Annotated in this window: 56 protein-coding genes and 2 pseudogenes; 44 read left to right on the top strand and 14 right to left on the bottom strand. The window is 36.4% G+C overall.

Annotated features, from left to right (window positions below; all coding sequences use genetic code 11):
* Positions 1–219: IS200/IS605 family transposase (locus H624_RS0108260; protein ID WP_026867166.1), on the top strand; the 219-nt coding region annotated here is incomplete at its 5' end.
* Positions 220–345: 126 nt separating this feature from the next.
* On the opposite strand, the gene H624_RS0108255 is transcribed toward H624_RS0108260, so the two are convergent.
* The 3 genes and pseudogenes from H624_RS0108255 to H624_RS11915 all read right to left on the bottom strand — a co-directional run bounded on the left by H624_RS0108255 (position 346) and on the right by H624_RS11915 (position 2,967).
* Positions 346–714 carry a DUF6176 family protein gene (locus H624_RS0108255; protein WP_026867165.1) on the bottom strand — a complete coding sequence of 123 codons (369 nt, stop codon included), beginning with the start codon at positions 712–714 and terminating at the stop codon, positions 346–348.
* Positions 715–878: 164 nt separating this feature from the next.
* Positions 879–2,075 (bottom strand): ABC transporter permease, encoded by a 1,197-nt coding sequence (locus tag H624_RS0108250; protein ID WP_026867164.1) that lies wholly within the window; start codon positions 2,073–2,075, stop codon positions 879–881.
* Positions 2,068–2,967, bottom strand: a pseudogene (locus H624_RS11915) (ABC transporter ATP-binding protein). The gene H624_RS0108250 and the pseudogene H624_RS11915 overlap by 8 nt, the downstream one beginning before the upstream one ends.
* A gap of 142 nt (positions 2,968–3,109) precedes the next feature.
* On the opposite strand from H624_RS11915, the gene H624_RS0108240 reads away from it, so the two are divergent.
* From H624_RS0108240 to H624_RS0108215, 6 genes are all read left to right on the top strand, one after another.
* Entirely contained in the window at positions 3,110–4,807 is a 1,698-nt protein-coding gene (locus H624_RS0108240) for an ABC transporter ATP-binding protein (protein WP_035856786.1), read from the top strand.
* A 14-nt stretch (positions 4,808–4,821) separates the two neighbouring features.
* Positions 4,822–5,370 carry a VanZ family protein gene (locus tag H624_RS0108235; protein ID WP_026867162.1) on the top strand — a complete coding sequence of 183 codons (549 nt, stop codon included), beginning with the start codon at positions 4,822–4,824 and terminating at the stop codon, positions 5,368–5,370.
* Between the two features lie 32 nt (positions 5,371–5,402).
* Positions 5,403–5,780 (top strand): PH domain-containing protein, encoded by a 378-nt coding sequence (locus tag H624_RS11910; protein ID WP_051220546.1) that lies wholly within the window; start codon positions 5,403–5,405, stop codon positions 5,778–5,780.
* A 135-nt stretch (positions 5,781–5,915) separates the two neighbouring features.
* Positions 5,916–6,848, top strand: coding sequence for an ABC transporter substrate-binding protein (locus H624_RS0108225; protein WP_026867161.1), 933 nt, complete (start codon positions 5,916–5,918; stop codon positions 6,846–6,848).
* A gap of 3 nt (positions 6,849–6,851) precedes the next feature.
* Positions 6,852–7,706 carry a M23 family metallopeptidase gene (locus tag H624_RS0108220; RefSeq protein WP_026867160.1) on the top strand — a complete coding sequence of 285 codons (855 nt, stop codon included), beginning with the start codon at positions 6,852–6,854 and terminating at the stop codon, positions 7,704–7,706.
* Position 7,707: 1 nt separating this feature from the next.
* A complete protein-coding gene (locus H624_RS0108215; RefSeq protein WP_026867159.1) occupies positions 7,708–8,826 on the top strand; it encodes a CapA family protein in 1,119 nt (372 codons plus the stop codon).
* Here the strand turns inward: H624_RS0108215 and H624_RS0108210 are convergent.
* The gene (locus H624_RS0108210) at positions 8,823–9,002 is read right to left on the bottom strand and encodes a hypothetical protein (RefSeq protein ID WP_026867158.1); all 180 of its coding nucleotides are present in this window, start codon (positions 9,000–9,002) and stop codon (positions 8,823–8,825) included. The two genes, H624_RS0108215 and H624_RS0108210, sit on opposite strands and share 4 nt — an antisense overlap.
* An 80-nt stretch (positions 9,003–9,082) precedes the next feature.
* Here H624_RS0108210 and H624_RS0108205 point away from each other — a divergent pair, with 80 nt between their 5' ends.
* From H624_RS0108205 to H624_RS12710, 5 genes are all read left to right on the top strand, one after another.
* Positions 9,083–9,388 carry a thiamine-binding protein gene (locus tag H624_RS0108205; RefSeq protein WP_026867157.1) on the top strand — a complete coding sequence of 102 codons (306 nt, stop codon included), beginning with the start codon at positions 9,083–9,085 and terminating at the stop codon, positions 9,386–9,388.
* 64 nt (positions 9,389–9,452) lie between these two features.
* The gene (locus H624_RS12405) at positions 9,453–9,767 is read left to right on the top strand and encodes a TIGR04104 family putative zinc finger protein (RefSeq protein WP_084145796.1); all 315 of its coding nucleotides are present in this window, start codon (positions 9,453–9,455) and stop codon (positions 9,765–9,767) included.
* Between the two features lie 17 nt (positions 9,768–9,784).
* The gene (locus tag H624_RS0108200) at positions 9,785–10,891 is read left to right on the top strand and encodes an iron-containing alcohol dehydrogenase (protein WP_026867156.1); all 1,107 of its coding nucleotides are present in this window, start codon (positions 9,785–9,787) and stop codon (positions 10,889–10,891) included.
* 10 nt (positions 10,892–10,901) lie between these two features.
* Positions 10,902–11,318 carry a (deoxy)nucleoside triphosphate pyrophosphohydrolase gene (locus tag H624_RS0108195; protein ID WP_026867155.1) on the top strand — a complete coding sequence of 139 codons (417 nt, stop codon included), beginning with the start codon at positions 10,902–10,904 and terminating at the stop codon, positions 11,316–11,318.
* 20 nt (positions 11,319–11,338) lie between these two features.
* Complete coding sequence (locus tag H624_RS12710) at positions 11,339–11,509, top strand: hypothetical protein (RefSeq protein ID WP_166627065.1); 171 nt, start codon at positions 11,339–11,341, stop codon at positions 11,507–11,509.
* Between the two features lie 30 nt (positions 11,510–11,539).
* Here H624_RS12710 and H624_RS0108185 read toward each other — a convergent pair whose 3' ends face one another.
* Positions 11,540–12,475: a metal ABC transporter solute-binding protein, Zn/Mn family gene (locus tag H624_RS0108185; protein ID WP_051220545.1), complete on the bottom strand. Its 936-nt coding sequence runs from the start codon at positions 12,473–12,475 to the stop codon at positions 11,540–11,542.
* 239 nt (positions 12,476–12,714) lie between these two features.
* Between H624_RS0108185 and rpmG the strand changes: the two genes are divergently transcribed.
* Both rpmG and H624_RS0108180 read left to right on the top strand, forming a co-directional pair.
* Complete coding sequence (gene rpmG / locus H624_RS12400) at positions 12,715–12,864, top strand: 50S ribosomal protein L33 (protein ID WP_035811226.1); 150 nt, start codon at positions 12,715–12,717, stop codon at positions 12,862–12,864.
* A 112-nt stretch (positions 12,865–12,976) separates the two neighbouring features.
* On the top strand, positions 12,977–13,858 hold the full coding sequence (locus H624_RS0108180) for a bifunctional 5,10-methylenetetrahydrofolate dehydrogenase/5,10-methenyltetrahydrofolate cyclohydrolase (RefSeq protein WP_026867153.1): 882 nt from the start codon (positions 12,977–12,979) through the stop codon (positions 13,856–13,858).
* On the opposite strand, the gene H624_RS0108175 is transcribed toward H624_RS0108180, so the two are convergent.
* A complete protein-coding gene (locus H624_RS0108175; protein ID WP_026867152.1) occupies positions 13,855–14,241 on the bottom strand; it encodes a YolD-like family protein in 387 nt (128 codons plus the stop codon). The genes H624_RS0108180 and H624_RS0108175 overlap by 4 nt on opposite strands.
* Positions 14,242–14,356: 115 nt before the next feature.
* Between H624_RS0108175 and H624_RS0108170 the strand changes: the two genes are divergently transcribed.
* Positions 14,357–14,641 carry a hypothetical protein gene (locus H624_RS0108170; RefSeq protein ID WP_026867151.1) on the top strand — a complete coding sequence of 95 codons (285 nt, stop codon included), beginning with the start codon at positions 14,357–14,359 and terminating at the stop codon, positions 14,639–14,641.
* A gap of 221 nt (positions 14,642–14,862) precedes the next feature.
* On the opposite strand, the gene H624_RS0108165 is transcribed toward H624_RS0108170, so the two are convergent.
* Positions 14,863–15,786: a manganese-dependent inorganic pyrophosphatase gene (locus H624_RS0108165; RefSeq protein WP_026867150.1), complete on the bottom strand. Its 924-nt coding sequence runs from the start codon at positions 15,784–15,786 to the stop codon at positions 14,863–14,865.
* A 174-nt stretch (positions 15,787–15,960) separates the two neighbouring features.
* Here H624_RS0108165 and H624_RS0108160 point away from each other — a divergent pair, with 174 nt between their 5' ends.
* The 13 genes from H624_RS0108160 to gatB all read left to right on the top strand — a co-directional run bounded on the left by H624_RS0108160 (position 15,961) and on the right by gatB (position 30,501).
* Positions 15,961–17,412, top strand: a complete 1,452-nt coding sequence (locus H624_RS0108160) for a nicotinate phosphoribosyltransferase (protein ID WP_026867149.1) — start codon at positions 15,961–15,963, stop codon at positions 17,410–17,412.
* Between the two features lie 5 nt (positions 17,413–17,417).
* Positions 17,418–18,236 carry an ammonia-dependent NAD(+) synthetase gene (gene nadE, locus H624_RS0108155; protein WP_026867148.1) on the top strand — a complete coding sequence of 273 codons (819 nt, stop codon included), beginning with the start codon at positions 17,418–17,420 and terminating at the stop codon, positions 18,234–18,236.
* 27 nt (positions 18,237–18,263) lie between these two features.
* Positions 18,264–18,917: a DUF2179 domain-containing protein gene (locus H624_RS0108150; RefSeq protein WP_026867147.1), complete on the top strand. Its 654-nt coding sequence runs from the start codon at positions 18,264–18,266 to the stop codon at positions 18,915–18,917.
* A complete protein-coding gene (locus H624_RS0108145; RefSeq protein ID WP_026867146.1) occupies positions 18,883–19,077 on the top strand; it encodes an NETI motif-containing protein in 195 nt (64 codons plus the stop codon). The genes H624_RS0108150 and H624_RS0108145 overlap by 35 nt, the downstream gene beginning before the upstream one ends.
* A 16-nt stretch (positions 19,078–19,093) precedes the next feature.
* Positions 19,094–20,389, top strand: coding sequence for an adenylosuccinate lyase (gene purB / locus H624_RS0108140; protein ID WP_026867145.1), 1,296 nt, complete (start codon positions 19,094–19,096; stop codon positions 20,387–20,389).
* Positions 20,390–21,067, top strand: a complete 678-nt coding sequence (locus H624_RS0108135; protein ID WP_026867144.1) for a M15 family metallopeptidase — start codon at positions 20,390–20,392, stop codon at positions 21,065–21,067.
* Positions 21,068–21,165: 98 nt separating this feature from the next.
* A complete protein-coding gene (locus H624_RS0108130) occupies positions 21,166–21,837 on the top strand; it encodes a geranylgeranylglyceryl/heptaprenylglyceryl phosphate synthase (RefSeq protein ID WP_026867143.1) in 672 nt (223 codons plus the stop codon).
* A gap of 18 nt (positions 21,838–21,855) precedes the next feature.
* A complete protein-coding gene (gene pcrA / locus H624_RS12615; protein WP_035856705.1) occupies positions 21,856–24,027 on the top strand; it encodes a DNA helicase PcrA in 2,172 nt (723 codons plus the stop codon).
* A gap of 6 nt (positions 24,028–24,033) precedes the next feature.
* Positions 24,034–26,004, top strand: coding sequence for an NAD-dependent DNA ligase LigA (gene ligA / locus H624_RS12610; protein ID WP_026867141.1), 1,971 nt, complete (start codon positions 24,034–24,036; stop codon positions 26,002–26,004).
* Positions 26,005–26,006: 2 nt separating this feature from the next.
* The gene (locus H624_RS0108115) at positions 26,007–27,212 is read left to right on the top strand and encodes a CamS family sex pheromone protein (RefSeq protein WP_026867140.1); all 1,206 of its coding nucleotides are present in this window, start codon (positions 26,007–26,009) and stop codon (positions 27,210–27,212) included.
* Between the two features lie 71 nt (positions 27,213–27,283).
* A complete protein-coding gene (gene gatC / locus H624_RS0108110) occupies positions 27,284–27,574 on the top strand; it encodes an Asp-tRNA(Asn)/Glu-tRNA(Gln) amidotransferase subunit GatC (protein ID WP_026867139.1) in 291 nt (96 codons plus the stop codon).
* Positions 27,575–27,590: 16 nt separating this feature from the next.
* On the top strand, positions 27,591–29,069 hold the full coding sequence (gene gatA, locus H624_RS0108105) for an Asp-tRNA(Asn)/Glu-tRNA(Gln) amidotransferase subunit GatA (protein ID WP_026867138.1): 1,479 nt from the start codon (positions 27,591–27,593) through the stop codon (positions 29,067–29,069).
* A 1-nt stretch (position 29,070) separates the two neighbouring features.
* Positions 29,071–30,501 carry an Asp-tRNA(Asn)/Glu-tRNA(Gln) amidotransferase subunit GatB gene (gene gatB, locus H624_RS0108100; protein WP_026867137.1) on the top strand — a complete coding sequence of 477 codons (1,431 nt, stop codon included), beginning with the start codon at positions 29,071–29,073 and terminating at the stop codon, positions 30,499–30,501.
* Between the two features lie 48 nt (positions 30,502–30,549).
* On the opposite strand, the gene H624_RS0108095 is transcribed toward gatB, so the two are convergent.
* The gene (locus H624_RS0108095) at positions 30,550–31,308 is read right to left on the bottom strand and encodes a hypothetical protein (protein WP_026867136.1); all 759 of its coding nucleotides are present in this window, start codon (positions 31,306–31,308) and stop codon (positions 30,550–30,552) included.
* Between the two features lie 119 nt (positions 31,309–31,427).
* On the opposite strand from H624_RS0108095, the gene H624_RS0108090 reads away from it, so the two are divergent.
* From H624_RS0108090 to H624_RS0108050, 9 genes are all read left to right on the top strand, one after another.
* Positions 31,428–31,931 (top strand): GrpB family protein, encoded by a 504-nt coding sequence (locus tag H624_RS0108090; protein ID WP_026867135.1) that lies wholly within the window; start codon positions 31,428–31,430, stop codon positions 31,929–31,931.
* A gap of 24 nt (positions 31,932–31,955) precedes the next feature.
* Complete coding sequence (locus H624_RS0108085; protein ID WP_026867134.1) at positions 31,956–32,897, top strand: diacylglycerol kinase; 942 nt, start codon at positions 31,956–31,958, stop codon at positions 32,895–32,897.
* Between the two features lie 34 nt (positions 32,898–32,931).
* The gene (locus H624_RS0108080; protein ID WP_026867133.1) at positions 32,932–34,695 is read left to right on the top strand and encodes a 5'-nucleotidase C-terminal domain-containing protein; all 1,764 of its coding nucleotides are present in this window, start codon (positions 32,932–32,934) and stop codon (positions 34,693–34,695) included.
* Between the two features lie 24 nt (positions 34,696–34,719).
* Entirely contained in the window at positions 34,720–36,072 is a 1,353-nt protein-coding gene (gene rlmD / locus H624_RS0108075; protein ID WP_026867132.1) for a 23S rRNA (uracil(1939)-C(5))-methyltransferase RlmD, read from the top strand.
* A 151-nt stretch (positions 36,073–36,223) separates the two neighbouring features.
* Positions 36,224–36,676, top strand: coding sequence for a hypothetical protein (locus tag H624_RS0108070; RefSeq protein WP_156889172.1), 453 nt, complete (start codon positions 36,224–36,226; stop codon positions 36,674–36,676).
* A gap of 315 nt (positions 36,677–36,991) precedes the next feature.
* A complete protein-coding gene (locus tag H624_RS0108065) occupies positions 36,992–39,712 on the top strand; it encodes an ATP-dependent DNA helicase (protein WP_026867130.1) in 2,721 nt (906 codons plus the stop codon).
* Positions 39,713–39,959: 247 nt separating this feature from the next.
* The gene (locus tag H624_RS0108060; protein WP_026867129.1) at positions 39,960–41,039 is read left to right on the top strand and encodes an NAD(P)H-dependent flavin oxidoreductase; all 1,080 of its coding nucleotides are present in this window, start codon (positions 39,960–39,962) and stop codon (positions 41,037–41,039) included.
* An 83-nt stretch (positions 41,040–41,122) separates the two neighbouring features.
* The gene (locus tag H624_RS0108055) at positions 41,123–41,950 is read left to right on the top strand and encodes an exodeoxyribonuclease III (protein ID WP_026867128.1); all 828 of its coding nucleotides are present in this window, start codon (positions 41,123–41,125) and stop codon (positions 41,948–41,950) included.
* Between the two features lie 54 nt (positions 41,951–42,004).
* Entirely contained in the window at positions 42,005–43,222 is a 1,218-nt protein-coding gene (locus H624_RS0108050) for a DUF819 family protein (RefSeq protein ID WP_026867127.1), read from the top strand.
* A gap of 52 nt (positions 43,223–43,274) precedes the next feature.
* Here the strand turns inward: H624_RS0108050 and H624_RS0108045 are convergent, their stop codons facing one another.
* On the bottom strand, positions 43,275–44,237 hold the full coding sequence (locus tag H624_RS0108045; RefSeq protein ID WP_051220544.1) for a threonine ammonia-lyase: 963 nt from the start codon (positions 44,235–44,237) through the stop codon (positions 43,275–43,277).
* Between the two features lie 129 nt (positions 44,238–44,366).
* Here H624_RS0108045 and H624_RS11905 point away from each other — a divergent pair.
* Both H624_RS11905 and H624_RS0108035 read left to right on the top strand, forming a co-directional pair.
* Positions 44,367–45,068, top strand: a pseudogene (locus H624_RS11905) (GTP pyrophosphokinase).
* 24 nt (positions 45,069–45,092) lie between these two features.
* The gene (locus H624_RS0108035) at positions 45,093–46,118 is read left to right on the top strand and encodes a DUF4097 family beta strand repeat-containing protein (protein ID WP_026867125.1); all 1,026 of its coding nucleotides are present in this window, start codon (positions 45,093–45,095) and stop codon (positions 46,116–46,118) included.
* Between the two features lie 210 nt (positions 46,119–46,328).
* Here the strand turns inward: H624_RS0108035 and H624_RS0108030 are convergent, their stop codons facing one another.
* From H624_RS0108030 to H624_RS0108015, 4 genes are read right to left on the bottom strand one after another with little or no spacing between them, the layout of a single operon-like run.
* Complete coding sequence (locus H624_RS0108030; protein WP_026867124.1) at positions 46,329–47,051, bottom strand: ABC transporter permease; 723 nt, start codon at positions 47,049–47,051, stop codon at positions 46,329–46,331.
* Positions 47,051–47,914 (bottom strand): ABC transporter ATP-binding protein, encoded by an 864-nt coding sequence (locus H624_RS0108025; RefSeq protein WP_026867123.1) that lies wholly within the window; start codon positions 47,912–47,914, stop codon positions 47,051–47,053. Before H624_RS0108025 ends, H624_RS0108030 begins: the two co-directional genes overlap by 1 nt.
* An 18-nt stretch (positions 47,915–47,932) precedes the next feature.
* On the bottom strand, positions 47,933–48,526 hold the full coding sequence (locus H624_RS0108020; RefSeq protein WP_026867122.1) for a DUF2812 domain-containing protein: 594 nt from the start codon (positions 48,524–48,526) through the stop codon (positions 47,933–47,935).
* Positions 48,513–48,836 carry a PadR family transcriptional regulator gene (locus H624_RS0108015; RefSeq protein ID WP_026867121.1) on the bottom strand — a complete coding sequence of 108 codons (324 nt, stop codon included), beginning with the start codon at positions 48,834–48,836 and terminating at the stop codon, positions 48,513–48,515. The genes H624_RS0108020 and H624_RS0108015 overlap by 14 nt, the downstream gene beginning before the upstream one ends.
* Positions 48,837–49,023: 187 nt before the next feature.
* On the opposite strand from H624_RS0108015, the gene H624_RS0108010 reads away from it, so the two are divergent.
* The 5 genes from H624_RS0108010 to H624_RS0107990 all read left to right on the top strand — a co-directional run bounded on the left by H624_RS0108010 (position 49,024) and on the right by H624_RS0107990 (position 55,266).
* A complete protein-coding gene (locus H624_RS0108010) occupies positions 49,024–50,244 on the top strand; it encodes an iron-containing alcohol dehydrogenase (RefSeq protein ID WP_035856687.1) in 1,221 nt (406 codons plus the stop codon).
* A gap of 127 nt (positions 50,245–50,371) precedes the next feature.
* Complete coding sequence (locus H624_RS0108005; RefSeq protein ID WP_035856681.1) at positions 50,372–51,331, top strand: ABC transporter substrate-binding protein; 960 nt, start codon at positions 50,372–50,374, stop codon at positions 51,329–51,331.
* 12 nt (positions 51,332–51,343) lie between these two features.
* Entirely contained in the window at positions 51,344–52,378 is a 1,035-nt protein-coding gene (locus H624_RS0108000; RefSeq protein ID WP_026867118.1) for an NAD(P)/FAD-dependent oxidoreductase, read from the top strand.
* 99 nt (positions 52,379–52,477) lie between these two features.
* On the top strand, positions 52,478–53,887 hold the full coding sequence (rlmD, locus tag H624_RS0107995; protein ID WP_245570582.1) for a 23S rRNA (uracil(1939)-C(5))-methyltransferase RlmD: 1,410 nt from the start codon (positions 52,478–52,480) through the stop codon (positions 53,885–53,887).
* A 98-nt stretch (positions 53,888–53,985) separates the two neighbouring features.
* Positions 53,986–55,266, top strand: a complete 1,281-nt coding sequence (locus H624_RS0107990; RefSeq protein WP_026867116.1) for an aminotransferase class V-fold PLP-dependent enzyme — start codon at positions 53,986–53,988, stop codon at positions 55,264–55,266.
* A gap of 69 nt (positions 55,267–55,335) precedes the next feature.
* On the opposite strand, the gene H624_RS11900 is transcribed toward H624_RS0107990, so the two are convergent.
* On the bottom strand, positions 55,336–55,624 hold a 289-nt coding region (locus H624_RS11900; protein ID WP_035856656.1), incomplete at its 5' end, for a transposase.

Genomic DNA, 55,624 nt, shown 5'->3' with positions numbered 1-55,624 from the left:
GGATATTTGAAAGGGAAAAGTGCCGTACTTATCCATGAACAACATGCGAATTTGAAGTACAAATATGGAAACAGAACGTTTTGGGCGAAGGGATACTATGTGAGCACCGTCGGACTGAACCAAAAAACGATTGAAAAGTATATCAGAGAGCAGGAAGCAGATGACAGGGTGCTCGATTCAATTTCAAAACGAGAATACGTGGATCCATTCAAAAAGTAAAACCAAATAAAAGGTAAAGTGAATAGCGGTTGGCAGTCTTTTGAGAGCTCCCTTTAGGGAGTATGTGCGGAATGAGCCCTTATAGGGCTGAAAAAAAGCCACCCGTTATACGGGTGGATACTTACTTTACGAGAACTGCTCTTCTGCAGCAGCTTCTATTTGGTTCTTAATTCTTTTCGGTATCATAACAACTTCAGTTTTTAGGTTTTTAGGACGATAAGTCTTATCGATACATTTCTCGAAGTATTCTAAGTGTTTTTGATCAATACATTTCTCAGATTCTGTACTGGAGTCTCCATCATCTGCCTGAATAGAATACCAGTAAAGATAATCGAATTCGCCCATATGGTCACGCATAATCGTCTCGACAAACATCTTTTCATCATCGAGTGTGAGGAGCGCATCATTCATATGCTCATTGAGGAATTCCATCCATTGATCGACTAATTCTTCCTTACCTTTTTTCACCCTAAATCTTGTTAATTCTACTTGCATATTCAGGACTCCTTTGTTTTAGTCAACATCATATTACACCTTTTTTGGGCAATGTCAATGACCTTATCAAAGAATCTTTTTAAGAAAGTATCTTAAGAATTTTGAGAAAGTTATAGAAATAAATTTTTACTGTATATTATTCATTAAAAGTAGTCTCAAATTGCTTATTTTCTAAGCCTTCTAATGTTTTTCATAATACCACTTTCAGTCGACAATACACTTCTTTTATAAACATAAGCAGCAACCATAAGTGTTACGATAATCAGAGCGATGAGAATTACAACGCCTATAATCATCTCAAGGTGACCTGTATCATTAGTGAGTAATCTGAGTGGCATAACGAATGGTGTGAAGAACGGGATGTAGCTCGCTACTGTGATTAAGAAATGATCTGCAAAACTGATACCTGCCAATGCAATAAAGTAACCAATCATCGTAATAAAGGTGACTGGCATTAAGCCTTGTTGTATATCTTCCATACGGTTGATGAATGAACCGAGCATAGCTGCAATCGAAAGGTAAAGTATTAAACCAAGGACAACAAAGATGACGCAATAAACGATTAATAGTGGTGTTTGGTCGTTTGGCTCTAAACCAAATCTTTCAAGTAAGGCTGTGTGATCTGATGTGTAAAAAGCAATAAGCCCACCGATCGTTATGGCCGCAACTTGAATGATACTCACTGCCATCATTGCTAAAATTTTTGCCATCAAGTGTTGAACGGGTCGTATACTTGAAACAATCATTTCAATCACTCTTGAAGATTTCTCATTTGCAATCTCCATAGCAATCTGTGATGCATAGTTCAGTATGATGATAAACATCAAAATGACTGAGAAGTAGAATATAACCATATTTAATATATTGGTATCATCTTCACTTGCTGCTTCAAATTCTCCTGAATCTTCAGCTTGGACTAAGAAGTTAACAGGCACTTCTTTGTACATTAACGCTAGCTCTTCTTCACTTAAATCTAAAGTCTGCAGTACGTAGGCGCGGTTGGTATCATTTAAAGCAAGTTGAATGTTTTGTTCTTCTGTAGAAGATAGGGCTTCATCACTTCTAATTTCTGCTTCTAGTGGATCTGTACTTGTAACCTCTAGAACCGTATCGCCATCTTCTTCTACAATCTCTATCTCTTCGTCATAGGTTTGAATAATCGGTTCAAACACTTCTATAAAGGACTGATCTGCTTCAATCTGAAGCGTAGAGGACTCATCTGAATCAAATAGACTGATAATTTTATCCAGGTTAAATGCTAAAAACATTCCTGCGATAATAATCAAGGTTGTGATAATAAATGATTTTGCTTTTAATTTTGAGAAAAATGTTAGGTTGAAAGTCGTCATAAATTTATTCATAGTCTCGACCTACTTTCGAAATGAAGATATCGGTTAGTGAAGGTTCGTTAACTTGGAAACGTTTAAAGAAACCGAGTTCAGTCACTTTGTTATAGATTTCTTCAGCATACTTTTCCTCTTCAATTTTTAAGGTAGTCTTCTTACGTACTTGTTTGATATCAAGTACACCAGGAAAATCTTTTAAGAAGGACACATCATGATCGCCTTCAATAATAATTTCTTTTTGTCCAAAGTCTTTTTTAATTTGATCAATATTACCGCTGACTACTTGTTTACCACGGTCTAATATACATAGCTCCTCACACAGTTCTTCGACGTGTTCCATACGGTGAGAACTAAAAATAATCGTTGAACCATTTCTATTTAAATCCTTAACTGCATTTTTAAGAAGTTCAACATTAATCGGGTCAAGCCCACTGAAAGGTTCATCTAGAATGATGAGTTCTGGATTATGGATTATTGAAGCGATAAGTTGTATTTTTTGTTGATTTCCTTTGGAGAGTTTCTCGATTTTCTTAACCTTGTTCTCCGTTACTTTAAATCGGTCTAACCAATAATCTAAAGCCTCATTGGCTTCTTTTTTGGACATGCCTTTAAGCTATGCTAGGTAGATGACTTGTTCTTTAACCGTTAGTTTTGGATGTAAGCCGCGTTCTTCCGGTAGATAGCCAATCTTGTTCGTCATGTGATAGCCGATTTTATCTCCGTCATATAAAATGGTGCCTTCTGATGGTGTGAGCAACTGCAAAATCATTCTAAAGGTCGTTGTCTTTCCCGCACCATTACCGCCAAGAAAGCCATACATGCTACCACTTGGCACATTGATGTTGATAGAATCTACTGCTTTGTGGTCACCGAAGGTTTTCTGGATGTTACTTAACTCCAAAGCCATGGTATGTTCCCCCTTTATTTTGATGTTTACATTTTACCACACCACTTGTTAAAGAAAAGTTGTTATAATATAAAAGGTTAAATTTATAAAGTGAGGTGTCGTCTTGGAAACAGTAGAAGAAAGAGCATCATTTAAAAAGTTTATGGATTTAATAAAACGCACGAATGTAAAGAAAAGTATATTTTTTTTTGGTGTGTTCCTTACTTTAATTAGTACCGCAGGATCATTAATCGTGCCACTTTTAACACAGATGTTCATAGATGGCTTTGATCCTTCAGTAATTAGTACACCTCTCATCGTACTGATTATTGCTGTCTTTCTCTTAAGCGCAGTCGTTGATGGTGTTGCTTATTATATGCTCGCAAAAATTGGACAGTCAGTCGTCAAACGGTTAAGAGAACTCGTATGGGATAAGTTTCTTAAATTACCAGTAACATATTTTGATAAGACGAAGAGCGGTGAGTCTGTTAGTAGAGTGGTAAATGATACAAGTATTATTCAAGGCTTAATTACGAGTCATTTCCCTCAATTAATTTCAGGTGTGATGAGTATAATTGGGTCGGTTGTTATTCTCTTCTTCTTGGATTGGAAACTTACGCTAATTATGTTCATAGCCTTACCAATTTCTATCGCAGTGATTCTACCTTTAGGAAATAGAATGCAAAAAGTATCGAGGAAATTACAGGATGAAACGGCGACATTTACAGGTTCTATCCAAGAAACTTTGGGAGAAATCCGCTTAATGAAGTCCTTTAATGCTGAAAACTACGAAAAGGTAAAAGGCCGAAAAGGTATTGGTAAACTTTATAAATATGGAATGAAAGAAGCTGTTATCAACGCGCTTTTATCACCTATAATGTATACAGTAATGATGTTAGTCATCATTTTAGTCATTGGTTATGGAGGCATACGTGTTGCTGATGGAACGATGACAATTGGTACACTTGTCGCATTTCTACTGTACCTCTTCCAAATTATTATGCCGATGACGATGTTTGCGATGTTCTTTACAGAATATAATAAAGCCCTTGGCGCAACAGGTAGAATTATCAATATAATGGAACTGGATGATGAAAAATCAGGAGTAGAGAAACCGAATCTTGACTATAACAACTTAAGATTTGAGCAAGTCACATTTGGATATGATGAAACACCTGTTTTAGAAAATATTTCATTTACGGCACAAAACAATCAAAAGGTTGCTTTTGTTGGTCCAAGTGGTAGTGGTAAATCTACAATTTTTGCTTTAATAGAGAAGTATTATGAAGTCTGGAGTGGACAAATACTTGTTGATGGTATTAATATCAATAATCTAAGTCTAAGTTCATATCGTAGTGGCATTGGTTATGTCGCGCAGGAAAGCGCCATTATTTCAGGTACAATACGCGATAATATTACTTATGGTTTAGATCCATCTTTTTATACAGAAGCAGATATTGAAAAAGCTGTTGAACAGTCATACACTAAAGAATTTGTAGTCAATCTAGAAAACGGACTCGACACCGAAGTAGGTGAACGTGGTGTTAAATTGTCAGGTGGACAACGTCAGCGTATCGGTATTGCTCGAGCGTTTTTAAGAAACCCTAAAATATTAATGCTAGATGAAGCGACTGCCAGTTTAGATTCAGAGTCAGAGAAATATGTTGGTGAAGCTTTAAACGAACTTATGGCCGGTAGAACAGTCCTTGTAATTGCGCACCGTTTATCAACAATTGTAAACTCAGATAAGATATACTTTATCGATAATGGATTACTTACTGGAGAAGGAACACACGAATCCCTAATATCCAGTCATGAAAAATATAAAGAATTTACAAACCAGCAATTTGGAGAAGATTAGAGGCAGTTTTATAAATGGGAATTTTAATAGAAGCATTTAGTCCAATCATACCGATATTTATCTTTATTTTTATGATCATCGTTGTGGTGACCTTATTGATTAATATTAGGAGTGGCTATCAGCTCGATACAATCGCAAAAAAGATCAGATATTTTTCAATCATTGGTTTGACGATGAGCATAGTGGGTATTTTTCTCGTAACGCTGATGCGGACTTCAAATGGAAGCGACATCGTTCAGCTCACACCTTTTGAGAGTATTGAAGACCTTTGGTATTATGCAACAACAGAAGCATTAATCAATAGTGTGTTAATGAATATTGTTCTATTCATACCAACATCTTTCTTTTTATATTTTATAATTCGAAGAGAGTTGTTAACCACAATTCTTTGCTTATGTTTGTCAGTCTTTATTGAAACAACGCAGTATTTATTACCGATAGGAAGAATTACAAGTATCGATGATATTATTTTAAACTCAATTGGAGGTATCATAGGCGTATTACTTGGGGTCCTATTTTTAAAGATAAAAGATGTTTATTACTTGATGTTTGGTGGTAAATAAAAAAATAACAGTTAAAAAAGGGGATGTTGTCTATGTACAACAAATTAAAAAACATCGAAGGTGTTACTTTACAACCTAAAGAAGTTGTAGGACCTGCACTTGTAGGATCAGTAGAGTACTTTAATGGGGAGAAAAGTACTTACCATGGTTCACTCGTTGCAACGACACAAAGATTGTTTTTGAATCTTGAAGATCATGGTGTTGTTTGTATTGAAGATTTTGACTATGAGAAAATTACAAGAATTACCATAGAAGATTTGCTTCTTGTAGGTCACATTGTACATCTGTGGACAGATGACCAATTAATCGTCAGCGTAAAAAGCATTTCCGAGGGTAAGCTTGATAAGTTCTTAGAATTTGTCTACAAGTACAAAGGTAAAGTTACAGTAGAAAATGAAGCACTAGCATAAAAGTATATAGAATATTGAAGGCTCCGGTAAGCTCCGGGGTCTTTTTTATATTTGAAATGAGGTAATTTTTTCTAATGGTACCGAATACGTATTATATTTGTGTATAATGACGGTATAAATAATAAAGGGGAAGCTATGAAATTTAAAATGATATTCCTCCTTACACTGGTACTCATGCTCACGGCATGTTCTAGTTTTCGTGAAATTGATGTGACAGATGATGGGGAGTTAAGAAGAATTACAACAGAAGATACATCAGAAATTGATATCCCGGGTAAGCCAGAAAATATTGTCCTGTTTCGTACCATTGATCCAGGAAATGCAGCCCTTTTAGGATATGAGCCAACTGCAGTGAACAGAGCACTAGAGGGGAATGAAACACTGACTAATGAGGTTGGACAGTCACTGACATTTTTAGAGCCTGGTGATATTGAGGGATTAAAAGCAGTTGACCCTGATTTAATTGTGACCTATTCACCTGATGAATATTTTGATCAGTATAGTGAGGTCGCACCAACGATTAGAATGTCTTATTCAGGGGGGATACTGAGTCCGTTTAGTCCACGCGTCTATTTAACACAACTCTATTATTTAGGTGTAATTTTAAATAAAGAAGAAGAAGCAAACAAGATTGGTGACGAGTGGGAAGGACAGACAACAGTCTTAAAAAGAGAACTTAATACGCAAGTTGATGATAAGAATGCTGTCGTTGCTGTCGCTAATGAAGATGGTTATTTGCTCTATAATGAATATATGAGCTATGGCACTGAAGCGGTATATGATGTGCTCGGTTTCCAGATGGACGGTGCACTACAAAGTCATTTAGAAGACAATTTATTTGATGTGAAAACACCAAGTGACCTTAGTGAGTTTGAAGCAGATTATGTCTTTGTTAATACACCTGACTATGAAAATGAGGATATTAAAAGTGAATTTGCACAGGCAATGGATATTGATAAGGATCATGTAATCTTACTCAATTCAGAAGATACCATTACTAATGATTTGATTTCTATACAAAAACAAACGGAGTATATTGTCGATAAAATAAACGAAGCGGGTGAGTAACGAGTGAAAATAGAAGGGGCTTTGATTGGAGAGCTTTTTAACGCACAAAAATTCGAAGACATCTATCTTTCCACTATGCCTGAATGGCAAGCATTGATGCCAAAAGAAGAATTTCTAAATGAAGCACGCCATTTTTATCAGGGTACGGTTCACTTTTCCTTGTACAGAGAAAATGAATTAGAACCTGGTGTGAGACGTTATGCTTTTGTAGATGACAAGACGAAAAAAATGTTGACGGTCGCGGTTAAACAGTCGCTTATCATTGGTCTAAAGTTTGGTTACTTGGAACAATATCATGAGTATAAAACGTCTTCAAAAGTGAAGTATCGCCTACCGTTTAAAGATGATTGGTTCGTCTTATTTGGTGGAGAAGATAACTTTTTAAACTATCATTATTCCTATGAAAATCAGCGCTATGCCTTTGATTTTATCGTTAAAGAAAATGGTCAAGCGGTCAGAGGAAATACTTCAGTTTTAGAAAATTATCACAGTTATGGACGTCCAATTGTCTCACCAGCATCAGGTACTATCTTTAAAGTATATGATGGGGTGAGAGATAATCCACCGATGTCGATGAATATGGATGATCCAGAAGGTAATGCCGTCATTATTCAACATGGCGTGAATGAGTACAGTATGCTTGCGCATCTAAAAGCAGATTCTATCCTAGTCAGTGAGGGGACCTACGTAAATCGTGGGCAAGTATTGGCAGCCTGTGGTAACAGCGGGGCGAGTGATACTCCTCACCTACACTTTCATGTGATGGATGGGCCGAACCCAGACACTTCACAGTCATTAAAAATTAAATTTGAACATGGTCTTGAACCTGAGCAGGGACAAACATTAAGGGGAGAATGAAATGAAGATATTGTTGTCAGTACTAATGTTTTTCAGTTTCTTTTCTAATAGTGAAACAGAGCCACTTCAAGGGAATACTAAAAACTTTGAAACAATCGATCAGGATGCTTTCTTACAAAATTTGAGTCAGTACTTAGATTCTTCGTTTACCTTTGCGGCAACGGGTGACATCTTAGTGCATGACTATCTTTATGAAGACGTTCAAACAGAAGATGGATACGACTTTGTATCTCGCGTAGAGTCAGTTGCACCTTATTTACAACAACAAGATCTGGTCTTCTTAAATCAAGAAACACCTATAGGTGGAGAGGAATTAGGTCTTAGTGGTTACCCTACCTTTAATGCACCAGAAGAAGTCGCAGATTTACTAAGTTACTTTAATGCAGACATTGTTAACTTAGCTAATAACCACACACTAGACCGTAGCGCGGAAGGTATAGCTGCAACGACTGAAAACTTAAAAGAGAGAGATATTGATTACGTCGGTGCAAATGTAAGTGAGGAAGATAAAGACCGTGATCGTATTTTCAATGTCAATGGGATTGATGTTGGATTCCTAGCTTATACATACGGAACCAATGGTATTCCTGTACCAGAAGGACAAGAGTACTTAGTGAATTTAATTGATATGCCAAGTATTGTAGAAGATATTGAGCAGTTAAGAAATAAAGTGGACGTATTAATTGTCAGCTACCATCAGGGTATTGAATATGATGAGTTTCCTAGAGATGAGCACATACCTGAGTATCACTCTATGGCAGAGGCCGGTGCAGATATTATTGTCGGTTCTCATCCGCACACCTTACAACCGATTGAACACTATGAAAGAGAAGACGGAAGTGAAGCGGTAATTGCATACTCTATGTCTAATTTCTTAAGTGCACAACAAACATTAAATACTCGGCTCGGTGGTATTTTAGAAGTCACTGTGAAACAAGAAGGGGAGAATATTGATGTCGGCGATGTTAGATTCATGCCGACCTACGTTGATAGTAATGAATATGAAGACTTTTACCTCCAGCCACTCGATGCAATGGATATGACTGATGTCTATAGTGACGTGAGTGAGCACATGACAAGTTATAGTGACAAAGTCGAGGTTGTACCTTACCTCGACTAGTCTTCAGGCTCTTCTTTTCTAATAATCGACATGATCGAGACGATACCTAATAAGATTAAAGTTAATATTAATGGTATGTTAAGTGAGGATGGTAGAAAATCCTGACAGAAATAATAAATCATGCCTAGCGCAATTAAAATGAGAATAATATTTAAACCCTTGCTAACTTTAAACATTTGAAACCACCTTTAAATGTTTGTTTTCTAACAATAATAGTATCATAATAGTGGTAGAAATGAATTGAGGAGAGAGAAATATGAATTATATTATGAGCATTCAAGTGTTGCCTTATCACCCTGGTGACAAAAAACTTTACTCGCATACTAAAGGGGCGATTGAGTTAATAGAAAACAGTGGTTTTACTCACTTTGTTGGCCCAAGTGAGACAACAGTTGAGGGGAATTTGGATGAGCTATTTAATCTCGCTAAAAAGATTAACCTCTACCTTGCAGAAGAAGGTTGCGAACATGTGACAACAAATATTAAGCTTGTTCAGTCTAAAGAAGAAAATCAGATTAAAGACATTCTAAAAGATTACTATGAATTTGAAGATGATGAATAAGAAGAGCGAATGTGCTCTTCTTTTTTGATATAATCGTGAGTAATACTATAAAAAAGGTGATTGTATGGGAGAATGTCCGCACTGTAAGCATGAGTGGACTTACAAAGAAAAACTATTAGGTTATGCATTAAAACCTCGGACACGTATCAGGTGCCCGAAGTGTAGAGAATACATAGAACCATCGACTTTATCGATAATCTATGATTACATCGCGATATTTCTTGTTGCCTTGTTTATATTTATATTAATACCAATTATGCAATGGCCGATGTGGCCGTCGCTGCTCATTAGTTTTATCTTGTTTTTATTATATGTATTTTTATTCCAACCTTTAACGATACGTTTTAAGCATTATGAATACAATATAAAAAAGAAATAAAACTTAAGGGGGATTATATGTTTTCTTTTCACAATACAACGGATATTCACTTTGGTGCTGGTGTGATTACTACGATTGAAGAAGTGTTACAGGATGCCGGTTACGAATCTATTATTCTCGTTGCTTCAAACTCACAAGTGAAGAATGGGGTTAGCGACTTATTAAAGTCATTATTATCGGGCAAAATTAAAGATACTGTTTCAAATATTGAACCCAATCCTACAGTAGATAATGTAGACAGTATCATTGAAGCATGTCATAGCTTTAAGGCTGATGCTATCATTGCTGTAGGTGGTGGCTCGACGATGGATGCTGCGAAAGCGGCAGCGGCAGCAGTTGTTCGTGATGTAGACGCTCGGACAATTATCGATGATAAGCGAGTCAACGGGGCGCTTGATGTGATTGCATTACCGACGACGAGTGGTTCTGCATCTGAAGTTACACCGTTTAGTGTCATCAGTGATAAGGAACGCGGCTTAAAAGTATCGTTAAATAGCCCAGATTTATATCCAAAACATGCTTTTGTTGACCCGGAACTCACATATACGTGTCCACCATCAGTCACAGCGATTTCAGGTATTGATGTTATTTGTCATGCACTAGATTCTATTGGATCTAAGAATCACAATCCAATTTCTGATGCAATTCATTTAAAAGCTTTAAAGCTTGCCTTTGGAAATCTAGAAACAGCATTTAATGAGCCAGATAATGTGACTGCTAGAAAAAACATGGCCTTGGCAAGTACTATGGCGGGTATTGGTTTTAGTCAGACTATGACGAGTGGATCACATGCGACGAGCTACTACCTAACTTCTGAATTTGACATACCTCATGCAGAAGCTTGTGCCTTTACGCTTGATCAATGGATCTTATATAATGCGGAAATAGATAATCGAATGGATAATATTAGTGCTGAACTCGGTTTTAAAAACACACGTGAGATGTCAGACGCAATTAATGACCTAAAAGAAACATTAGGACTTCGTATGACATTTGAAGATTTAGCTATTGAACGCGAGCATATCCCAGAAATTGCACGTCAAGCGATGGCCGCAGGAAATTTCAGAAATAATCTTGCAGAGCTAACTGAGGACGAAATGATTGAAATGTTGGAGAGAAAGTAGGTTATTTAGAGTGACAAAAAAGAAAATCCACGTTGTTGGTGCAGTAATAGAAAATGATTTAGGTGAAATCCTATGTGCTCAAAGACCAGAAGGTAAAAATCTAGCCTTAAAATGGGAATTTCCAGGTGGTAAAATTGAGGCAGATGAATCGCCTGAAGATGCTTTAAAAAGAGAATTGATTGAAGAGATGGCACTAGATATTACAATTGAAGATAAGATCACAACGACCACTCATGAATATGATTTTGGCATTGTTGAGCTGACAACTTACTTTTCTAAGATCAAGAGTGGCACAGTGGAATTACTTGAACATGTACAGATGAAATGGTTGCCTGCAGCTGATATTGATAGTTTGGACTGGGCACCGGCAGATATTCCTGCAATTAAGATTATAAAAGAGAAAAAAGGGAATAGAATAGAGAATTAATTCACAGGAGGGGTCACTCAATGGACTTAATTAAAGGTTTACTCGGTTTTATATTTAAAACTTTTGTTATTTTATTTGCATTAACGGCAGTGGCTGTCGTGGTTCTAGCATTTTTCCTTAAAAAGGATGTAGATGAAATCCGTGAGTTTACTGAAAGCATTAAAAACGACTTATATCGCGGAAGAGCATAAAAAATTGTCCGGAAGATTCCGGACAATTTTTCATTTGTCATTGAGTGCTTGATCTAAGGTCTCGATATTTTTAGCCATCATCGATTGATAAGTTGCATCTTCAGGATCGTTATCAGTCAATGTTTCTAAATTGTTGAAGTAGAGTGGCTCAGTGTTGGTTTCATCTCTGATGACATCAGTGACGGTCGATGTGACATTCGGTTCATATAATATATAAGGAATATTTTGCGCTTGTATCTGATCGATAATTTCAGTCAGTTCCTTTTGTGAAGGTTCTTGGTTGCTTAATCCATTAATACCAACCTGATGAAAACCATATTGTTCGGCTAAGTAACCGAGAGATTCGTGGGAAATGTAGACATCTGTATAGACAGGATCCTCTGTAATTTCAGTGAGCTGCTTATCGATATCTTCTAAGTCTGTTCGTAAATTATTAAAGTTTTCTTCGTACATATCACTATGTTCGGGCTGAGCATCAATTAGCGCATCTTTGACAGATTCTGCCATAATTATAGCGAGATTTGGATTTAACCAAATATGGGGATCTCCACTACCGTGATCATGATTGTGGTCGTCATCGTGTTCGTGATCATGGTCATCATGACTCGTTGAAATTAAATCGTCTTCATTGATGTTCGCTGTAGTTTCAATGACGTTCGTGTCTTCATTAATTGTATCTGTGATGTTTTTGGCGATAGGGTCTAAGTCATTTGATGTCATCATGAAAATATTACCATCAGCATACTCCATCATATCTTTTTGTGTCGGTTCATAAGAATGCATATCCGCACCAGCAGGGTAAATGGATTCGACCTCAACAGTATCCCCACCGATTTCCTCAACAAAGCTCGTTAAGGGAAAGACAGTTGTATAAATATTTAGTTTACTATTGTCTTCTTCGCTTAAGTTGCTACATGCTGTTAAGAAGAGCAGGGCGGTTATAAGATAGGGAAGAAATTTGATCATGTTTATAGTACTCCTAATTCCGTAATGATTACGATTTAAAATTATAGCGGACTGCTTGATATTATGCAAGTGATATTTAACCAAGAAAGTCTTGAAATTTTAGGAGAATCCTAGTAAAATAAATAAGGTGATTTAAAAAGCATATACTAATCATCTGTGAAATGGATGATCAACTGGCCAGTTGATTCGAGTATATTATCATTAATTATCGATTTCACTTAACAAAGGAGGCGACAGAAATGAGAGTAATCGTTACATTAGCTTGCACTGAGTGCGGAGACCGCAACTACAGCACTAAGAAAAACAAAAGAAACAATCCAGAGCGTATCGAAATGATGAAATTCTGCCCTAGATTGAACAAGTACACGTTACACCGTGAAACTAAATAATTACTTATAGCTATCATCAATTGATGATAGCTTTTTTTAATTTAACCCTTTGATTATGTTATAATGAGTCTGGGTCATTGACTAGTAAAATATTAATAGGGGAGTGCAATATATGACAGTAGTTATGGACGGCAAAAAGGTTGCCGCACACTTGTCCGATGAGATTCGTGAAGCACTAGAGGTTTCAGAATCACATGGTATTCAGCCTAAAGTGGCGTTTGTGAGAATTGGAGATTTATCCGATTCGATCTCTTATGAAAATGCCGCGGTTAAACGTTTTGAAAAATTGGGAATCCAGACTTCTCAGTTCCATTTTCCAGAAGATGTATCGACGAAAGTATTTTTAACAAAGTTTAGAGAAATTAATGAAGATTATTCAATACACGGTATCTTACTCTTACAACCTTTACCAAAACACATTCCAATGAAACGTGTAGCAGAGGTTATGAATTCATTTAAAGATATCGATGGAATGAAAGCATCAAATCTAGGTAAGGTACTCACGAACGATCCTGATCGTTTGGAACCATGTACACCTGCCGCTGTAATGAATATGCTTGATTACTATGACATCGATTTAAAGGGTAAAAATGTCACAGTAGTTGGTGCGAGTGCAGTAGTTGGTAAGCCGTTATCACTGTTAATGATGAACAGAGAAGCGACAGTTACCACATGTAACTTATACACTGACGATCTTGTTGAGAAATGTAAGAATGCGGACGTCATCGTTTCTGCAGCGGGAGCAATTAACTTGATTGATGAACCACACGTCAAAGAAGGTGCGGTTGTTGTCGATGTGGGTATTAACTTTAATGATGAAGGTAAGATGGTCGGCGACGTGAACTATGAAGCAGTTAAAGATAAAGCTTCATTCATTACACCAGTTCCGGGTGGAATCGGTGCAATTACAACGACAGTGCTTGCTTATCATTTAGTTAAGGCAACAGAACACCAGAAAGAACCTGTCTTGTTCTTAGAAAAACAAGAGAACTAATATTTATCGATTAAGATAATATCTAAAATATCTATAAAAGGGACGAAGATTAAATCTTCCTGTCCACACTTTTGACCAATGAGCATCAAGCTCCATTGGTCTATTTTTATAACTTCTAAATCTACGGAGAAGCGAGAACCATCATAGTAGTAGAAAATACGAACTGCACGTTGTTCATTGAGCGCTTTTTGGAAAGTAAATTCCATTTCACTTAAACGATCATCGGACAGTTCAGGGCGTTCAATTTTAGTCTGATCATCCATGAGTTGCTGCACATTTTCAAACTGCTCAGGCATAGTAGCAAAAGGCGCCCACTTGATCATGCCGCGTCCATTGGGAATATTTGAGTTGAGTTGATCCACGGGAAGTTGACGATAATCCATAACTTCAACCTTCTTTCTTAACTGCTTGTTCTCATTATACGAACATACGTTCTATTTTTCAAGTGGTGGATATATGGTAAATTAATAGTAATAATAAGCTGAGTGAGGACGAAGAATGCGTAAAAAATTAGTTTGGGGAATCATTACTGTCATTGTCTTGTCAGTATTGCTACTTCCTTTAGTTGATAAAACAGCAAGTACGACGCGGGTCATCATTGATAACACAACCAAAGAAATTGTCCATCCGTCCTGCTACGATCAAGCGGACTTAACGAATTGGATAGACGAAGTCTCATTTGGTAGAGCAATAGATGAGTTAGAGTACGATGTTAGAGATGAGTGTTCAAAAGAACGCTTAGAAGAAGGTAAAACAAGCGTGTTGATGAGAATACTGGAGTAAATGGATTATTGTGGGCGGGTCGGCTGGGTCACTGTGAAGTCAACAGCGGTCCGCTAGGAAAATAACGGGTCGCTGTGAAGTTGACAACGGACCGCTAGGAGAAAATCGGGTCACTGTGACCACCACAAGTCGCACAACCATCAACAACCAATACTCAAACAACAAAAGAGAGCACCCAACTGAATTAAGTTGGATGCTCTCTTTTTCATAACAAACAAAAATTATTCTGATAAGGCTTTTGTAATGTTTGGAACGACTTGTTTTTTACGAGATACAACACCTTCTAGAATTGCTGTATTCTGGTCAAGCGCAACATCAAAGGCACGTTCTACTGATGAAAACTCATTTCCTAGTGCGAGTACCTTAGAGTTTGAGTTAAGAATATCCGTAACGATCAACGTAAATAGATCGTAATTTTCTTTGTCGATTTCTGAATTGATTGCTGCTTCAATTTCCTCACGACGGTTGAATACTTCGTCCACATCTACAACGTTGACTTGAGCGATACGTACGCTTTTCTCACCGATATCAAACGTTTTTGCATCTTCAGTGATTAACTGAACTGCTGATTTGTCTTTAGTAGATGCACCGGCTTTAAGCATTTCAAGACCGTATGTTTCAAGATCAACACCTGCTACAGCTTTTAATTCTGATGCTGTATCGATGTCTTCTTCAGTTGTTGTTGGTGATTTGAAAAGTAAAGTATCTGAAATAATTGCAGATAACATAAGTCCTGCCATTTCCTTAGATAATTCCAAGTTTTTCTCTTTGTAAATTTTGTTTAGGATTGTTGCAGTACAACCGACAGGTTCAGCACGGTAGTAGAGTGGGCCTTCAGTTTCAAAGTTCGCAATTCTGTGGTGATCGAAAACTTTTGTAACGACCGCATTTTCGATACCTTTTGCAGATTGTTGTTTCTCATTGTGATCGACTAAAATAACTTCGTCTCCATTTGCCACTTCTGTTAGTAAATCCGGTACTTCTACTCCGAATTCATCTAGGGCGTACTGTGTTTCACTGTTAATATCTCCAAGGCGATATGCCTTTACATCTGAACCGATTTGTTTCTCAATATCTTGGACAACAAGTGCAGAAGTTATCGTATCAGTATCTGGGTTTTGGTGACCGAATATTTTAATTGCCATTTACAGTCAATCTCCTTTTTCATGTGTGTAATATTTTCTTCACTTAATATTTTAACATTTCTTAAGGGTGTCTTCTATATCTTCATATAAAGAGCGATATAACTGTACTTTACCAGGTTATTTTATGTGATAAAATTAGATTATCTATAATTGTTACTCATAGGAGAGAAACGAATGTATAAATATCAAGATGACAGTTTCATGCTTCACACAGATCTATATCAAATAAACATGTCGAAAACGTATTTTGAACATGGGATTCACGAAAAGAAAACGATTTTTGATCTGTACTTTAGACAGATGCCTTTTGGTAATGGTTATGCAGTTTATGCTGGCTTAGCACGTATTATTGATTATTTAAAGAATCTACACTTCTCAGATAGTGACATTGAATATTTAAAATCAATTGGTTATGAGGATGACTTTCTTGATTATTTAAAAACAGTGCGTTTTACAGGGACCTTACGTTCGGTAGTAGAGGGGGAAACGGTCTTTAACAATGAGCCGCTTGTACAGGTAGAGGCGAGTTTAGTAGAAGCACAGTTAATTGAAACAGCGCTTTTAAATATTGTTAATTTCCAAACGCTGATTGCGACAAAGGCAAGTCGTATTCGTGAGTTAGTACCAGGGGATAACCTCATGGAATTTGGTACGCGCCGTGCGCATGAGTTGGACGCAGCGATGTGGGGTGCGAGAGCATCGATCATTGGTGGGTTTGATGGAACGAGTAATGTCAGAGCAGCTAAATTGTTTGACTTAAAAGCAAGTGGCACCCACGCACATGCGATGGTTCAAGCCTACGGCAATGATTACGATGCCTTCACAGCTTATGCTAAAACCCATAAGGATTGCGTCTTTTTAGTCGATACGTTTGATACATTAAAGTCAGGAATTCCAACAGCAATCAAGGTTGCCAATGAATTTGGTAATAAAATTAACTTTGTCGGTATTAGAATAGATTCTGGTGATATTGCTTACTTAACGAAGAAGGCAAGAATCATGTTAGATGAAGCGGGTTATCAAGACGCTCAGATTATCGTGTCTAATGACTTAGATGAAGTGACAATTCTCTCTTTAATTTCGCAAGGAGCAAAAGTAGACGGTTGGGGTATCGGTACAAAACTGATTACTGCCTTTGACCACCCGGCACTTGGTGCGGTTTATAAGCTAGCAGCTATTGAAGGAGAAAATGGGGAGTGGTTAAACCGCATTAAAATTTCAGGTAATATTGAGAAGGTAACCACACCAGGGAAGAAAAAACTATATCGAATTATTAATAAGGATACAGGCATGTCTGAGGGGGATTACATTACATTGTACGATGAGAAATTTGATTACTCTAATCCACTGTTGATGTTCCATCCCATTCATACGATGAAGCGCAAGCTCATCAAGTCTTATGAAGCAGTCGATTTATTACACGACATTATCGTCGATGGAGAAGTCGTCTATGAGTCACCATCTGTTGATGAAATGAAAGAAAAATGTAGTGAAAGTCTCAGTGAAATCTGGGAGGAAACAAAGCGTTTCTTAAACCCACAAGAATATCCTGTAGACTTATCTAACAAGCTCTGGAACGTTAAAAACGATTTAATTGAAGAATTGTCAAATAAGACCTTGGAGTGATTTTGATGTCAGATATCCAAAAGGAAATTATCGAGCGTCTTCATGTTAAAACAGAAATTAATCCACAAGAAGAACTCTCAGAAATCATTAACTTTTTAAAGGATTATGTCACTGATCATCCTTTTATAAAAAGTTTCGTCTTAGGTATTTCTGGGGGGCAGGATTCCACGCTTTTAGGCAAGATTGCCCAGTTGACTGTAGCTGCTTTAAGAGAAGAAGGTAAGGAAGTTAAATTCTACACAGTCAGATTGCCTTATGGCGTGCAAGCAGATGAAAGCGATGCAAGAGACGCGGTCGACTTCATTGAACCCGATGAACGTGTCACGGTCAATATTAAAGATAGTGTGGATGCCAGTGTTGACGCTTTATTGGATAGTGGCTTTACATTAAGCGATTTTGTTATCGGTAATGAAAAAGCACGAGAGAGAATGAAGGTTCAATATGCAATTGCAGCACATACAGGCGGTATTGTGCTCGGGACAGATCATGCAGCAGAAGCGCTCACCGGTTTTTATACTAAGTTTGGTGACGGTGCTTGTGATGTCGCACCACTAATGGGCTTAAACAAGCGTCAAGGGCGTCAGCTACTTGAATTTTTAAAGGCACCACCACACCTCTATGAAAAAATTCCGACAGCAGACTTAGAAAGCAACAAACCGCTCTTAAGTGATGAAGCAGCATTGGGTGTTAGCTATAGAGAAATCGATGATTTCCTAGAAGGTAAACCAGTATCTCAGCATGCTTTTGATACAATCATTAACCATTATAAACGGTCAGCTCATAAAAGAGACTTACCATATAACCGTTACAATTTACCTAAATAGATAAATAAAGAAAGAGGGCTAACAACCATGTTACAAATGATTAACGAAAACCCAATGTTAATGATTTTAGTCATTTTTATCATCAACATTATTTACGTCACGTTCTTAACGATGCGTACCATCATGACCTTAAAAGGCTATCGCTTTGTTGCAGCTGCCTTTAGTATTTTAGAAACGTTTGTATACGTCATTGGTCTAGGACTTGTGCTCGATAATCTAGATCGACCACAAAACATCGTTGCTTATGCACTTGGATTTGGTGTCGGTATACTCGTCGGTACTAAGATTGAAGAGCAACTTGCTCTTGGTTATACGGTTGTTAACGTTACGACAGGTAAAAAAGATATCGATTTGCCAAATGACTTAAGGAACTTAGGTTATGGTGTGACACACGGTCATCAATATGGACGTGATGGACAGCGGACAGTCATGCAAATACTGTCACCTAGAAAATATGAAAGAAAATTAATGGAAACGATTCGTGAGCTAGATGATAAGGCCTTTATTATCTCTTATGAACCGAAAAATATACACGGTGGTTTCTGGACTAAAGGACTTAGCCGTCGTCGTATGAAGAACTATGAACCAGAAAATGTAGAAGAAGTATTAGAAGAAATATATGAGCTACAAGAACAGGATGAGGCTAATGGCGCAACAGAAGCAACGAAAGAAAACATTTAAGGTTGGCCCTGATGATACACTTTCAGAAGTCTTAGAAAGAATGAAGGAAGAAGGCTATCAAGTCACTAGACGCATGGAAGTTCCGGTGTTTAAAGAAGAAGGCGGCGAGGTCGTCGTCTCACATCAAGAGACTGTTTTTGAGGGTAAATTAATCAAATAATGAGGATGAGTAATTAATGATCAGTAGGTATACAAGACAAGAAATGGCAGACATCTGGACCGAAGATAATAAGTACCGCGCCTGGTTGGAAGTAGAAATACTCGCAGCAGAAGCATGGGCTGAACTTGGTATCATTCCAAAAGAAGAAGTGAAGAATATCAGACCGAATGCTCGTGTTGACGCGACTAGAATCCAAGAAATTGAAAGAGAAACAAGACACGATGTTGTCGCCTTTACAAGACAAGTATCTGAAACTTTGGGCGATGAAAAGAAATGGGTTCATTATGGATTAACATCAACAGATGTCGTCGATACTGCACAGAGCTATGTACTTAAACAGGCAAATGAAATTATAGAAAAAGATATAGAGAACTTTATTGAAATTTTAGCGGATAAGGCAAGAGAACATAAACACACTATCATGATGGGCCGTACACATGGTGTGCACGCTGAACCGACTTCTTTTGGCATAAAAATGGCGCTTTGGCATCAAGAAATGGTTCGCAATTTGAAACGTTTTAGAGCGGTTAGAGAAGAAATAGAAGTAGGTAAAATGAGTGGCGCTGTCGGCACATTTGCAAATATTCCACCAGAAGTTGAAGAATATGTTTGCCATCATCTTGGTATAGGATTTGCGGAGGTTTCAACACAAACACTACAAAGAGATCGCCATGCACACTATATAGCGGTAATCGGCTTAATTGCAACCTCAATTGAAAAGTTTGCTGTAGAAATTAGACATCTTCAAAAAACAGAAACAAGAGAAGTAGAAGAAGCATTTGCTAAGGGTCAAAAAGGCTCAAGTGCCATGCCACATAAGAGAAACCCAATCGGTAGTGAAAATGTATCTGGCCTTGCGAGAGTGATAAGAGGGTACATCACAACAGCATATGAGAATGTGCCGCTATGGCATGAAAGAGACATATCTCATTCCTCAGCAGAACGTATTATGCTCCCAGATGTGACAATCGCTTTAAATTATATGTTGAACCGCTTCGGTAATATCATTAAAAACTTAACAGTCTTTGAAGAAAACATGAAGGCCAATATCGATAAGACATTTGGACTTGTATATTCTCAACAGATTCTTTTAGCCCTAATCGATAAAGGCATGTCGAGAGAAGAAGCATATGACTTAGTGCAACCGAAGGCGATGGAATCATGGGAAAGTAAGGTGCCTTTACAAGAACTCGCAAGTCAAGATGAGAAAATCACAGCAGCACTAACGAGTGAAGAATTGCAATCATGCTTTGATGAGTCACATCATTTACGCCGTGTAGATACAATATTTAAGCGAGCAGGTTTAGAGTAAATGAAAGCAATTAAATTTACTTTCGTCCTTAGTCTATTATTAGCTCTCAGTGCTTGTAGCGGCGAGGCATCAACTGAGGCAGAGGCAATTGACTACAGTAAAAATTATGAGGCGCTTACGTTTTCAGACTTAGACATTCCAGTCAATGTTGAAGTAATTGATGGGGTGACTTATGCGGATGGTGTGTTAATCGTAAACAAAGAGATTCCGCTACCTGATGATTACAACCCAGGTATGCAACCAGAAGCGGAGAACGCTTATATGACAATGTTTGAAGATGCTAAAGAAGAAGGGCTCAACTTTGAATTGGTGAGTGACTTTAGAAGTTATGATTATCAGGCTGAGCTATATAATAATTATGTAGCTAGAGATGGTAAGGAAGCGGCTGACCGCTATAGTGCCGAACCAGGTCATTCAGAACATCAGACAGGTCTTGCAATTGATGTCGGATCATATGATAGTGCAGTACTCTTACAAACTTCATTTGAGTACACGCCAGAATTTGAATGGTTAGAGGAAAATGCCCATCACTATGGATTTATTATTCGTTACATGAAAGGTAAAGAAGATATTACCGGCTACATGTACGAACCTTGGCATTTGAGATATGTTGGAGATAAGGCGACGGATATTCATGAAAGTGGCTTAACTTTAGAGGAGTATTTCGACCTTATTTAAGAGCTCGTGTGGTGCGTAAAGCACCCACGGGCTTTTATGTTTTTTAATAGGTAAAAATGCTATAATTATCATATGATTTTTATAAAGGACTTGTGACTATGTTAAGACAAACAAAACATGTATTTAAGCTAGATCCACAGAAAAATATTACAGATGCATCACTTGAAGCGACCCTAACATCTCAGACAGATTTAATCATGATAAGTGGTACAGATGGTGTCACCAGACAAAATATCTCGGATTTACTTGAGCGTATCAAAAGCTTCAATTTAGACAAGTCTATAGCGCTTGAAATATCTCATCCTGATGCTGTTGTACTAGGCTTTGATTATTATTACGTGCCAAGTGTGATCAACACTAAAAATATTAAGTATGCACATGGCCTCTTAATTGAGGCGTTAATGGAATATCATGAGTTTATTGAGTATGAAAACATTAGACTCTTACCTTATATCGTGATGAACGAACACTGCAAAGCTTTTAATCGAGCAGAGTGTACTTTGATGAATGACGAAGAATTTCTAGCTGCTATACACATGTTAGATAAGTTATATAAAATGGATTTTATATATGTAGAGTACAGTGGCGCATACGGAGATTATGCACTTGTTAAAGAAGCATTTGATGCGTGTGAAAATAGTCATTTATTATATGGCGGTGGTATTCAGTCCCACTCAGAGGCAACTCAGATGGCCAAGGTAAGCGACACGATCGTCGTAGGAAATATTATCTACGATGATATAGAACAAGCATTGACAACAATCATTTAATAAATGGAGTTTTTTAAAATGGATTTAAGTGGAATGAATAAGGAACAACTACAAGCGATTAAAACTACGGAAGGGCCACTCTTAATCATGGCTGGAGCAGGGAGTGGTAAGACGCGAGTTCTAACACACCGCGTAGCCTATCTTCTAGATGAAAAACAAGTCCCATCTTATAATATTTTAGCGATCACTTTTACAAACAAGGCAGCAAAGGAAATGCGTGAACGTGTAGATAGGTTAATTAAAGAAGATGCAAACAGAATGTGGATTTCAACATTCCACTCCATGTGTGTCAGAATTCTAAGAAGAGACATTAGCTATCTCGGATACGATACGAGCTTTTCTATTTTAGATCCGCTAGACCAACAATCCGTCATTAAAGACATTTTAAAAAATAGAAACCTAGATGTAAAACAGCATAACCCAAGAAGTATATTATCAGTGATTTCAGCCTATAAAAACCAATTGATAAAACCAGACCAAGCGATTCAAGAAGCAGGCGGCTTCCTAGATGAACTCTACAGTCAAATATATAAGGACTATCAAGAGGTGCTCTATCGTAATAGTTCTTTAGATTTTGATGACTTAATCATGCTAACAATTGAATTGTTTGAAAAAGAAGCCAGTGTCTTAAGCTACTATCAGTCGCGTTTTCAGTATATTCATGTTGATGAGTATCAAGATACGAACCATGCACAGTACCGCCTAGTACAGATGCTTGCGGATAAGTATCGAAATATTTGTGTCGTTGGGGATTCTGACCAGTCTATTTATAAGTTCCGTGGCGCAGACATTCAAAACATTTTAAACTTTGAAAGAGACTATCCTGAAGCCACAGTTATAAAACTAGAAGAAAACTACCGTTCGACTAAGATGATTCTAGATGCTGCCAATGCAGTCATTGATAACAACACAGAAAGAAAACCGAAGAACTTGCGCTCTAACAAAGGAGAGGGGGCGAAGGTGGAAGTGAACGTTTCCTTTAGTGAACGTGAAGAAGGGCAAGCCGTTGTCCGAAAAGTTCAAGAGTTGAGTGATGAATACTCATATGGTGATATGGCAGTGCTGTATAGAGCGAATGCTCAATCTCGTGCGGTAGAGGATGCCTTCGTTAAGTCAAGTATTCCCTATAAAATGGTTGGCGGTATGAAGTTCTACAGCCGCATGGAAATCAAGGATTTAATGAGCTACTTAAAAGTCATTCAAAATCCTTTTGATGATATTAGCTTCAGTCGCATTATTAATGTGCCTAAAAGAGGCATTGGGGCAAAGACCATTGAAAAGCTTCAAGCCCATGCAGATCAGTTGAACTCCAGTATTTACGATGCGATTCGTGACGCAGACTTTTTGGGTATACCACAAAAGACTGTTGTTAAATTAGTGTCTTTACTAGAAGTATTGGATAACTTAAAGGAAAAGTCCAAATACTTAACGATGACAGAACTCGTAGACGAAGTATTAAAAGATACCGGCTATCACGACATGTTAGCACAGGATAAAACACTCGAGGCGAGAAGTCGTTTAGAAAACTTAGAAGAGTTTAAGACGGTCACGAAAGAATTTGATAATGAGCACCCTGTCCAAGATGATAATCTATTTGAGTTCCTAAGTGATATGGCTTTAGTTTCCGACCAAGATGGTGTGGACGATACAGTGGGCGTGACGATGATGACCATGCACGCTTCAAAAGGCTTAGAGTATAAAGTCGTCTTCATTGTCGGTTTAGAGGAAGGCGTCTTTCCATCTAAACGTGTTCAATTTGACGACAAAGAACTTGAAGAGGAACGTCGACTCATGTACGTTGGTGTCACACGTGCCATGGACCGACTCATCTTATCAAGAGCAGAGTCAAGAATGTTATATGGCCGTACTGAATCCAATATGATGAGTCGGTTTTTATCGGAGATACCTGAAGCGTTAGTAGAGAATCAGGGTGGAACAAAATTATTCGGTAACACGAATCAGCCCACACCATCTTATGCTAAAGGTCCGAAAAAACGGTCACAGGTTATTCAAAAAAAACCAAATGCCACATACAGTATCGGCGACAAGGTATCTCATAAAGTATTTGGTGATGGTATCGTTTCTCAAATTAAGGGTGAGGGTGATGATACGGAGTTAGACATTGTCTTTCATACCGCAGGGCCAAAACGTCTTTTGGCGAATTTCGCACCACTAGAGAAGAAGGATTGAGACTAGATGAAAGAAAAAATTAGAGCCTTACAAAAACAGTTAAATCAATATAACTACGAATACCATGTCCTGGATCAACCATCAATTCAGGACGTCGACTACGATAAATTACTCAGGGAATTAATTGAATTAGAAGAACAATATCCTGAGTATAAAAGTGCGGATTCACCGACCGTTAGGGTCGGTGGCGCTGTCTTAAGTCACTTTGAGAAAGTGCGTCATAATACACCGATGTTAAGTTTGGGTAATGCCTTTAATGAAGCGGACTTAAGAGCATTTGACAAGCGGGTCAAACAAGTTGTGAACAGTCCAACATATATGTGTGAACTAAAAATTGATGGTCTCGCCGTGTCGCTTACATATGACAATGGGAAATTCACCATTGGTGCGACACGCGGTGATGGTACAGTTGGAGAGAATATTACTGAAAACTTAAAGACCATTCATGCCATCCCACTTTCAGTGCCTACAGACTTATCCTTTGAAGTCCGTGGTGAAGCATACATGCCAAAATCTTCTTTTGAAAAATTAAATGAAGGTCGCCTTGAACGTGGTGAACAAGAATTTCAGAACCCAAGAAATGCAGCAGCGGGATCACTGAGACAGCTAGATCCAAAGCTTGCTGCTAAGAGAAACTTATCAGTATTTTTATATAGTGTCACTTCACCAGAAGCATTAGAAGCTACGACTCAAAACGGTGCTTTAGATGCATTGGATAAGCTCGGCTTCAAAACCAATCATGAACGTCAGCTATTAAATAGCATAGACGAAGTTTTAGAGTATATCGATTACTGGACGACACACCGCTTTGAACTTCCCTATGAGATTGATGGTATTGTCATTAAGGTCAATGATCTACAAGAACAAGATGAGCTCGGATTTACAGTAAGATCTCCCCGCTGGGCAATCGCTTATAAGTTCCCAGCTGAAGAGGTGATTACCGAGGTCTTAGATATTGAGCTGACAGTGGGACGTACAGGTGTCATTACACCAACAGCAATTCTAGAACCAGTTAAAGTTGCAGGTACAACAGTTGGACGTGCCTCGCTTCACAACCACGACCTCATTGAAGAAAGAGATATTAGAATTGGTGATAAGGTCGTCATTAGAAAAGCAGGAGATATTATTCCTGAAGTGGTTAAATCACTTAAAGAGGAACGAACAGATCAAGCGGTCTATGAAGCACCAACAACTTGCCCATCGTGCGGACATGATGCGGTACATTTAGAAGATGAGGTTGCGATACGTTGTATTAACCCTGCCTGTCCAGCTCAGCTTCAAGAAGGTATTATTCACTTTGTTTCTAGAGGGGCAATGAATATCGATGGTCTTGGAGAAAAAGTGGTTAGGCAGCTATTTGAAGCGGACTTGATTAAAGATGTTTCTGATTTATATAGCTTAAAATATGAGGATCTAATTGAACTTGAGCGTATGGGAGATAAGAAGGTTCGGAATTTGCTCCAGGCGATTGAGGCATCAAAAGAAAATCCTTTAAATAAAGTATTATTTGGTTTAGGCATTCGGTTCCTAGGTGCCAAAGCATCCAGACTTATAGCAGAAGAATACGGTACAATCGATAAAATCCTCGAAGCCAGAGCTGAATCATTAATTGAAATTCCTGAAATTGGTGAGAAAATTGCAGACTCTATAGTGACTTATACTTCGAATGAGGACTTTAGAAAATTGATTAAGAAATTACAAGACCATGGATTAAATTTCACTGAAGAAGTTCAAGAAGTAGCTGGTAACCTGTTTTCTGATATGACAGTGGTCTTAACTGGTAAACTAGAAGAAATGACACGTCAAGAAGCAGGTGCATATATTGAATCCCAAGGTGGTAAAGTCACGAGTAGCGTATCTAAAAGTACGGATCTTGTCGTCGCAGGTAGCGATGCTGGTTCGAAATTAGAGAAAGCCAAGCAACTCGGAATCGAAGTTTGGAATGAAAGAGAATTTATTGAGAAATTGGGGCAATGACAATGAAGTTTAAAACTTTAATGCTCGGCGGTGTCGTAGCCTTCTTACTAAGTGCTTGTGGTGAGAATGAGGCAGAAATCACAGAGCAGACCGAAAATTCTGGCCTTGAAAATGAAGTGTCAAATGTTCAGGTTGAAGAACAAGAGGATAGAATAACTTCAAGTGGTGACGAATTTTATCGATCAGTGGTACCTTATGAATTGTCACCAGCTAGAGGCTTATCAAGTCAAAACATGGTGTCTTCATACAATGTTGAGGAGTTTGAAAAAGGCTTATTTGAAGTGAGTAAAGGAGAGTTTCCGACGGATCAGTTTGTCTTTAGAGAAGGACAGATTATCTCAGAGGAGATGACTAGAGGCTACTTAGGCCGTCAATATACGAGTGAAGAGTTAGAAAATATGGAAGAAGATGAGCTATTAAGTTCCGATGCCTTCAGTAACCTAGGTTTAAATCCATCGACAAATGGTGAGACAGATCCTGAAGTAATCGCCGAAGAAGCACCGCTTTACCTCTCACATATTTTAGAGCAGAACTACTTGTCTGAAGATGAAGAAGGTAATTTAAACTTTGATGGTATTACGATTGGACTTGCGATGAATAGTGTTCACTATTATCAAACTGAGGAATATGGTCAAACACAAGAACAAGAATTAGACCCAGAAGTCGTCAAAGAGGAAGGCGAAAAGATGGCAACTGAGATTTTATCACGTATTCGTGCGAACGATGAATATGTAGATAAGAAGATTGTTTTCGCAATATTCATCCAATCATCAGATACTGATATTGTACCCGGTAATTTCGTCTCACAAGCCACAGTTGAACCAGGTGAAAATTCAATCAGTGAATTCACTGATATCAACGTACAAAATGTACTCTTACCTTCTAATGAAGCGTCTGAAATCTCAAGTGAAGTAAACAGTGAATACGAAACCTTTAACAGAGAGTTATCGTCATATTTCGATAGTTTTACGACATCGGTTGGACGTGGGAAATTTGTCGATAATAATTTAGATACGTTGACTGTTGAAATCCCCCTTGAATATAATAGCCGCGGAGAAATGATAGGTATGTCGCAGTTCGTTAGAGACTTAGTAGATGAACACTTTACCAATACTGATGTTGAAGTAGAGATTAAAGATAAGTCACAGGTCTATAGTGTCATCACGAGAGAAGGCGAAGGACAAGCGAACTTATACATCTTTGAATAGTGAGTTCACATGGTAAAGTCAAGGTAGATTTGGTAAACTAATAATATTGTAAAAACTTAGGAGGGTCATTCATGATAGAACTTAACCTTGATAGAATTCGCCATGTTGCGAACCTATCAAAAATTGAGATTAAAGATGATGAGGAACTAAAGAACCTATCAACAAAAATTCAAAGCATTGTTGCACATGCAGATCAACTTAACGAACTTGATCTAGATCAGGTTGAGCCGATGACCCATGCACTTCAGGTTGAATCTAAACTGAGAGAAGATAAGGCAGGTCAGCCGTTAACACAGGAAGAAGCTTTAAGTAATACTGAACATACAGAAAACGGACAATTCAAAGTTCCTAAAATGATATAAAGGGAGGGTCAATGAAGTGAATATTAATGAATTAACAGTTGAAGAATTATACTCAAAAATTCACAGTAAAGAAATTAAACCCTCTGAAGTAATAGAGGCTTTATTCAATAGAATTGAAAAGTACGATGGAGATATTAAAGCGTTCATTACACTGACAAAAGAAGAAGCAACAGCTAAATCAGAAGAACTTGATCGTATGCAGGCTGAAGATCAAATGGATCAGGCATTATTTGGTGTACCATTTGGTATTAAGGATAATATTGTGACAAAAGATGTCTTAACGACTTGTGCGAGTAAGATGCTACACAATTTTAAACCAGTCTATGATGCAACAGTAATGAACAAGCTGAATAGTGAAAATGGTATTATGCTTGGTAAATTAAACATGGATGAGTTTGCGATGGGCTCAACTTCTGAGACATCTTACTACCAAACAACTAAAAACCCATGGAACTTGAACTGTTCACCAGGTGGCTCTTCAGGTGGTTCAGCAGCAGCAGTTGCCGCAGGTTTTGTACCCTTTGCTCTTGGAACAGATACGGGTGGATCAGTAAGACAACCTGCATCCTTCTGTGGCGTAGTTGGTATGAAACCAACTTATGGTCGAGTATCTCGCTTTGGTTTAATTGCCTTCGCATCCTCACTTGATCAAATTGGACCTATTACACGTAATGTACGTGATAATGCAAAAGTCCTAGAGCTAATCGCAGGAGAAGATACTGAACACGACATGACAAGTGTTCAAAATCAGGAAATAGACTTTTTATCTAATATAGATGAGGACGTAAAAGGGTTGAAGATCGCTTTACCTAAGGAGTTTTTAGGTGATGATGTGGACGAAGAAGTGACACAGGCTGTATTAGATGCTAAAAAACGTTTTGAAGATTTAGGTGCAACTGTAGAAGAAGTGGAGATGCCTAATCTTAAATACGTAGTAAGTTCTTATTACTTGATTGCTTCGAGTGAAGCGAGTGCCAATCTCGCACGCTTTGACGGTATCCGTTTTGGTTACCGTTCAGAAAATGCAAATACACTTGAAGAACTATATAAAAAGTCTCGTGGCGAAGGATTTGGTGATGAGGTAAAACGCCGTATCTTACTTGGTACTTATGTGTTAAGTGCAGGGCACTACGATGCCTTTTACGTAAAAGCACAAAAATTACGTCGATTAGTTGCGGACGATGTGAAAAGAATTTTAAAAGATCATGATTTAATTATTGGACCAACGTCAACGACTCCAGCACATAAATACGACGAAGTAAGTATCGAAGGGACAAAAGAATATAAGAATGATATCTTAACGATCCCAGCAAACTTAACAGGTATACCTTCTTTAAGTATTCCATGTGGCATTACTGAAGATAATCGACCAATTGGATTACAAATCATGGGTAACCACTTCGAAGAAAACAAAATTTATAATGCTGCTTATCAGTTTGAAAAAGTTTATAACTTACATGAAGAACTCAAAAATCTAACGATGGGGGCGGAGTAAGATGCATTTTGAAACAATAATCGGACTCGAAGTCCACGTTGAATTAAAAACGGATTCTAAAATATTTTCAAATGCCCCATTACACTATGGACACGATCCTAACACGAATCTGTCAGTAGTTGAACTTGGGTACCCAGGAACTTTACCGGTCTTAAACCATAGGGCTGTAGAATATGGTATGAAAGCTGCCATGGCATTAAACATGGAAATCGCAACAGATACTAAATTTGATAGAAAAAACTATTACTATCCAGATAATCCGAAGGCCTATCAAATTTCACAGTTTGACAAACCGATTGGTGAGCATGGTTCACTTGAAATCGAAGTCGATGGACAAAAGAAAAAAATTGGCATTACTCGTCTACATCTAGAAGAGGATGCAGGTAAATCTACGCATAAGGATGACTATTCACTAGTCGATTTAAACCGTCAAGGTACAGCCTTAGTTGAGATTGTTTCTGAACCCGATCTTCGTTCACCGGAAGAGGCTTACAAGTATCTAGAAAAGATTAAATCAATCATTCAATATACGGGTGTCTCTGATGTGAAGATGGAAGAAGGGTCACTTAGATGTGATGCGAATATTTCCATTCGACCTGTCGGACAAAAAGAGTTCGGTACGAAAACTGAGCTGAAAAACTTAAACTCATTTAACTTTGTCAGAAAAGGACTTGAGCATGAGGTTGAGCGTCAGGAGAAAGTACTCCTATCCGGCGGTGTTATTGAACAAGAAACAAGACGTTATGATGAGAAGACAGGCGAAACAGTACTCATGCGTGTCAAAGAAGGTGCAGATGACTACCGCTACTTCCCAGAACCTGATCTATTATATCTACACATTGATGATGAGTGGGAAGAAGAAGTTAGAGCTACGATTCCTACATTACCAGACGAATTACGTGAGAAATATATAAATGAATACGACTTACCTGTCTATGACGCAGAAATTTTAACGATGAGAAAAGAACTCTCTGACTTCTTTAGCGAGATGGTAGAATCTCATCAAGCAGATCCTAAGCTTGCTTCAAACTGGTTGATGGGTAATGTTAATGAGTACGTAAATAAAAACAATGTGGCGATTGAAGAAACTGGAATTACACCAGAAAACTTAACAGGCCTGATTGAAATTATTGAAGACGGCACAATTTCAAGTAAGCAAGCTAAGAAGGTATTCACTGAGTTAATTAGTAAGGGTGGAACAGCGAGACAAATTGCGAAGGACTTAGGTATGGAGCAAATCTCTGATCCAGAAACCTTAACACAGATGGTGACTGAAGTACTTGATGCTAATGAACAATCAGTTGAAGACTTTAAGAATGGTAAAGACCGTGCAATTGGTTTCTTAGTGGGTCAAATCATGAAGAAATCAAAAGGGCAAGCAAACCCTAAAATGGTAAATGAAATACTTCTAACAGAAATTAAAAAACGATAAGTTATTTATAAAAAAGGCGGAAAATCATATGATTTTCCGCCTTTCTACTTACTGAAGTAAGTATGCTTGAATATTATTTATTATCTCATCTTCAACTGCTGGATTCATAACATTGTCATCTGGGTTATAAGGGTTCTCAACAGAGACTTCTTGGTTATCGATATAGAAGAAGTCATTGTTTGGGAAGTATTCAGCATCATTACTTAGCGTGTCTGCTAAGTTTTCATGTTCGTGAACATTTGCATTACCAAGTATAATAACTGTCTTATCTGCATTGTATAGGTCCATGTATGCATTTCTTAAGTTATTCAAGTTACGTTCCGGAAGCACTTCATCATTATAGTCTGCAATTTGCATTGCATCCATGATCACAATGTCGCTATTGTCGTTAACAGTTAATTCATTCATATCAACAGTGTTACCTGGCATTTCCACTTGATTAAACTGTATAGTGTTTGTATCGAACTGTTGGTTTAATTTGTCAGCAAAGTCACTGTTGTAGTATGCAGGTGTTAAAACGTCGACAATTAAAGCTTCATTGTTAGCAATTCGCTGATCATACTGTTCTTGGATGCTTGACTCATTAAAAGCGATAGAATCTGGTTGTTCAGACGTTTCAGTTTCATCAGTCGATGCTTCAGAATCTTCAGCTGATTCATTGTTCTGATTGTCTTCATTGTTTTCTGTTTTCGCACTTTCTTGGTCTTCTGTTGTTGTGTTGTTTGACGCTGAGCCGGTATGTACGAAGTTAAAATACAAGCCAGCACCAAAGACGATAAGTAATATGATTGCAATAGCTTTTTTCATAGTATCTCCTCAAATAATAATATTGCCAATCATGAATATGTTATAATATTGGCACATAATTCTTTTACTGATTATTATACATGAAATAGATGTGAACGACATTATTTTAGGATGATTGTATGAATATAAAAAATTTAAATAGTAGTGTTAAAGATATATATATAAATCAAGCATTTGAAATATTAAACTTTTTTAAATCAATGATTATAGAAGTACATCATATTGGTTCCTCTAAACTTAGAAAGTTCCCTTATGATTGTGATTTGGATATTTTGTTTATCGTAAAATCTTATGATGATGTTAAGAATTTAGCAGATATATTGATTGCTGAAGGCTATGTGCAAATCGATGATTTCTCAGATTTCTTTAGGGATGATATGGTCATCAGGCGAACGGTTGATGGAACGAATATTAATATGATTTTTATGAGCAGTGGTAGTAGAAAAAAGGAAACGGTCATTAACTGTACTGAATTTCTTGTTTTCGATAAAAACTACAGTGATAATTTAAAAATACTTAAAAAAGCTTTTCTTAAGAGTGAAATTACGGAAGATGAGTACGGGGAGCGTAAATATCGTCTCTTTTCGATGATGAATAGAAATGAATCATCCGAGGGCGTATAAATTCATAATATAGAGGAGATATTTATGAAGACTGCGAGAATTATATATAATCCTACTGCTGGTAAAGAAACATTTAAAGATCAATTATCGAATGTGTTGACTCGATTTGAGAATGCAGGTTATATCACAAGTACGCATGCGACATCTGGGCCGGATGATGCGACTTATGCGGCTAGGTTTGCCTGTGAACAAAATTTTGATTTGGTTGTTGCCGTCGGTGGTGATGGTACTGTCAATGAAGTGATTAATGGACTGGCAGACTTTAACGAAAGACCAGACCTCGGTATTATCCCAATGGGGACTGTAAATGATTTTACACATGCCCTAACAATTCCAAACAATTTAGAAGAAGCTATCGATACTATTCTAAGTGGTAAAACAGCGAAAGTTGATTTAGGGAGTATGAATGGTAAGCACTTTATGAATATTGCTGGTGGTGGAAAGATTACAGAAGTGTCTTATGAGGCGCCGAGCAAACTTAAAGCAATGATAGGTTCTCTAGCTTACTATATAAAGGGTATAGAGCTGGTTCCACAAATGAGGAGTATCAATCTACGTATTGAGTATGATGATGATGTCTTTCAAGGTGAAGTCATGCTCTTTTTGATTGGTCTCACAAATTCCATTGGTGGTTTTGAGAAGCTTGTGCCAGATGCCAAACTGAATGATGGCTATTTTTCTTTGTTAATTATTGAAGATGTTAATTTAGCGGAGTTTGCCCATCTACTTTCCATCGCCATGAAGGGCGAACATTTAAAACATCCAAAGGTACATTACTTTAAAGCGAGAGAGGTCAAAGTGTCATCTTTTGAAGAGGTACAGTTAAATTTAGATGGTGAGTTTGGTGGCGTCTTACCGGCACACTTTAAAAATAAGAAAGAGTTTTTAAAAGTAAGGGTGCCACTGGCGTTTTATCAGGAATTAAATGGTGAGGACATGGAATATAGTTTACCGGACACGGAATAAGAAATGTAAAGACAATAATCTGAGGGTGACTGCTTTGAAATTGACAATATTTTCAACTACGGATGTGCATGGTGCAATTTATCCTTATAATTATTTTATGAATGAAATGAAGTCTAATGCACTGCTAAAATTTAAATCATATATTGAACATTATAAAAATATGCATGAAGACGAGTGCGTAATCACTGTGGATAATGGTGATTTGTTACAGGGTGATGTATGGAGTGAATATGACAGCATTCATCCTAAACAGGCACTCTTACCCTCAATTATCAACAATATGTATGATGTGATTGGTCTTGGCAATCATGAGTTTAATTTCGGCCTATCATTTTTAGGTGATTTCTATGAACAAGTGAATGTACCTATTGTTAATTCAAATGTCGATTTTAAGGATAGTGTGCTATCTTCCATTATTAAAAAGTCTTACATTATGAAAACAGAAATAGATAAGAAGCCAATTAATATTGGATTTTTAAGTGTAGTCCCAACGCAGATTATGAAATGGGATAAATTTCATCTATCTGGGAATGTTGATGTTCACCCTATGTCAGAAGCGGTAAAACAAACGGCAGCGGATTTAAAAGAAGATGGGGCAGATATTATTATTCTATTGAGTCATACAGGAATGAGTAAAGCGGCAGATGACCAACATACACATGGTGAAAACCAGGCAATGCTAATGGCGTTATTAGGCTGCATTGACGGTATTGTGTTTGGCCATACACACGACTTGTTCCCGCATGAAGACATCAATGTTCAAGATGAGCGCTTGGATCTATTTAAGGGCACATTTAATGGAATCCCTATGGTTCAACCTGGTGTGTCTGCCAGTCATTTAGGCTTACTATCTTTTGACTTAGAATATGACCAAGGATGGACAGTTACTGAAGGTAAATCTAGCTTAATTCCATCGACAGATATGATGATTGATTACGAAGCCCTTGAAGACTTTAATTCTTATCATGAGAAAGTGAAAGGGTATTTAAATCAAGTCGTTGGTCATACTGATGTGTCACTACATACGTACTTTTCTAGAGTTATACCTTCAAGAGCAGTCCAGGTCGTATCTGAAGCGGTCGTTTGGTATGCGAAAGGACTAGCTGAAGTTCAGAAAGAACAGCTACCTGTACTCGGTTTTAATTCTGCTATTAAAAGTGGACGAGACGGAAAGAACGATTTCACAGATATCAAAGCAGGTGACTTAACAGTCACAGACACAGTGAATTTGTATAAGCATGCAAACACATTAGTCATCGTGAAAATTACAGGCAAAGTGTTAAGAGAATGGCTTGAATGGTCAGCATCTTCATTCAATCAAGTCGGTGCAGTATCACTAGTTAAAGAAAATCATTCGAGAGATGGTTTTCCAGGTTATAACTTTGATACTTTCTTTGATCTTACTTATACATTTGATTTAAGTGAGCCAGCACGATATAGAAGTTCTGCCCATCAAATTAGTGATTCTAATAGAGTAGTAAAGCTTGAGTATGAAGGGCAACCAATTCGTGATGAAGATATGTTTTTAGTTGCAGCAAATAACTACAAAGTCGCTTATGCACCTTTTTTAAGAGATGCTGAGATTATTTATGAATCTGCCTTATCTGTTAGAGATATTTTAACTGAGTATTTGAAGAATGGTGAGACTTTTACTGATAAAAAGCCAATGACACTTTTACCACACGGAACATACCAATTTACTAGCGGGAGTCTAGGGAGAAAATATACAGATGACTTACCGATTAGACATATTGAAGACCACGGTGATGGGTTTTCAACCTATGAAATTGATTTATAAAATGAAACAGTTAGAGGTTTAATAATGAGTGTATTAAGAAAAAATGAACAGTATGAAGGGGTCGTAGAAAGCTATACAAAAGAAGGCATGGGTGTCGTTAAAGTTAACGATAAGCCGGTCTTTATTGCTGATGTTTTAAAAGATGAAGAAATTCGTTTCAAAGTCTTACAGGTCAAATCAAGATTTGCCTTTGGTAAAGCCTTAAAGATAAATAAAGCCTCAGTAAATAGACAAGTGCCCCCATGTCAGTATTACTTTCAATGTGGAGGTTGTCAGATTCAGGTAATGAATGCCCTTGAACAGGCGAAATTTAAAAAAGAAGTTGTCGAACAAAATATCAATGGACTGGCCGGTTTAAATCTAGAAATTAAAGACACAGTGACAGGTAGTGGGAACTACTACCGCAATAAGTCTCAGATTCCAGTGCAAAAAGTGGATGGTAAGTTAGTGATGGGCTTTTATAAACCATGTTCACACGATATCGTTGACATCAACCATTGTTATATTCAAAAAGATATTCACAATGATATTATGAATTTCGTTAAGGAGAAACTGATTGAAGAAGATGTTTCGATTTACGATGAAGTGAAACATGAAGGACTGTTAAGACACTTAGTCATACGGTCGAATCATGATGATAGTGAGATTCAAGTCGTCTTTATTACTAATGGTAAGCGTAATGAATTTTTATCGATCATTAAAGCATTAAGAGAAGAATTTCAGGCAATCAAGAGTATTGTACAAAATATTAATGATGAAAAGACCAATGTGATATTTGGCAAGCGTTCAATTGTACTCCTCGGAAAAGAATATATTACGGATACCTTACTCGGTAGAGAATTTAAAATTAGAGACCGTTCCTTCTATCAAGTGAATCACGAGCAGACTGAAAAACTCTATCAAATCGGCTTAGATCTTGCCGATTTAAATGGTGACGAAACGATTATCGATACGTATTCAGGTATTGGGACAATAGGGCTTGCTGCATCTGATAGGGTTAAGAAAATCATTGGCATTGAAATCGTTGACTCTGCAGTTGAAGATGCAAAAGAAAATGCACGGTTGAATGGTATCGATAATGCAGATTACTACTTAGGTAAGGCTGAGGAAGTGATGCCTAAACTAGTTAAATCCGGTGTCAGTGCGGACTTAGTCTTTGTAGATCCACCAAGAAAAGGCTGTCATCAAGCATTCTTAGATTCGTTATTAGAAGTAGAACCGAAAAAAATTGTATATATCTCGTGTAACCCAGGCACACTACAAAGAGACATGAAGTATTTAGTAGAACATGGTTACAAAGCTAAATCCGTAGTACCCGTGGATTTATTCCCTCAGACGAAACACGTTGAAGCGGTTACTGTGTTAGAGAGAAAATAGATTAAAAAGAGGCTGTTTATGTAGCCTCTTTTATTATGCTTTGACATAATTTGATAGCGCTGCCAATTAATGAAGAAGTGAGTTATAGTTAAATATATAAGAATTAATTGATGAATTACTAAAATCTATAGGTTAGTAAGGGATGATGAATTTGAAAATTATTACAATAGTACTAGGTGTAATGCTGTTTATAGTAACAGGTTGTAGTAATAATGAAACAGGACTAGAAGGTAAAGAATTAGGTATCTCAAGTAATGACCCTACAATTTCGGAAGAAGAAAAAGAAAATGCTGAAATTAATTTTTCCTCAAACATGTTAGTTTTAGAATTTTCTTCAGCTGATGAAGTGACGCTTTTGAATCTAGGTAATGAATATACTGGTAGTTACAGCTTAGATGGTGAGAGTCTAACAGTTAAACTAGAAGATGAAGGTACAAATTTAAGATTGGACTTCGTAGAATTTAAAGAAACACCTGATGAATATTATAGTTATAGCGGAGTAATTGATGATGGAGAATTACATGTAGGTGATGAAACTTCTCAATTATCAAATATCTATCAAAATATTTCAATGGGACAAAGTTATATATTCCTAGAAGAATAATCATGTATTAAATAATCGTTAGTAATAAATGTAGGGCGAGGACTTTTGTGGTCTTTGTCTTTTTTATTATATACTGTATGTAGCATAATGTATTCTAAATACAAACACTAGGTGAAATTTTGATGAAATAAAAGAACTTTATAAAGTATAAAAGTATTTGAAAAACTTAATTTGAGCTCGTGTTGAAGAATAATATCTTTATGAATTTTTAGTAGAGAATGAAGGGAAGTAATACTAACAATCAGAATATAATTTGTTGAATCATTGGGCTAATAATTAAAGTAAATTGAAACTTAACATGAGGTGAAAAATAAATTGAGAATTGATAAAGCTATAGGGATTATTGATAAAAAGATTTGTAAAAATATTGGACAATTCAAAACAATTGATCGTGGTTTTTTATCTCAAAACATATTGTCTGATTTACGTAATTTAGTAGAACACACCTCTTTAAAAGCATTTAGTAGAGGGAATGACTTGGAAATTACATATGAAAACATGCAAGAAGCAAATGAGTATGTAAAAACAGTTAGCGAATTAAATTTTCTACACAAATTTCATAGATTCCTTCAAATGACAACATCTCACTATACTTTTGATGAAGGAAATTCAGAACGATTGATGCTCAAATATTATGAATTTATGTTAAAAATAAGAGAGTTATTAGAAAGGAAATATGATATCAGTATTCTATCGAATATTGAAGAATTTCCATTAAAACTTGACCCACACTTAAATGAATATTACGAAAAAATTGCAAAAAAAATTAAATTTTCATCTATGAATGGTTATGATGATTCATATAATGATAGATATTACATACGTAAAATAAAGCCATTTTTTGTGAATCAAAAAGTTTACTATGAGGTAACTTTCACAACAGCAAATGATTCTGTGAGTAAATTTGATAGAATTATAGCTTTTACTGATATTGATATAATGTCCAATTATGCAGTGAAATTTTGGATTCGTAATGATTTTATAGATGTCTTTTGGAAAAAAATGCCGATTAGAATTATTGAAAACTATGAAATATCTATACGACCATGTGAATTAAACAATCTTGCTCGTATATTTGATATGACAACAGAAATTTCAACTGGTCATGTAGATTATAAGGAATTGATGTTATTTATATTTGAAACTGGTATGAATCTTACTCAATTTGTCTGTATGCCAGAAAGTTATTATATACAAATAAGGAAAATGGTAAATTCTAATTCAAAGAAACCAATCATTTTCGATCTGCTAGACAATTGTAGGAAAATAATAATTAACGATTTTCCAGGAGCTAATACTTTAAAATACTTACTGTATAAGATGAATAATAAAATTATAAAAAATCAACTAAGTGATAAAGAATGTCATATTTTGTCGGATTTAAAAGTGAATTACGGTTGTATACCATTTGATCAGATGCCATTTAATTCTTCACTCAAGAGACATAACCCTAGATTAGTAGATTTGATTGATTGTATTGATATTCATGATAGAGAACATGAGTTGTTTGCTAGAATGATTAAAAATAATACCGAGATAGAAGGTCAATTATTTACTAATAAAAAAGATATAGTGAACTTCGTTAATGTTGATAACTTAATAAAAAGGTATAATGACAGACTATATAATAAACATGAAAATCGAAAAATATACGAGTATAAAGGGAATTTATATATAAAAGGATATGAAGAGAATACAGTAAGAATTATTGAAACATTAAAAGAACTTACTATGGAAGGTATCGGAGGATACGAATCATCGGTAGATTACTGGCTAGAAAGTACAACTTATTCAATAGATTGTGAAGAAAAGAAAAAGGCATTGAGAAGTATTTTTGACAAGTCTAAAGTAGCATTAATATATGGGGCTGCTGGGACTGGAAAAACTACATTAATTGACCATATTTCTAATTTTTTTAATGAAAAAAAGAAAATATATTTATCGAATACAAACCCAGCAGTAGATAATTTAAAACAAAAAGTACACTCATCAAATTGTTCATATTATACCATAGCGAAATATTTAACACATTCTCATAATGATACAGATTGCGATGTTCTGTTTATTGATGAGTGTAGTACCGTCAGTAATGATCAAATGTATGAGGTTATAAATAAATCAACTTTTAAGCTATTAGTATTAGTAGGTGATATATATCAGATAGAATCAATAACATTTGGAAATTGGTTCGATATTATACGTTCTTTTGTTCCTGAAACATCTGTTTTCGAATTAGAAAACCCTTATAGAAGTAAAAGTGAAAATTTACTTGATGTATGGAGGAAGGTTAGAAAACTTGATGATGACATACTAGAATATCTTACCCGAAATAATTATTCCTCTAACTTAGATGAATCAATTTTTCAACGTACTACAGATGACGAAATTGTTCTTTGTTTGAATTATGATGGACTATATGGAATAAATAATATTAATAAGTTTCTACAGGGTAGTAACCACAATCCCGAATTTAAATGGGGAATGCAGTCTTACAAAGTAGGAGATCCTATACTTTTTAATGAATCCAACAGATTTCATCCTTTAATATTTAATAACTCAAAAGGTAAAATTGTAGATATTAAGGTATTTGAAACAGAAATTGAATTTGACATATTGTTAGATCGTCCGATTAATGAAATGCAAGCATATGGCTATGATTTTGAACTTGTAAATGAACCTGATGAAACTAACTCAACTATACGTTTTACTGTAAATAAATATAGAAGTACTGATGAAGATGATGACGAGAATGCTACTGATATAGTTCCATTTCAAGTAGCTTATGCAATTTCGATACATAAAGCCCAGGGTCTAGAGTATCGATCGGTAAAAATTGTAATAACTGATGAAATTGGTGAACAAATCACTCATAACATTTTTTATACAGCGATTACACGAGCAAGGGAAAGCTTAAAAATATATTGGACTCCTGAATCAGAAAACATAATCCTGTCAAGTTTCAATAAAAAAATTCATGCAAAAGATGTCTCTTTAATTTCAGTGAAAAATAGTTTAAAGATGAAAAAAAGGAGATGACTACTTTGTGAAGATTAACGCATAGTAGTTATGTTATCTCAGTTTACTTTTTTAGCAAATTCATAAACATACTTATATTAATAACTAGTGCAATTTATAGTTAGTTACAATATGTAGAAAATAAAATTTTGAGGAAAACAAACTCTATGATGTGCACCCTTAAAGTTGAACTCTAAGGGTGCATTACACTATCTTACTGTAATTTTTTTAATTGTTTATTAGAACTCATAAATTTGGGAGTGATTTTATGTGGTATGACAATGATTTGATTAGGTTGCTGAAAGTTAAATATCCAATTATTCAAGCAGGTATGGCAGGTGGAATTACGACGCCTGATTTAGTTGCTGCAGTATCCAATGCTGGAGGGTTAGGCAGTATCGGTGCAGGTTATATGAGTGCTGATCAATTAAAAAAGACAATTCAAGAAGTTAAAACATTAACGGACCAACCTTTTTCAGTGAATCTGTTTACGCCTGAAGTTGTTCAAGTAGATCAAAATGAAATTGCTCAGGCAAATGAGTGGTTAAGTAGATTTAGAGATGAATTGAACATCAATGAAACACCTTCAGTTGTAAATATTACTAATGAGAATTTTAAACAACAAGTTAAAGTGATTATTGAAGAGAACGTTCCAATTTGCAGTTTTACTTTTGGTATACCTGATGAAGATATCATTAAGAAATTAAAAGCAGAGGACATTATTATTATAGGTACCGCAACTACTGTAGATGAAGCAATTGCCAATGAATCAGCTGGTATGGATGCAATTGTTGCTCAAGGTAGCGAAGCTGGCGGACATAGAGGGAGTTTCTTAAATAAAGAAGCGGTGCCTATGATTGGGACCATGGCTTTGGTACCACAAGTTGTAGATCATGTTGGCATACCCGTCATTGCAGCTGGTGGCATTTCTGATGGACGTGGAATCATTGCGTCTCTTGGCCTCGGTGCAGAAGGTGTACAATTAGGTACAGCCTTTTTAACGAGTGAGGAGAGCGGATCACCACAAGTTGCAAAACTTGCGATCTTAAATGCACAAGAAACTGATACTGTAGTGACCACGACTTTCAGTGGTAAGCCAGCAAGAGGTTTACTGAATGATTTTATAAAAGAAATGCGTCAGTATGAAGGGAAAGTCCCTTCATATCCAGTACAAAATAGTTTAACACAGCCGATTCGAGCTAAAGCAGCAAAATTAAATCGCCCTGAATACATGTCGTTATGGTGTGGACAAAATTTAAGAAGCTCTAAAGAGAACTCTGCGAATCAAATGGTAATAGACCTGGTTACTCAAGTTGAAGATGTCATTAATAAGTTATTCCAATCTTAATTCGAGCAATGGAAATGATGATTTATTTTGGATAAGATAAACAATAAGCAAATATAAATTCATTTTATTCAGGAGGAAGCATTTTGAAGTTTATTTCATGGAACATAGATTCACTAAACGCAGCACTAACAAGTGATTCTGCTAGAGCATTATTATCAAGAGAAGTAATCAAATCCATTCAGGCACACGACGCTGATGTTATTGCGATTCAAGAAACTAAATTATCAGCGAAAGGTCCAACCAAAAAACATGTAGAGGCTTTAGAAACAGCCTTTCCTTCATATAACATAGTGTGGCGTAGTTCAGAAGAACCCGCACGTAAAAGTTATGCTGGAACAATGTTCTTATACAAAAATCACCTAGAACCTGAAGTGCATTATCCATCAATCGGTGCACCTACGACAATGGATGCAGAAGGACGAATGATTACTTTAGAGTTTGAAGACTTTTATTTAACTCAAGTGTATACACCAAATGCTGGGGATGGTCTTAGAAGGTTAGCAGACCGTCAACTATGGGACATTCAATATTCAAATTACCTAGCTGATCTCGATGAGAAAAAACCAGTTTTAGCCACGGGAGACTACAACGTTGCACACAAAGAAATAGACCTAGCAAATCCAAAAAATAACCGTCGTTCTCCAGGTTTTACTGATGAAGAACGAGAAGGATTTACAAACCTTTTAAACAAAGGATTTACTGACACATTCCGTCACATTAATGGGGACGTTGAAGGCACGTATACTTGGTGGGCACAAAGAGCGAAAACAAGTAAGATTAATAACTCAGGATGGAGAATTGACTATTGGTTAGTTTCAAATCGTTTAGCTGGACAGGTTCGTAAGTCTGAGATGATTGACTCAGGACCAAGACAGGATCATACTCCAATTTTAATGGAAATTGATATATAGGTGAGGCTTTAAATCGAGTATAATAATGGTAAGTAAAAACTAGGGGGAATTACCATGGGAGAGACAACAAGTTTCATTAGTCCAGATAATTATTGGGTGCTCTGGGCGATATTAATTGGTTGGGCGGCTGTCGCTATTGTTCTCGAGCAAAAATACAGTTGGGCATCAAAATTATCTGGAGCAATAATCGCTTTAGTGGGGGCCATGCTTCTAAGTAATACTGGCGTTATTCCGCTCGAATCACCAGTTTATGATGCAGTATGGACATACGTGGTGCCACTCGCAATACCACTTTTACTATTCCAGTCGAACGTTATTAAGGTTTGGCAAGAGAGTAAACGCCTGTTAATTATCTTTTTAATTAGTACAGTCGGAACAGTAGCAGGTGCAATTGTTGCCTTCTTGTTGTTAAGAGAGTTTGTACCACAAGCGAACTATATCGGTGCCATGTTAAGTGGTTCCTACTCAGGTGGTGGGGTTAACTTTGCGGCAATGGCGACACGATTTGACGTGCCACAAGACCTAGTATCTTCTACAGTCGTTGCGGATAATCTACTAATGGCAGTTTATTTCTTTGTTCTTATATTGATACCGACAGTATCATTCTTTAAAAACAAATTCGGCACACCACACATGGATGAAAATGAGTCTAATGGAAAAAGCGATAATCATGCTGCCTCATATTGGAAATCTAAGGATATTTCATTACAAGATATAGCTTTAGCGATTGGAACAGCCTTTATCATTGTAGCAGTGTCATTCTCTATTGCTGAATTTTTTGCCAGTGTAATTCCGGAAGATAGCAATATTTTATTATCTGTCTTAAGAGGTATTATCGGTGATAACTACTTAATGCTTACAACGTTAACACTAGTACTTGTAGCGAGCTTCCCTAAATACTTTGAAAACATTGCGGGATCACAAGAATTTGGGACGTTTTTCATCTATATATTCTTTGTAGTCATTGGTGTACCTGCATCGGTTCCATTAATTATCCAAAATGCACCAATAATCTTAGTGTTTGCAGCTGTTATTGTGTTGATTAATATGATTATCTCATTTGGCTTCGGTCGATTATTTAAATTTAATTTAGAGGAAATCATACTTTCGAGTAATGCAAATATCGGTGGACCAACAACCGCTGCAGCAATGGCGATTTCGAGAGGTTGGACAAAATTAGTTGGACCGATACTCATCATCGGTACACTAGGATACATTATAGGTAACTATATAGGTACCTCACTTGGTGTATGGTTTACATCTATGATGTAGTTGAATAGATAAAGCGACGTGAAAATCTAATTTCACGTCGCTTTTATATATATTACTTATAATCTACATCTTTAATGTAGTCTAGTTGTTCAAAACCAAGGTTGCCACCAGTAATAACAAAGCATACTTTGTCTTTAGGATTAACCTCTATTTCTTTATTAAGTACTGCACCGACACTCGCGGATGAGGAGATTTCAGCTAAGATTTTTCCTTCCATTAACAATAACTTTTGTCCCATTTTCATTGCTTCTTCAGTTGCTGTATGGAAGCTATCTACATATTTTTCAACGATTGGGAAGGTCTTTTCACCTGGCACTACAGTCACTAAGCCATCAGCGATTGTCCCTTTATTTTCAACTTGTGTAATTTTCCTGTTCTTAAGACTTTCATTATATTTCGGTAAATTAAATGGCTCAACACCATGAACTTTAGCACTGCTACCTGATTCTTTAATCGCAGTTGCGATACCGGATAAGATCCCACCACCTGAAGCGGGTACAAAAATTTGATCGACATCTGGTAGTTGCTCTAAAATCTCTAATCCAATTGTGCCTTGTCCTGCCATAACTCTATAATCATTAAATGGGTGAATTAATTCGTAACCATGTTCTTTAGCAAGGTCTTCAGTTAACTTAAAACGTTCTTCAACAGTCGTTGGTATAATTTCTGCCCCGTGTTCTAAAATCTTTTCTTTCTTGAATGCTGGAGCTGTATCTTGAACAGCGACGACTGCTTTAATACCGAGCATCTTTGCTCCATAGGCAATGGCTTGACCATGGTTGCCTGAAGATGATGCAATAATGCCTTTACTTAACTGTTCGTCAGAAAGTTGGAGTAGGGTGTTCATCACTCCACGAAGTTTAAAAGCCTTAGTCAATTGCATATTTTCTAACTTAACGTACACTTCACAACCTAAGTATTCTTCTAAGTTATGTAATCTTAAAAGTGGTGTCTCTACAGTATATGGTGCAATACGTTCACGAGCTTCTTTGATATCAGCTAATTTCAATGTCATCATACCATCCCCTTTTCTTATTAGTTTTATCATAACGCTTTTTCAGAATAATAGAAATATATGAATTTTGGTATATTATTAAAAATACATTTATAATAGGAGAAAGAAGTATTTCTAGGAGTGTATGAAATGTACGTTGACCGTAAACCATCTATAGATATTTTAGATTTGAAAGAATCAATGGCGAATAGAATTAAGGAAAGAGAACACTTCAATTCTCTAGAATATTTTGATCAACTTATAGATTTTGTGGAACTCAATCATATATATTCTTCTGCTTTAGAAGAAGTCACAACGAAATTAAAAATTTTAGATGATGAGTTTCAAGTCATTCATAAGCATAATCCCATTCATCACATGGAGAGCAGAGTGAAGGGCACTCAGAGTTTATTGAGTAAGCTAGAGCGAAAAGTTCTAGATATTGACGTTGCAAGTGCTAACAAAAACATTTTAGACATTGCTGGTATGAGTGTAATTTGTAATTAGATTGAAGATATCTATGTGCTAGAATCTCTATTTTTAAAACAAGAAGATGTTAAATTATTAAAGAGAAAAGACTATATAGAGCATCCCAAAGACAATGGTTATCGTAGTCTTCATATCGTTGTATCAGTCCCTGTGTTTTTATCGGAAAGAATTGAGCATACACCTGTGGAGATTCAAATTAGAACGATTGGCATGGATATGTGGGAAAGCCTTGAACATAAGATGCGCTATAAAAATACTAAAAAGGATACTAAAGCGTATCAAGAAACACTATTAGAATGTGCCAGACAAATTTCAGATGTGGAAGATAAAATGCAAAATATGCATAACGAAATCGAAAAATAAGTAGGGTAGAATCAGGAGAATTTTATGACGCTAGATAATTTTATAAAAGAATTGGAAGATGAACTCGGAGTTTTACCAGAAGAACAAAGGGATGAAATCATCGATCGTTTCAAATTACAAATCGAACGAGCTAAAGATTTAGGAGATAGTGAAGCGGACTTGTTAAAAGTATTGGATGACCCGAAAAAAGTGGCTGAGAAATATATAAAAGATGCTGTTGTTGATGAAGAAGCTACGGAGGAAGAAAAGATCCTAGAGGTTCCAGAAGGTGAGATTCAACCAGTAACAGCGGATTTTGCATCTGTGGTCAATGAGTATGATATTCAAAAGCTGATGGTGAGCGGGACGTCGGTCGATGTCAAAGTTGAGGCTGGACATAAGCTTGGATTTAAATTTATATCGTATTCACATAAAGGTGATTTGAGCTATCAAATTAAAGATGGCCGGTTGAACATACTTCATACTGGACGAAAGAAAAATGTAAGAGTGCATACGATTTTTGACTATATGAAAAAAAGAAAACAGATGCGAAATGATGAGCTGACAATCATTTGGCCTAAGTCATTAGATGAGTTGAATGTGGATTTAAGACACGGCAAAATCAGTTTGGCTCATATCAATGCTAAAAATCTAAGACTTCATAGTTCTGAAGGAATGGTTGAAGCAACAAATGTGAAAAGTGATAATGCCGAGATTAAATCTGATATGGGGCGTCTTATTTCACGAACAAGTCAGTTTAATGAATTATCTATGAAAACAGAGATGGGTAAAATTATTTTAGAAGATGTAAGAGCTGATTACTATCATCTGGTTTCAGAACTCGGGAGTATCAATCTGACAGGATTAAAAGTAGAAAGTAACGTGAAAGCAATCAGTAAGATGGGTGCAGTTCATGTTAACTATAAAAAAGCACCTCAGTTAACCAAAGTCGTTGCGAAGGCGAATGTCGGTAAGGTACATAACGACTTGGCAAAGGTTGAAATTGTAGATTCTCGTTATAAGGCAGAATATAAAAGTGAGATGGGTTCTGTGAGAGTTAGCTTGTTATAGGGGTTTTATTGTTTTTGGGATGGTGATGAGGTCAGTTTGTCACCATCCGATGTGATTCGAAAAGTGATGAGAAAGTGTCATCTCCATTCAAAATGCTTAGAACAGAGATGAGAACATGTCATCTCCATCCGGCAACACAACATAACCAAAATACTATAAAAAATCACAAAATTAGGGTGGAAATCATATCAAGATTTTCACCCTAAAATTTTAATAATCTTTTCTTCTAATCAATAACATGCCCAATACTGTGAATAATAGAATGGCAACAATAGATGAGAAGTAAAATGAAGTTTGCCATTCAAGAGTATTAAGAAGATCTGGTAAATAGTAGAGTGGCAGGCTATTTTCTAAAAATTTTACGACTGAATCTGGTATCTTATCCCAGAATAATAAGCCGTTAAATAAACTCGGGAGTAGCACGATTGAAATCAAAGCAATAATAAATAGTGCTGCAACGTTAGTAAAGTAAATACTAATTAATAGGAATAATGCACCATAAAACAATGTGTAAATGACATAAGTGACTGGAATCTTCCAGTATAGTGCTGAGTCAAAGTCTAGTCCAGCATAGTTTGAAAGTACATAAGTAGAAGCTAGACAGGCGAGTCCAAAGAGTAATCCACTACAACCGATGGATATTATTTTACTCAAGAAATATTTCATTCTATTACTTGATTGATTCATCATTAAAATAATCGTATTCTGACTTAAGTCTTTAGTAAAAGGTAGCATCGCATTAATCACGACGAGTAGGGACCCGAAGAATGCAAAGAATGCAATCAATTGAGTCGTATCAAATGGTGCTTCAAAATTTGCGACTGAATATGCTATAGCACCAGCAGGTAAGATGCACAGAATTAGTGAGAAATAAGTGAACCAACTTCTTAAAGCTGCAAGTAAATCGTAAGTGACTATTTTACTAATCTTCATTATTTCTCACCATCCTTCATTTGACTAAAGTAATAATCTTTAACAGATTGCTTATGCTTATTAATATCCACCGGATACACGCCGTCAACACTAAGTGCTTTTAAGATATCCTGCAGTTTATTAACCTGACGGGTTGAGATAATAGTCTCATCAATTTTAGCTTGACTATCAATTTCCTTAATAATTTGTTTGGCAAGTTCAATATCTTTAATGTCAAAAACCAAGGATAGGGTACTTTGAGTCGACAGTTCAGCAATGTTTTCCTTATTGCTTAAAACCCCTTTGTCGATAAAAACAATATCATCACTCACTGCTTCTATATCTTCAAGTTTATGACTAGATATCAAAACTTTCATATTCTGAGACCGAGCTAAATCTCTTATGATTCTTAGAACTTCTATGGATCCATCAGGGTCCATGCCATTTGTCGGTTCATCCAAAATTAAATAGTCTGGTTTTCTAGCTAAGGCAATAACCAGACCTAATTTTTGTTTCATACCCATAGAGTAGGTCTTCATTTTTTTATTTACATAGCCAGACATGCCTAGATCTTCTAGGAGACTATTAATATATTGCTTGTCATAAGCAGTGCCATTAATATTCGTGAAATACTTAATGTTATATAGACCAGATTGATTTTTATAATATTTTGGTTCCTCAATTAAATAACCAACTGTTGCTTGATTATCAACAGTCACATCTCCTGAATAATTAGGAATAATGTTGCACATAATCTTCATCATAGTTGTTTTACCGGCACCATTCTTACCAATCAGTCCAGTTACATTGGAGTCGAGCATAAAATTGACCTGATTTAATACTAAATTGGATCGGTATTTTTTTGTTACATTGCTTAGTTCCATCTGTTCGATCTCCTTTACTTAAAGATTTTTTTCAGCTTCTTTTTTTGCTTTCTCTAGGTTTGAATAGGACATAAAGAAAAATATACCCATTATTAAGAAGATAAATGGTGGTACTACTCTCATAAGCGCAAAAGGTAATTCAAATAAAAATGCACGCCAAAATTCAAAGCCTTCCATATCAAACAAGCCAGGTGTTAAAAAAATTTCTCCATCGTAGGCATTGAAAAATATAAAAGTATAAATCAGAAATATAAAAGCAAAAGTGCCTGTGTATGAAGCAGCACGTTTATAAAAACTTACTTTTGATTCGACATCTGAAAATAGTTCATCGTTACCATCTTTGACCTTCGTCCATGTGTGGGGTGTCATTCCAAAGCGGCCACCACGGACGTGTTCCCATCCCAGATCTTCATGGATTGATACATACTCATTATACTTTTCTGTACTCATGCTATTTCGATAATCAAGGCGAGTAACGTAATTTTTGTCACTTTTTTCAAATACAAAAATAAAATCCATTGGATTTTTGACAAGTTTGTAACCTTGTTCATTCATTTCGTTCAACCATTTTTCTTGCTTATTTGGATCTGTGAAATACTTACTTACTTTCATCTTCTTCAACTCCTTTTTCATAAAGCGTAATAATATGATGTAACCTTTCATTTTCTTTCTTTAAAATTTCTTCACCGATGGTAGTGGTTTGATATACTTTTTTTCGTTCACCAGGTTCTGATAAGAGTTCTATATAACCGTGTTTCTTTAAATTTTCTAAGGCGCCGTAAAGCGTACCCGCTGCGATGTTAACTTCTCCCTGACTCATTTCACTAACTAACTGCATAATGCGATAACCATGTAAAGGTGTTCTAAGTGCGAGCAATATTAGATGCATGGTCTCTGATAAAGGAACTAATTTAGGTCTCATATAATGTTCTCCTTTATATAGTTGTTCTGTATAGTTTAACTATATAGTTGGACTGTATAAATGTCAACGGTATATATTTGATGAAAATTTAATCTATTTATCATTTTCCTTTCACGATAATTTAGGAATAGGTATGTATCATGTGACAATAAGCGGGTGATTAGACGCTTTGAAAGGAAAGATAATCATGTTTTTAAGGTTTTATAGTAGAGCATATCAATTCTTATTAAAAAGTATGGCACCTTTATTTAATTGGCAACCTGAATCGGTTCTTAACTGTGCCGGATGTATTGAAAAATTAGCGCCAAAAATGGCAGATGATAACATAGATAGAGTACTGATTGTCACAGATGAAAAAATATTAAATGCTGGACTTCTTAATTCACTTCTAGCGTCTTTAAATGAGGCGAATATTATTTACTATATTTATAAAGGTGTAGAAGAAAATCCATCAGTATCACATGCTAAGGAGGCAAGAGATTTATATTTAAGAGAGAATTGCCAAGCAATCATTGGTTTTGGTGGAGGTTCTGCCATAGATTGTGCCAAAGGTGCTGGGGTTTTATCCACAAATAATATGGAACATCTAAGTGAGTATAAAGGATTTATGAAAGTGAAAAATAAGTTACCCTACTTAGTTGCAGTACCAACGACAGCAGGAACTGGAAGTGAAACATCAAACAGTGCAGTACTCAGTGATGAAACTGGTAAGAATAAATTCGTGATCACTGACGCTAAGCTCATGCCGAAAACAGTTGTCTTAGACCCTGAACTGCTGATAAGTCTGTCAAGAGAGATGACAGCTTATACAGGCATGGATGCTTTAGTGCATGCCGTTGAAGCTTATATTAGCCAAAATTCCAATAAGCAAACGAGAATACTAAGTGAAGAAGCAGTGGAACTCATCTTCAAAAACTTATATGAATCATACCAGGACGGTAGTAACATAACAGCAAGAACAAATATGCAAAGAGCATCTTATTTCTCTGGTAAGGCATTTACAAGAGCTGGACTCGGTAATATTCATGCCTTGAGTCATTCAATTGAGTTAAAATATAAAATCCAACATGGTCATGCAGTGGCTTATTTAATGCCTTATGTATTAGAGAAGTACGGTAGTAAAATTAACAGTCAACTAGCGAAACTTGCACTGATTGCAGGCGTTTCAGAAGAATCGGATAGCATTGAAGAAAGCGCGCAAAAATTTATTCATGGAATCCGTGAGTTGAATGAAAAAATGAATATTGAAATGCCGTTGAATGCATTAGCTAAAGAAGAAGTTGGTTTCTTAGCTAAACTTGCATATAAAGAAGCGAATCCTTACTATCCAGTCCCTGTCATGTTTAATAAAGATGATTTTCAAGGATTGCTTGAACGCGTTTTTATCAGTGAAAGAAGAATAGCTTAAGCTATTCTTCTTTTTTATTAATAATAAATCATGCCTTACTCTAAAGTTTTATTGACTTTATAGTGTAATAAGCATAAAATTTAATTGATAATGATTATCAATATTATAATAGGACAGAGGGAAAATAATGAAGAAATTACTTTCGATTTTGTTAGGTGTATCTATCTTTTTAGCTGGATGTTCAAATACTAGTGACGATACTGCACAAAATGAATCTGAGGAAGGTGCATCAGAAGAGGGTGAGGAGCGCGTCCTTACAGATGATGCAGGTAATGAGGTAACGATCCCTAGTAATCCAGAAAGAATAATTGGTACATATTTAGAAGATGATTTACTAGCGCTAGAAGAAACACCAATTGCTCAATGGACAGTTGGAGAAGATAGTGTCCAAGATTATTTACAAGATGAAGGTCTTGAAGGATTACCATTAATGCCGTTTGACTTACCATTTGAATCAGTAGCAGCTGAAGAGCCAGATCTACTACTCATCAGTTCTGCAGATACTGTAGAAGGTGACAAATACGAAAGCTATTCTAAGATTGCGCCAACATTTGTTGTAGACAGTGGCTCATATGATGATTGGAGAGACCGTTTGACACGTGTTTCAGAAGTATTTGGTAAGGAAGATTTAGCCGAAGAAAAGATTAATGAATATAACGAACTTGTAGATCAAGCTTCTACTGAATTATCTGAAGAGGTAAATAATGAGTCTGCAATTGCTGTATGGTACACTGGCGGTTCATTCTTTATTTCTAACAAAGACAAGTCAAGTGGTGAAGTGCTGTATAATGATTTAGGTTTGACAGCACCAGACCTAGTTGAAGAGCTATCAGCGGATAACGAAACACCTTGGATTGAAGCTTCACTTGAAAGTTTTGCAGAATTAGATGTCGATCATATTTTCTTCATTGCTGATGCTGAAGGGGATAGTGAAAAAGCATTAGCTGATGATGTGTTCCAAAATATACCTGCTGTCGAAAACGGTAATGTGTATGAATTAGAGCAAGGAAACAGCTGGTTATATAGTGGATATATTGCGAATAGCTTGATCGTTGAAGATGTGGAAGAAGCATTGGGTACAAATTAAGGAGTGTAAGGAATGTCACACAATATATATGATGTTACAGTGATTGGCGGTGGTCCAGCCGGACTATTTAGTGCCTTCTACGCAGGACTTCGTGAAATGAAGACGAAGATTATAGATGGCCAGGAAAGGTTAGGCGGAAAGGTACATCTTTATCCACAAAAAATGATTTGGGATATTGGAGGAACGGAGCCATTACCAGCAGGTAAACTGATTGAAAAGTCTATTGCACAAGGTTTGACTTTTGATCCGGATGTAGTGCTCAATACCATTGTTACAAATATTAAAAAGGTTACTGATGATTACTTTACGATTGCCACTGAATCTGGAGAAGAACATTATTCTAAAAGTGTGATAATTACCATAGGCGGCGGTGGCATGATTCAGCCAGTTAAACTAGATGTTGAAAATGCTGACCGTTATGAAGGTAAAAGTTTACATTATGCAGTACCAGATATTATGAGCTTTAAAGGTAAAAAAGTGTTAATTACAGGTGGCTCCTACTCAGCAGTAGACTGGGCTAATGATTTAACCCCAATCGCAGGAGAAATCAACTTGATCTACCGTGGTGATGATTTGACCGCTCATGAAGCAGAGGTCAGTCGCTTGAAGAAGAATGGTGTTAAAATTCGTACTCAATCGATTGTCACTGGGGTAAGCGGTGAAAATAACCTTGAAACTGTTGATATTAAGAACAAGGTTACTGGTGAAGAAACAACGGAAACTTTTGATGCGATTATTGTTAACCATGGCTATGATCAAAATAACCTCTTGTTTAGAGAAAATCATTTAGGACTAAATTTAGAAAATGATTTCTATATTAAGGCTGCACCCACTGGATTAACAAATGTACCAGGAATATTCGCTGCAGGGGACTGCATACGTTACGAAGGGAAAGTCAATCTTATTGCTGGTGCATATGCAGATGCGGTTAACGCTGTAAATAACGCTAAGACACATTTAGATCCTGAAGCAAACCAATACGCGATGGTGTCATCACACAATCAGCGATTTAAAGAGAAGAATAGAAAAATTATGTATGAAGATTAGGATGCCCTTGTGGGCATCTTTTTTTCGCTTGCAAGTCCTCTAGTCTATCAGTAAAATTGTATGAACGAATATAAGTGTGAGGCGATTGAAGTGGCAAAAATAAATAATGATCATATAGAAACATTTGAAGTAAAGATCAATGACTTTGATAGGAAGGGCTCAGGTAGAGGGGTAGCGTATCGAGATAACGGAGGACATAAACCGCGTCAAATCAAATTGACGATTCCACAAACGATTCCCGGTGAGAAGGTACTTGTTGATGTACCGAATCCGACGAGAAAACGTGGCACAGTGATGCCGAAAGAAATTATTGAAGAAAGCCCAAATAGAATCACACCACCTTGTCCTCATTTCGAGCTTTGTGGCGGCTGTGTATGGCAGCACTGGACGTATAATTCACAATTAATTGAGAAGACGAATTACGTGAAGCGTGAGTTAGAGAGAAATGGTTTTGATCAAAACATCGTTAAAGATGCTATTGGTATGGAAAAAAATCCATTTGAATACCGTAACAAGATGGAATTCACCTTCGGCCAAAACGGTGAATTAGGAATGCATGAACTTGGTAATTTTAGAAAAGTCATCGACTTAGATACTTGTCTGATTGCAGATAAGGATATGGTGAATGCAATGTTGACTGTATCTGAGTGGACACGTAAGAACAATTTACCAGGTTACCATAAAGAGAATCATACAGGATTACTGAGACACTTGATGGTCAGACGTTCTCAAGAAACAAAAGAGATGATGTTGGCTATTTTTGCGACAGAAACACCTGATGGTGAGTTAAAAGATAAAATCGACGAGTTAGTAGCTGATATATCAGCACAATTTTCAAACGTGAAAAGTATGATGTGGATGGTCAATACAGATATGGCTGACCGTACACAATCAGAAGATACTTATACATTATTTGGTAGAGACTATATATATGACGTTATGTATGGTTATAAATATCGAATCTGGTTCGATACTTTTTTCCAAACAAATCCAACACAGGCTGAAAAGTTAGTTGACTTAGCAATCGAGATGGCAGAAGCAACAGAAGATCAGAGAATGATTGATCTATTTTGTGGCGTGGGCACATTCTCACTACCATTCGCTAAGAGAGTGAAAGAACTTGCAGGTATTGAAATTGTAGAAACTTCTATAGAGTCAGCTAAAAGAAATGCTGAAGATAATGGCATCAATAACACGTACTTCCTTGCAAAGGATGCAAGAAAAGGTATGGACGAAGTATTAGAAACATGGGGTAAACCAGACCTATTAATGCTAGACCCACCACGTTCAGGTGCAGGTGGTAAGGTTATGAGAAGAATTGGTCGACTTGGTACTGAGCGTGTCGTATATGTATCGTGTAACCCGGAAACATTCTCTGATGATATTGTTTGGCTCCGTGAGTTTGGCTATGAGTTAAAACAAGTTCAACCTGTGGACTTATTTCCACATACAGCGCATGTTGAAGTAGTGAGTTTACTAGAGAAGACTTCTGAAGCAACGATAAATTAAGTATAAAAATTTTTATATAACAATATAGATTATTAGTATTTGTGATTCATTCAAATTTCCCTAACAATAAATGTAACAACTTAAAAGGGGTTTTTACAATGAGTCATGTTGCAGAAGGGAAACTATTAGATTCAGAGTTACTGGGAGAAATTAGAGAGAAATTTGCTTACATCGATACTGATCCTTTAACAAAAGAGGCTAGAATATTTTTAGATAATGCAGGAGGATCATTTCGTTTAAAGCTTGCAAATGAGCGATTTGCTGAAATAGATTTAATTCCTGACCATCCGATGAGGGAACATAGGACGGCTGTATATTTGTCGGATATTGAAAAACAAGGGATTGACGATATCAGAACAATCTTCAATGCGAAAAATGGGGCTATCGTACCATACTATACGGCTTCACAGGCAATATTTAATCTAACAGGTGTAGTAGCAGAACATGTTGAAGGGACTAATATTGTAACGACGGCCTTGGAGCACCCCTCACTTTATGATGCTGCTCAATTTTATGCAGATAAGTTTGGAAAGGAACTCCGTGTTGCACCGACAAACAAAATCACTGGTGGTGTCGATGTCGAGGAGATTACAAAGTTAATTGATAAAGATACAATCTCTTTAAATTTCATCTATGCATCAAATATATCTGGCGGCATTTTAGATGTAGAGACGATCATTAAAGAAGCTAAGAAAATTAAGCCTGATATTTATATAATTATAGATGCTGTTCAACATGCGCCTCATGGTTTAATTGACTTAGAAAAGACAGTTGTCGATGTCATTAATTTTGCACCTTATAAATTCTTCGGTATTCGTGGTGTAGGTTTTGCTTACGTGTCAGACCGTGCAACTCATTTACCACATCAAAGACTACTCGGGAAAAGTGATGAAGAACTTGGACTTGGTAGTGTGACACCTGGTCATTATGCTGCTATCAGTGCGGTTGTCGATTATGTTTGTTGGTTGGGAGAGAAATTTACGAATACGTCAGACCGACGTTCTTTGTACGAAGCAGGAATGACGGCAATATCTCAACACGAAAGGGCGCTACTGCAGATACTGTTAGATGGCACTGAATCAGTAGATGGCCTAAGAATGTTAGATGGGGTCACTGTACATCTGGATTATGAAGACTTATCCAAACGTGATTTTATAGTCGGTATAAGTCTTGAAGGTATTGATTACAATGTGGCTGTGGACTTATATTCAAGAGAAAATATCATTGTATATGACAGAGTTGCATCGAGTATTTATTCTAAAAGAATGCTCGAATCGTTTGATATGGATGGTGCGATAAGAATATCACCCATGCATTGCCAGTCTAAAGAAGAAATTTTGACATTCTTAAAAGTGACTAAAAAGATTGTAAACTCTTAATATTTAGGCTCTACGTCAAATAAGGTTGATGAAACAATTTATCTGACTGTCTAACTTGCTTTATGCAAGTTAGACAGTCTTTTTTTGTTCAGGTTGATATAAACGTGTCATCAATAATATTCGATCTCTGAAATGCGCAAAGTTTCGATAACCAAAAGCCATCCGTTTTAATACTTTGATACTGTTATTGATACCTTCTAATGGGCTGTTTGTTAGTGTTGGATAATGTAATGTGTTTTCAATATAGGATTCATACTTCTTAAATGTTCGTAATACTCGACGCATGCCAGGAGATAATGGAACCTGATTAGAAGTTTGAATCAATGTTTTAAACTGGCTCATATGGCCTTGTTTTAAC

The sequence above is a fragment of the Jeotgalicoccus marinus DSM 19772 genome, from assembly GCF_000425825.1.
Classification (GTDB): Bacteria; Bacillota; Bacilli; order Staphylococcales; family Salinicoccaceae; genus Jeotgalicoccus; species Jeotgalicoccus marinus.
The sequence above is the reverse complement of the archived record's forward strand: the minus strand, read 5'-3'. Positions and strand labels throughout refer to the sequence as shown.

Coding starts and splice junctions, on each gene's coding strand:
- H624_RS0108160 (WP_026867149.1), top strand. CDS start 15,961: ATGTATAAATATCAAGATGACAGTTTCATGCTTCACACAGATCTATAT.
- H624_RS0108025 (WP_026867123.1), bottom strand. CDS start 47,914: ATGGAACTAAGCAATGTAACAAAAAAATACCGATCCAATTTAGTATTA.
- H624_RS0108200 (WP_026867156.1), top strand. CDS start 9,785: ATGTTTTCTTTTCACAATACAACGGATATTCACTTTGGTGCTGGTGTG.
- H624_RS0108030 (WP_026867124.1), bottom strand. CDS start 47,051: ATGAAGATTAGTAAAATAGTCACTTACGATTTACTTGCAGCTTTAAGA.
- H624_RS12405 (WP_084145796.1), top strand. CDS start 9,453: ATGGGAGAATGTCCGCACTGTAAGCATGAGTGGACTTACAAAGAAAAA.
- H624_RS0108170 (WP_026867151.1), top strand. CDS start 14,357: ATGCGTAAAAAATTAGTTTGGGGAATCATTACTGTCATTGTCTTGTCA.
- H624_RS0108175 (WP_026867152.1), bottom strand. CDS start 14,241: ATGGATTATCGTCAACTTCCCGTGGATCAACTCAACTCAAATATTCCC.
- H624_RS0108250 (WP_026867164.1), bottom strand. CDS start 2,075: ATGAATAAATTTATGACGACTTTCAACCTAACATTTTTCTCAAAATTA.
- H624_RS0108015 (WP_026867121.1), bottom strand. CDS start 48,836: ATGAGACCTAAATTAGTTCCTTTATCAGAGACCATGCATCTAATATTG.
- H624_RS0108130 (WP_026867143.1), top strand. CDS start 21,166: ATGTTAAGACAAACAAAACATGTATTTAAGCTAGATCCACAGAAAAAT.
- H624_RS0108115 (WP_026867140.1), top strand. CDS start 26,007: ATGAAGTTTAAAACTTTAATGCTCGGCGGTGTCGTAGCCTTCTTACTA.
- H624_RS0108045 (WP_051220544.1), bottom strand. CDS start 44,237: ATGACATTGAAATTAGCTGATATCAAAGAAGCTCGTGAACGTATTGCA.
- gatC (WP_026867139.1), top strand. CDS start 27,284: ATGATAGAACTTAACCTTGATAGAATTCGCCATGTTGCGAACCTATCA.
- H624_RS0108255 (WP_026867165.1), bottom strand. CDS start 714: ATGCAAGTAGAATTAACAAGATTTAGGGTGAAAAAAGGTAAGGAAGAA.
- H624_RS0108180 (WP_026867153.1), top strand. CDS start 12,977: ATGACAGTAGTTATGGACGGCAAAAAGGTTGCCGCACACTTGTCCGAT.
- rlmD (WP_026867132.1), top strand. CDS start 34,720: ATGAGTGTATTAAGAAAAAATGAACAGTATGAAGGGGTCGTAGAAAGC.
- H624_RS0108060 (WP_026867129.1), top strand. CDS start 39,960: ATGTGGTATGACAATGATTTGATTAGGTTGCTGAAAGTTAAATATCCA.
- H624_RS0108185 (WP_051220545.1), bottom strand. CDS start 12,475: ATGATCAAATTTCTTCCCTATCTTATAACCGCCCTGCTCTTCTTAACA.
- H624_RS0108085 (WP_026867134.1), top strand. CDS start 31,956: ATGAAGACTGCGAGAATTATATATAATCCTACTGCTGGTAAAGAAACA.
- purB (WP_026867145.1), top strand. CDS start 19,094: ATGATCAGTAGGTATACAAGACAAGAAATGGCAGACATCTGGACCGAA.
- pcrA (WP_035856705.1), top strand. CDS start 21,856: ATGGATTTAAGTGGAATGAATAAGGAACAACTACAAGCGATTAAAACT.
- H624_RS11910 (WP_051220546.1), top strand. CDS start 5,403: ATGTACAACAAATTAAAAAACATCGAAGGTGTTACTTTACAACCTAAA.
- H624_RS0108165 (WP_026867150.1), bottom strand. CDS start 15,786: ATGGCAATTAAAATATTCGGTCACCAAAACCCAGATACTGATACGATA.
- H624_RS0108205 (WP_026867157.1), top strand. CDS start 9,083: ATGAATTATATTATGAGCATTCAAGTGTTGCCTTATCACCCTGGTGAC.
- H624_RS0108240 (WP_035856786.1), top strand. CDS start 3,110: ATGGATTTAATAAAACGCACGAATGTAAAGAAAAGTATATTTTTTTTT.
- rpmG (WP_035811226.1), top strand. CDS start 12,715: ATGAGAGTAATCGTTACATTAGCTTGCACTGAGTGCGGAGACCGCAAC.
- H624_RS0108225 (WP_026867161.1), top strand. CDS start 5,916: ATGAAATTTAAAATGATATTCCTCCTTACACTGGTACTCATGCTCACG.
- H624_RS0108090 (WP_026867135.1), top strand. CDS start 31,428: ATGAATATAAAAAATTTAAATAGTAGTGTTAAAGATATATATATAAAT.
- H624_RS0108010 (WP_035856687.1), top strand. CDS start 49,024: ATGTTTTTAAGGTTTTATAGTAGAGCATATCAATTCTTATTAAAAAGT.
- H624_RS0108005 (WP_035856681.1), top strand. CDS start 50,372: ATGAAGAAATTACTTTCGATTTTGTTAGGTGTATCTATCTTTTTAGCT.
- H624_RS0108035 (WP_026867125.1), top strand. CDS start 45,093: ATGACGCTAGATAATTTTATAAAAGAATTGGAAGATGAACTCGGAGTT.
- H624_RS0108135 (WP_026867144.1), top strand. CDS start 20,390: ATGAAAGCAATTAAATTTACTTTCGTCCTTAGTCTATTATTAGCTCTC.
- H624_RS0108050 (WP_026867127.1), top strand. CDS start 42,005: ATGGGAGAGACAACAAGTTTCATTAGTCCAGATAATTATTGGGTGCTC.
- H624_RS0108210 (WP_026867158.1), bottom strand. CDS start 9,002: ATGTTTAAAGTTAGCAAGGGTTTAAATATTATTCTCATTTTAATTGCG.
- gatB (WP_026867137.1), top strand. CDS start 29,071: ATGCATTTTGAAACAATAATCGGACTCGAAGTCCACGTTGAATTAAAA.
- H624_RS0108095 (WP_026867136.1), bottom strand. CDS start 31,308: ATGAAAAAAGCTATTGCAATCATATTACTTATCGTCTTTGGTGCTGGC.
- H624_RS0108150 (WP_026867147.1), top strand. CDS start 18,264: ATGTTACAAATGATTAACGAAAACCCAATGTTAATGATTTTAGTCATT.
- H624_RS12710 (WP_166627065.1), top strand. CDS start 11,339: ATGGACTTAATTAAAGGTTTACTCGGTTTTATATTTAAAACTTTTGTT.
- H624_RS0108020 (WP_026867122.1), bottom strand. CDS start 48,526: ATGAAAGTAAGTAAGTATTTCACAGATCCAAATAAGCAAGAAAAATGG.
- ligA (WP_026867141.1), top strand. CDS start 24,034: ATGAAAGAAAAAATTAGAGCCTTACAAAAACAGTTAAATCAATATAAC.
- H624_RS0108215 (WP_026867159.1), top strand. CDS start 7,708: ATGAAGATATTGTTGTCAGTACTAATGTTTTTCAGTTTCTTTTCTAAT.
- H624_RS0108145 (WP_026867146.1), top strand. CDS start 18,883: ATGGCGCAACAGAAGCAACGAAAGAAAACATTTAAGGTTGGCCCTGAT.
- H624_RS0107990 (WP_026867116.1), top strand. CDS start 53,986: ATGAGTCATGTTGCAGAAGGGAAACTATTAGATTCAGAGTTACTGGGA.
- H624_RS0108235 (WP_026867162.1), top strand. CDS start 4,822: ATGGGAATTTTAATAGAAGCATTTAGTCCAATCATACCGATATTTATC.
- nadE (WP_026867148.1), top strand. CDS start 17,418: ATGTCAGATATCCAAAAGGAAATTATCGAGCGTCTTCATGTTAAAACA.
- H624_RS0108000 (WP_026867118.1), top strand. CDS start 51,344: ATGTCACACAATATATATGATGTTACAGTGATTGGCGGTGGTCCAGCC.